Below are 57475 nucleotides of genomic sequence, written 5' to 3'. Positions count from 1 at the left end.
CGAGCCCGGTGATGAATTGTCGCTCGACCGTTGTTTTGGACGCCGCGCCGTGGTGGGTTGGAGCGCGGCGGATGGGTGGCGCGCGGGGCTTGCGACCGGCGCAGGCGTGGGCGTGCGGCTGGGTGGCTGCTTCGCGGGGATGCTGGGCGCGGGGCTTGCGTGGGCGTGGGTGTGCGGCTCGGCGGCCGTTCGGCTGGGAAGTTGGCCGCCGGGGCTTGCGCGGGCGCGGGCGTCGGCGCGGACGTGCGGCTGGGTGGTTGCTCGGCGGGGAGGTCGCGCGTGCGGCTCGGCGGCTGTTCGGCTGGGAAGTTGGCCGCCGGGGCTTGCGCGGGCGGGGGTGTGCGGCTGTGTGGCTGCTCCGCGGGGATGCTGGGCGCGGGGCTCGCGTGGGCGTTTGGCGTGGACGTGCGTCTGGGTGGCTGGTCGGCGGGGAGGTCGCGCGTGCGGCTCGGCGGCTGTCCGGCTGGGAAGTTGGCCGCCGGGGCTTGCGCGGGCGGGGGCGTGCGGCTGGGTGGCTGCTTGACTGCGAGGCTTGCCGTCGGCGCGGGCGCGGGATGCCGTGGCTGCTCAGGCTGGGCGATGACATGCTCGGCCTGGGTGGGCTGCTTTGGCGGGGCGGGTGGTCGGGTGGTTGCGCGCGCGGGCTGCTCTGGTGGCGTGGGCGGTTGGGTGGTTGCGTGGGTGGGCTCGGGAGTGGTCAGGGCTGCTGCCTCGGCGCGCTCGCGGCGTAGGCGCCACAGCTTTAGGCCATGGCGCTGGCGGAGGCCCCACTCGCGGTGTCGGGCGTGTTGCTCGCGAAAGCGCTCAGCCTCCTCAGAATAGCGGCGCGACTTGGTGCGATCGCGCATTCCGGCGAGTTCGGATCTGGAGAATAACCGTAGCTGTCCCACCCCGAAATTATCTCACCGAAAAGAGCGAGGCGGTAAGCCCGAACAACCATTGGATCATGCCAACCTGGGCCGGCAAATTGGCGTTGCGGAATGAAATCGATTCAATCCCACCGGGACATAATCCACCTAGCTGGAGGATGATTAGCCGCTGCCGGCCCAGCCCAACCCACCCAACATCAATGGGCGGTGTGAAGAGTGCGTGGGCAGGGGTGCCGGGCCGTGGGGAGCAGAGCCGGGCCACGACGTCACCGCGACGGGCGCCACGGTGGGTGCGTGGGCAGGGGTGCCGGGCCGTGAGGAGCAGACCCGGGCCACGACGTCACCGCGACGGGCAGGCGCAACGGTGAGTAGGCAGGGGCGCAGGGCCATGGCGAGCAGAGCGGGCACGACGCCAGCGCGACGAGCGGCACGATGGGCGAGCGGGCAGGGCACGACCGAGCGGGCAGCGCCGCGGACAAAGCCACCCCGATATTGCGTTGTGACCCCCACCGCCCCTGCGCCATCCTGATCACGGCCCCGGCGGCTTCAGAAGTACGCGCTCACGTACCGGATGCATTGGCGATCCAACCACGCTGATCCGGTGCCTTCTCGGCGACCGATCCTTCCCATCGGATCCGCTCCGGGGCCACCCCTACATCGGTGGGCCGCCCCATGCGCGCCCACGAAGCAACGAGGTGAATCAGTGTCCAAGACCGAGGTGATCGTTCAGAGCGGATTCCGTGGCCTGCGTTACTCCGACGGCCGCTTCGAGCAGGTGCTCGAGCCGGGTCGCTATGAGTTGCCCAAGCGGCGCGTGCGGCGGGTGCCGCGCGTCGTCATCGTGCCGATCGACGTGCGGGAGCGGGAGCTCACCATCAAGGGGCAGGAGATCCTCACGGCCGACAAGGTGGCCGTGCGGGTCAACATTGTCACGCACTTCCGGGTGGTCGACCCGCGGGCCGCCGTCGAGCGGGTGGCCGACTACGGCGACCGGATCTACAGCGACGTGCAACTGGCCGCGCGGCGGTCGCTGGCGTCGATGGCGCTCGAGGCCATCCTGACCAACCGTAACCAGCTCAGCGAGGACATCCTGCGGGACGTGGAGACCGTCTCGGCGGGCTACGGCGTGCAGATCATCCGGGCCGACGTGAAGGACCTGGTCTTCCCGGGCAACCTGCAGGAGATCATGAACCGGGTGCTGACCGCGCAGCGGGTCGCCGAGGCGCAGATGGTCGAGGCCCGCACCCGCACCGAGCGGGAGGCGCTGGAGGCGACCTCGAAGGCCGAGTCGACCCGCCGGGCCGCGGAGGCCGACGCCGAGGCGAAGCGGATCCGCGCCGACGCCGAGGTGGACGCGCTGCGCCGGCTGGCCGCGGCCGCTGAGGCGTACGCGCAGCACCCGGCCCTGCTGCGGCTGCGCGAGCTGGAGACGCTGGGCGCGCTCGGCGCCAACGCCGCCGCCCGCCTCTACATCGGCTTCGACAAGCACGCCGACGCAGTGACGGCGGAGTAAGGCTGAGCGCCCGGCCGGTCGAAACGCCGACCGGGCGCCCGCCCACCAGCACCTGATCAAACGTCGGCCCGTTCAGCCGCGGCAGCTCCATCTGCTCCACCCCGTCGAACACCCCGGCGGCCACCGCGGCCACGTCCGAAGGGTTCCACCGCGGCCCCATCAGCATCCGACGAGAGCCGCCCGCCGGCAGAGCGTCCCGGCCGGGGAAATCGTGCGCTGAAGATCTTCCGGAGCCAACCCAACTCCCCAGGCGGACGAAGGAGCTAAATCGAGCTAGTGGGCCGGAGGCTACTCACCCGTTTCGCCGTTGTGCAACGGGTCACGGCCGCGCAGCTCCGGGGAAGTTTCGTTGTTCCGCTCTTTCGTGTCGCCGCAAAGCGCGGGCAACTTTCCCACCTAGCTCGATTTAGTGCTAGCTCGGTTTAGTGACTCTGAGCGGGAACTTCGGAGGGCTGGATGACGTCTACCACCACCCCGTCGGCGGCCGGCCTGAGGCTGCTGCACGACTTCTCGCTGGAGATGACCGCCGGCGTACGGGAAAGGGTATTGATCTTCCGGTTCGGATCGGGTTGCCCGGCCCGGCCGGCATCCGCAAACTGCTGCGTTTCGCCGCGAGATTCGGCGTCGGGACCAGCGCGTCGATCGCCCGGAAGTACGGCCTGTCGCTGACCAACCTGATGGGCACGGCCGGCCCGGACAAGTTCCTGCGCGCGCTCGCCACCGACTATCACCCCGACCGGCACGGCGAGGTGAAGCTGCATTTCTACCCCTTCGGCGGGTTGCGGGCCACCTCGGAATGGCTCGCCGACTTCCGCCAGGGGCGGCTGACGTGACCGTACGGATCGAGCTGGCCGCCGACCCCGCCGTGCACGGCACCCTGCTCCAGCCGCCGCTCCCCGCCCACCTCGACCCGGCCGCGCTGATCGACCGGATCCCGGTCGGCAAGGACGTCGACGTCGGCATCCACCGCACCCCGGAGGGCGTGGCCGGCGACGTCCGCGCCGGGGAGCTGACGGGTCACCCCGGTGCCCGGCGGCGTCGGCCCGATGACCATCGCGATGCTGCGGGTCGACACCCTCGCCGCGGCACGATCAGCGCGCCAGGCAAGCGACGGAGAAAAGAGCGGTCAAAACCCCATACAGGTGTACGGCGTGAAGCCGTTCCCGCAGGAGTGACCGGTTCAGCAGAAGCGTGACGGCCGGGTAGAGGGACGCCACCACGGACGCGGGCGTGAGAGCCGACGCGGCCGCCGCGATGAACGCCGCGTCGGCGAGCGCGTCCGTGGCACCGACCGCCACGATCGGGGCGCGCAGCAGCGTCCGGTCGCAGCGGCCGAGCGCCACCGCCAGGGCCAGCGCGGCCAGCCCCTCGGTGATCCGGGCCGACGCGAGGGCCCAGAACTCGTCCGCCGCGCCGGCCTCGTGCAGCAGGACGAAGTAGACGCCGAGCCCCAGCGCGGCGCCGAGCCCGCACAGGTTCGCCGACCGCCGGCCGCGGCGAGCGGCGACCGATCCCGGGACCGGCCAGCCGGCCATCGTGCCGCCCAGCAGACCGGTCACCACGCCCAGCCCGGCGACGACGTCGAGCCGGTCGCCGTGCAGCAGCCCCCACCCGACCGGAACCAGGGCGGCGACCGCGGCGACCGGCGCCACCAGGGCGGGCGAGCCGTCCCGCATCGCCCGGTAAAGCAGGCCCATCGCCGGCATCCCGGCCACGCCGGCCGCGACGCCCAGCCACAGCCGTGCGTCTCCCGGCGGCGGCACCCCGCGGACCGCGGCCACCGGCAGGGTCAGCAGCATCGCGGCGACCTGCGAGCCGATCAGGATGGTCAGCACCGGAATGCGCCGGGCGAGCGCCCCCGCGAGGAAGTCGGACACTCCCCAGGCGGCGGCCGCCCCCGCCGCGACCGTCATCAGCCAAGCCATGCCCGTCAGGGGTGCGCACGGTCGGCGCCGGATACACAGGACGTCATGCGGCCGATGATGCCGGGCGTAAAGGCACAGGTCAGTCGCCCTGAGGTGGGTGCTCTGCGGGGGTAGCCCGATCGGTTCGACCGTCACGAACGAGTGGCGTGCCCGGTCTTGATGACATGTCGTCACCCAGCTTCGAAGCCGATATCCGCCGGCGACGTCCGCCGGCACGCGGAGCGGATCTACGGTCAGCTCAGCGCCGGCGTGATGCCGTGCGACGGCGCCTGGCCGGAGCCGGACACCAGGCTCCTCGACCAACCCGGTCCTCCCGAACTGACGACCGGCCCTCGGCCACCGCAGGGTGGAATGTCGCGTCCACCACGCACAGACCATCATGCGGTGGCCGTCCTCGTACCGCGGGATCCGAGGTCACCTCACCAACGGTGGCCGCCGTACCAGCTGCTTTGTCTGGGCGGTCCCGGCACACTTGGCCCGTGGAGCGTGATGAGTTCGGCGCCGCGGTGCGCCAGTTGCGGGAGAGTACGGCCCCTGCGGCTGTCGGGCTGCCGGTCGGTCGCCGGCGGGTGCGCGGGTTGCGGCGGGAGGAACTCGGCGAGCTCGCGGGGATGTCCGCGGATTACGTGCGCCGCCTGGAGCAGGGGCGCAGCCATCCGTCGGCCGGGGTGGTGAAGGCCATCGCCCGGGCGTTGCGGGTCGGGCGGGCGGATTACGAGCGGCTCAGCGCGCTGGCCGGGTACGCCGCCGCGGACGGGCAGGTGCCGACCGAGGTCGGTCCGGGTGCGATGCGGCTGCTGGAGCGGTTCACCGACACGCCGATGTTCGTCTCCGACGCGGCGATGAATCTGATCGCCGTGAACAGCGCGTTCCTGGCCCTGCGGCATTGGGACCTGACCGGGGACCCGTGGGAGTGGAACATCGCCTGGCGGAGCTTCTGCGATCCGTTCAGTCGTTTCCAGCAGTCCGCCGCCGATGCGACCGATCATCAGACGATCCTCGTGGCCCAGCTGAGGAGCGCGCTGTTGCGTTACCCCGCCGATGCCTCGCTGGCCGCGCTGGTCGACGAGTTGCGGACCCGAAGCCGCCTGTTCGACACCCTGTGGCGCACGCCCCGGCCGGTGGCGGCTTACGAGAGCAGCGCCGAGTTCATTCATCCGGAGGCCGGCTCGCTCACCCTCGTCGGCAGCCTGCTGGCCATCCCGGGCGATGACTTGGCGGCGTTGATGCTTACCGCGGCGCCGCAGTCGGCGGACGCGGCGCGGCTCGCGGAGATCGTCGGCGACGCCGGGGAGCCGGCCATCGTCAAGGTGGGCCTACCTGGCCCAGGCTGATCCCGCCGGTACCTGCGAAGTTTGGTGACGTCTCCAGCAACCGCCAGATGGACGGCGTTCACGGAAGCAGGTGCAGCAATGAAGGCAGTACGTTTTCACGAGTTCGGTGGTCCCGAGGTTCTGCGCTACGGGGACGTGGCGGTGCCTGTCCCGGCCGCCGGTCAGGTCCGGATCCGGGTCGCCGCGACGTCGTTCAACGGCGTCGACGGCAACATCCGCGCCGGCTACATGCAGGGCCCGATCCCGGTCGAGCTGCCGCACACGCCCGGTATCGACGTCGCCGGCGCGGTCGACGCACTCGGCGATGACGTGGCCGGCATCGCGGTCGGCGACCGGGTCATCGGTTTCCTGCCGATGACCGGGCCCGGGGCGGCGGCGGAGTATGTGATCGCGCCGGCCGAGATCCTGACCGGCGCACCCCGGAACATCCCGCTGGCCGACGCGGCGGCGTTGCCGCTGGTCGGTCTGACCGCCTGGCAGGCGCTGTTCGACCACGGCAAGCTGACCGCCGGCCAGCGGGTGCTGATCAACGGCGCCGGGGGAGCGGTGGGCGGATACGCCGTCCAGCTGGCCAAGGAAGTCCGTGCCGAGGTGGTCGCCACGGCCGGGCCGCGCAGCGCCGAGCGGGTCAAGGCGGCGGGCGCCGGCGAGGTGATCGACCACACCACCACGGAGGTGACCGCGGCGGTGACCGAGCCGGTCGATCTCGTCCTCAATCTCGCACCGGTCGCTCCGGAACAGCTGGCCGCGCTGCTCACGCTGATCCGGGACGGCGGCACCCTGGTCAACACCACCGTCTGGATGCCGGCCCCCTCCGACGAGGCGCGCGGTGTGCGCGGCATCGACCTGTTCGTCCGCAGCGACGCCGATCAACTCGCTGACCTGGCCGCTCGCGTCGGCACCGGTGAGCTGCGCGTCGAGGTCGCCCAGCGGGTCCCGCTGGCGGAGTTGGCGGCGGTGCACGCCCAGGCCGCCGCCGGGACGTTGCCCGGCAAGACCGTCATCGTCGCCCCGGCCGCCTGATCCCGATCGGTGAGGCCGACTGGGCGCGGATCCTGGAGGCGGGGCCGAACCTGATCGCGCTCGAACTGCGTCAGCTCAGCGGCGCGTTCGCCGCCGCCTCGGCCGACGGTGGAGCACTCGGCCGTTTCACCGCACCGCTGCACTACTACGGGGTCGGTCTGGCCGGTGCGGAGACCACCCCGGACCTCGAGGCCGTACGGTCGGCGCTCGAGCCGTCCTTGACCGGATTCACGTCGCCCAACTTCGTCGACGACTTCCGGCGGCCGCAGCGACGTACGACGACCGCGGTGCGGTAGACGACCTTCGCGACGCGATCGGCCCGGGTGGAACGCGGCACCGGTGGCCGGACAACCGCCCAGCTGTGCGCAACCAGCACGATGTCGCGCAGGTCGCGACGGTCGATCTCGTCGACCACGAAGTCAACGCGCTGAGTCGTGACTTCGGTCGCGAACATTCCTGTGCGCGAATGTCCTGCGCGGAACCGGACCCGGCCGCAACGTGCCGCGCTGCCGGTCTCGGCCGGTCGTTCTAGGAGACGGTGGTGGGCAGCGTCGTGGTGCCGCCGCCCGAGCCGGCCGTCAGGGCGACGGTCAGGGTGGCGGTGGCGGTGTCGTTGGTGCCGGTGATCGCTATCCGGCCGTACGAGGTGAAGTCGTAGCTCCCGGTGGCGGACGGCGTCGAGGTGATGGTGAGCGTGGCGCTCGCGCCCGCCGGCAGGGTGACGCCGCAGTAGGTGATCGAGCCCAGGAGCCGGGGGGTGCACCCGTTCGTACCGGTGGCGTGCGTCGGGTGCGCTTTCGCCGGGATGTCGATGCCCATCGACACGTTGAGGGGGCCGGCCGTCGTGTTGGTGGCGGTCGCGGTGACCTGCGCGCTGCTGCCGAGCGCGATGCCGGCCGGTGCGATGGCGATGCTGCTGAGCACCGGCGGAACGGCCGCCTGGGCCGGCTGCGCGCCGGCGATCAGCGCGGCCGCCGGGAACGCGGCCGCCGCCGCGAGCCCGACGAGACGAGTGTGGCGCTGAGTCTTCTGCATGGTGACAGCGTTACACCGGCCGGCTGAAGCCGCGCTGGTGTGGCGCTGAAGCGGCCCGCCGCCACGGGCCGCTGCGCCTCGCCGTCAGCCCTGGAACTTGCCGATCACCTTGGTGTAGTCCAGGTTGCTGGTGTCCCGGCTGAGCTCCCAGTAGGTGAATCGGGTCAGGCCGTGCTGCTGCACGTACGCAAGCATGGTTTTGAAGTTGGCGACGGTGACGTTGCCGTTCGAGTCGGTCTGGCCGTTCATCGACGAGATGCCCTGCTTGGCGTAGATGCTCGCGTCGGAGCCGCCGAGGGCCGACTTGAGCTGCTTGTGCAGGCCCTCGCTGGCGGAGACGGTGGCCTTGCCGTGGTCGAGGCTGGAGTCGTTGTCGGAGAAGTCGAACGGCATGATCGTCCAGTTGTCGACCGGCGAGCCGATGGCGGCCGCCTGGCCCGGGATGCCCGCCTCGTCGCCCTCGAGCCCGTTCTTGCCGGTGCCGAGGGTGAGGATGGTCGAGATGCCGGCGTTCTTCTGCTTGACGATCTTCAGCGCCTTGAGCACCTTCTTCGACTGGCTGACCTCGCCCGCTTCCAGGTCGATGTCGATCGCCTTGAGCTTGTAAAGATCAATGACCTTCTGGTACGCGGCGGCCAGCTTGGTCTCGTTGGAGCACGAGTTGCCGAGCTTGTTGCCGGAGTAGCCGCCGAACGACACCACCACGTCGCCGCCGGCGCCGCGGATCGCGTTGATCATCTTCTGCTTGCTCGAGTCGTTGAGGGTGCCCGAGTCCCAGGTCGGGGTGCAGGTGCCCTTGTTCAGGATGAAGGCGATGGTGAACGCCTTGACGCCGGTCGCCTGCATGACCTTGACCGGGTCCTTGGAGCCGCTGACGGGGGTGTAGATGTACGGGGCGCCGCCGCGGACCGCGAGGCCGGTGGTGGCCGCCTCGCTGACCGACATGCCGGCCCAGATCCCGCCGGCGGCGACGGCCGCGACGAGGCCACAGGTGAGCGTTCTGCGGTACTTCATGGGTTCCTCCGTCGACGACTCGCGGTGGCCGGGCAGCCACCGCGGGGGGATTCGATCGACGTCGATGGTATTCGTAAAGTTGTCTAACAGATAGACTCTTTAAAGATTATTTATGGCGGCACGCACGGGCGGTGCGCGGTAAGCGTTTACCCGCCAGGGTGCTTGCGGGCGCCCCGGTGGCGGCCGGGACGCCCGCAAGCGCTTACCGCACCTGGACCAACGCCAGCAGAGGCGGGCCCGCGTTCCCGGCCCGGTCGATCGCTCGGTACAGCACCGTGTGCAACCCGCGGCCGGTGACCGTGAGCGGGCCGGTGTAGGTGTGCCACGTGCGGTCGCGGTCCACCCGGTACTGGACGAGCCGCACGCCGGAGGTCGCGTCCGAGGCGGTCAGCCGCACCGTCGCCGACTTCTTCGCGCTGGTCACCTTCGCGCCGGCGGCCGGCTTCACCGTGTCGCGCCGTACGGTCAGGACGCTCACCGGCGACCGGTTGCCCCAGCTGTCGGTGGCGCGGACCGATACCGTCGTCACGCCCTCGTGCACCGCGATCGGCGCGGTGTAAGCGCGCCACGGGCCGCCGTCGACGCGGTACTCGCGGGACGCGACGCCGGACGGGTCCTCGGCCGTGACGATCACCGACACGGCGCCGGTGTACCAGCCGTCCGTGCCGGTGGGCCGGGCCGGGGTGGTGGCCGCGGTGACCGTCGGGCCGGTCACGTCCGGCACCAGCGGGACGGTGATGCGCTGGGCCGCCGACGTGTTGCCGGCGCGGTCGGTGCCGCGGAACTCGATCTGCTGAACCCCGTTGACCGTGAACGGCGCCTGGTAGGTCTGCCAGTCGCCGGTGCCCACCCGGTACGCGATGGCGGCCACGCCCGACTCCGGGTCCTGCGCGGTCAGCGTCACCGTCGACCTCGTGCCGGCCGTGGTCACGCTCGCCGCGGTCATCGGCGGCTCGGCGTCGACCTGGACCCGGACGTCCACCGGCGCGCTGAGGATGCGGTTGTCGCCGCGGGCCCGGTAGGACACGGTGTAGCTGCCGGCGGGCAGGGCGACCGGCCCGGTGTAGGTGACCCAGTTGCCCGGCGTCAGCGCGTACAGCAGCTCGCTGTTGCCGGACCCGCCGGTCAGCGTGAGCGTCGCGCCCGCGCCCAGCCACCCCGATGCGGGCAGCGACGAGGTCGGCAGCACGCCGGTGTAGGCGAGCGGGTCCACGCTCTCCAGCGTCGGCACGACCGGCTTGATCAGGCCGTCCGCGTCGAAGGACAGCCGGTCGATGGTGGTCTCCCGGTGCGTCCCGTCGCCGCCGGGAATCGCGAAGCGGTGGTAGGCGATGTACCAGTCGTCGGTGCCCGGCACCTGGATGATCGAGCTGTGCCCGGTGCCGAGGATGCCCAGCGACCGGTCCTTGGACAGGATCACGCCGCGGGCCGTGAACGGACCGTACGGGCTGGTCGCGGTGGCGTAGCCGACGCGGTAGTCCTCGCTGCGGGTGTCGTCGATGGAGTACGTCAGGTAGTAGACGCCCTTCCGCTTGTTCATGAACAGGCCCTCGCGGAAGTCGGTGAGCCCGGTGATGGTCTGCCGCGCGCCCAGCGAGGTCAGGTCGGCGTTGAGCGGCGCGACGTAGGCGGTGCTGTTGCCCCAGTAGAGGTAGTTCTGCCCGTCGTCGTCGGTGAACACCGCCGGGTCGATCTGCTGCGCGCCGCCGAAGTCCTTGCGGTCGACCAGCGGCTTGCCCGAGTCGGTGAACGGCCCGAGTGGTGAGTCGGAGGTCGCCACCCCGATGTTGCCCGCCGCGCAGAAGTAGAAGTAGTACTTCCCGTTGGCGTACGCCGCCGTCGGCGCCCAGGCGTTGGTGTGCGCCCACGAGACGTCGGCCAGGTCCAGGATCGTGCCGTGCTTGGTCCAGTTGGCCAGGTCGGTCGAGGACCAGACGGTGAAGGTCGTGCCGCTCCAGCCGTCGAAGCCGTCGGTGGTCGCGTAGATGTAATAGGTGTCGCCGAAGCGCACGATGTTCGGGTCGGCGTACAGGCCCGGCAGCACCGGCGAGCGCATCACGTGGGTGGTCACCGTGTAGCCGCGGGTTGTTCCGTCCGGGCTGGTCACGGTGATCCGGCGCGCGGCCGACCAGTCACCGGCATCCGCGCCGGCGACGGTGGAACCGGCGGCGACGGTGAAGGCCGGGGCGAGGTGCCGCAGGTCGGTGCCCGCCTTGACCGGCAGCACGATGGTGCCGGCGTCGCTGTCGATCAGCGCCGGCGCCTTGAGGCTGTCCAGCGTCACGTCCGTCACCCGGGTGGCGTTCGCGCCGAGCCGGGCCACCTCGTCGGCGCTCAGCGCCCGGTTGTAGAGGCGGAAGTCGCGCATCTTCCCCTTGAAGTAGTGGTCGGCGGTGTAGTCGGAGCGCCCGATGTAGTTCGCCGTCGTGACGCCCCCGCCGATCGAGCCCGGCGTCAGGGTGGTGGCCGCGTTGGCCCCGACCTGCCGGCCGTCGAGATAGAGCGTCGATTTCCCACCCCCGATGGTGTACGTGAGGGTGTGCCACGCCCCGCGGGAGAGCGCGCCACTGCCGGTGGCGTTCTGCTCGGTGCTCCAGTTGCCGGAGGCGATCGCCGCCCGGTAGGCGCTGTCCCCGGTGCTGAACACGTAGCCGTTGCCGGCACCCGAGGACGTATTGCCCATGCCCCACAGGAAGTACGGCGTCTGCTGCGCCGGATCGATCCAGGTTTCCGCCGAGACCGTCATGGCGTCCAGGCCGGCCATCGCGTTGTCGGGCAGCCGCACGTAGCCGTCGGTCCCGCCGAAGGTGAGGCTGCCGCCGGCGAAGGAGGCGCCGCCCACCAGCTGCGCGTTGTTGCCGTTGCCGGAGGCGTCGGCGGCGTCGGTGGCCAGCGGGTAGCGGGCGACCAGGCCGTCGGCGCCCGCCGGGAGCGGATTCGGCACCTTGGCGAGCCGGTTGAGCTCCGCCTGGGTGATCGGCAGGACCGTGCCGTGCCGCGGGCTGGCCGGCAGCGTGTAGGACGGGGGCACCTTCCACTGCGGGTGGTTCAGGTCGTCGGTGCCGAGCGGGATGTAGCCGCGGCCGCCGTACTCGTCGACGAACAGGTAGTACTTCGAGCCGGACGTGTCACCGTCGTTGGCTCGGAACGCGGTGGGACCCTCGACGGCCGAGGTGCCGGCGTTCTTGCCGATGCAGGATGCGACGATCTTCCAGTTCGGGTTGTTCTTGTCCCACGCCGGGTCCGAGGCGTCGTCGACCGCCACGAGCGAGTCGGCCCGCTCCTGGATGATGTCGCTGCACCCGGTGACGCCGCCCTCGTCCTTGGTGAACCGGTGGTAGACGCCGCCGTCCTTGATCACCGTGCTGTCGATCCGGGACGAGCCGAAGTCCTGCCACACCTTGGGCTGGCTGAACGTCACGAAGTCGCGGGTGGTGGCGTACAGCATCTTGTTGTAGGTGTCCCCGGTGTGACCGGGGTCGGAGGCGGCGTAGATCTTCGACGCCCAGAAGACGACGTACGAGCCGAGCTCGGCCGACCAGAACGCCTCGGGCGCCCAGGTGTTGCCGGCCGTCGGCGGGGAGACCAGCACGTGCCGCTGCTGTCCCCAGTTGACCAGGTCGGTGGACTCCCAGACCTCGAGGTAGCGGCTGCCCTGGCGCTGCGAGGCGTCCCACGAGGTGCCGCCGCCGATCGACAGGTCGGTGGCGATCAGGTAGAACTTGTCGCCCTCCGGCGAGCGGATCAGGAACGGGTCGCGCAGGCCCTTGGTGCCCAGGGTGGAGGCCAGCGCCGGGTTGCCGCCGTTGAGCTCCTTCCAGCGCAGCGCGTTGTTGCCCTCGCTGGCCGCGAAGTAGATCTTCTCGCCGGCCACCGTGTTGCCGGTGAAGTAGGCGAAGGCGTAACCGGTGAGCGGAGCCGGCGCGGGCAGCGGCGGCACGACCGCGGTCAGCGTACGGCTGGCGACCGCGGAGCCGACCCGGACCGTCGCGGTCAGCCCGACCTGGCGGACCGCGCCGCCGGGGGCCGGCCGGTGCACCTCGCCGGTGGTGCCGACGGTCGCCGGGTCGGCGGACGCCCAGGAGATCCGGCTCTGGTAGCGGCCGGTCTCCGGCAGGGTCAGGTTGCCGCGTACGTCATCGATGTTGACGACGGTGAGCGACGCGGCCGCCTCGGCGGCCTTCGCGGTGTCGGACAGGTCGGCGAGGACGGTCACCGCGAAGTCGCGGGTCTCGGTCACGTCGCCGCTGCTGACGGTCGCGGTGAGGGTGACGTGCGCGTCGGCGGCCGGCCGGGTCACCACGCCCTGGTTGCTGATCACCGCGGGGTCGGAGGACGACCAGGAGATCGCGCTGCCGTACGCCGGCCCGGTCGCCGGCAGGCTCAGGTCGCCGGTCACCGCGGAGGTGTCGCCGAGCGTCAGGGCGGCCTTGTCGGCGGCCACCCGCGTACCGTCCGTCAGGGCGATGAAGGCGGCCTCGGTGGCGCTCAGCGCCCGGTTGTAGATCCGGAAGTTGCGGACCTGACCCTTCAGGTACGCGTCCGCGGTGTAGACCGAGCGGCCCAGGTAGTTCGCGCTGGTCGAGCCGTTCCCGATGCTCCCCGGGGTCAGGGTGACGCCGGTCTGGGTGGCGACCGCCTTGCCGTTCAGGTACTCGGTGGCGACGCCGTCGCCGGTCAGGGTGTACGCGATGCTCTGCCACACCCCGCGCGGGAGAGCCGCCGAGGAGGCCGCGGTCTTCTCGGTCGACCAGTTGCCGCTCGCGATCGAGGTCCGGTAGCTGTCGCCGGTGGCGAACAGGTAGCCGTTGCCGACCCCCGAGGCGTTGGTGTTGCCCAGCGCCCAGATCATGTACGGGGTGTTCTGCGCCGGGTCGATCCGTACGTCGGCCGAGACGGTGATCTGCTGCAGCCCGGACATGATGTCGTTGGGCAGCTTGATGTGCCCGTTGGTGCCGCCGAACGACACGCCGCCACCGTCCATCCAGGTGGCATCGCCCTGCAGGCTGCCGTCCCGGCCGTTGCCGGAGGCGTCGGTCACGACGGTGCCGGTGCTCTGCGTCAGGTCGTAGCGAAGCAGGAGTCCATCGGCGACCTCCGCCGACGCGGACATCCGGCCGGCGCCCACCACGGCGACGGCGGAGATCAGGATGACGACGGCGCGCACGAGCGCACGTCGGACAGCGGCAACCATGGCGGCCTCGATCGCGGGGGTACGTGGGGCGCCGCTGCGAATTCCGGCGCGGGAATGCCGGAAGTGTTAACGATAACAATCATGGGTGTCAAGATTCTGTTACGCGGCCGCGACCTCGGCCCCGCTCAGCATCGCGTCGATGGTGGCGGCCGGGAGCGGGCGGGCGAAGTGGAAGCCCTGCACGTGCCGGTAGCCGAGCTCGTGCAGCCGCTCCGCCTGTTCGGCCGTCTCCACGCCCTCGGCGACCGTGCGCAGACCCATCGTGCGGGCGATGCCGGTCAGCGCGGTGACGATCGCCTCCTGCTGCGGGGTGCCGCCGAGGCCGTCGACGAACGACTTGTCCACCTTGATGACGTCGACCGGGCAGGTACGCAGCAGGCCGAGCGACGAGTGGCCGGTGCCGAAGTCGTCCAGCGCGATGCTGACTCCGAGGTCGGCCAGCGCCTGCACGGTGGCCAGGGCGCGCCCGCCGCCGAAGACCGCGGTCTCGGTGATCTCGATGGTGAGCTGGCGGGCCGGCACGCCGTGCCGGGCGAGCGCGTCGGCCACCACGTCCGGCAGGGCCGGGTCGAGCAGTTGCCGGGCGGAGACGTTGACGGCGATCGAGCGCAGCGCGTCCGGGCCGTGCGCGCGCCGCCACGCCGCGGCCTGCGCGCACGCCGTGACGATGATCCAGGCGCCCAGCTCGACGATCAGGCCGGTGTCCTCGGCGACCGGGATGAACTCGGCGGGGGAGACCACCCGGCCGTCCGGCGGGGTCCAGCGGATCAGCGACTCGACGCCGGTCATCCGGCCCTCCGGCAGCTCGACGACCGGCTGGTAGAGCAGCTGGAACTCGCCGGCGGCCAGCGCCCGGCGCAGCTCGGCCGCGATCGTGGCGTGCTGGCTGAGTCGGCGTTCGAGCGAGGCGTCGTAGCGGACCAGCCGGCCGCCGCTGCCGGTCATCGCCTCGCGCAGCGCGATCTCGGCCTGCCGGTAGAGGTCGCCGTCGCCGTCCGCGAGGCCGATCGACACGTCGACCAGCACCTCGTGGCCGGCCGCGTGCAGCGGTTCGGCGCCGGCTTCCAGCAGCCGGTCGAGGAAGCCCGGGCCGGCCAGCGCGCCGAACTCGTCGCCGCCCAGCCGGGCCACGACCGTCCCGTCGCCGGCGAGCCGGGTCAGGCGTTCGGCGTACGCGATGAGCAGTGCGTCCCCGGCCTCGGGACCCAGCGCGTCGTTGAGCGCCCGGAAGTCCTTGAGATCCAGGAGTACGACGCTCCGCCCGCCGCCGGCCGCGGCCGCGAAGTAGCGGCGGTTGTACAGCCCGGTCAGGTCGTCGTGCATGGCGTGGTGCGCGACCGTGGTCAGCAGGGCCGCGTTCTCGGCCAGCGCGATCGCCTGCCGGGCGACCACGAGCAGCAGCAGCACCGCGGTCCCGCCGACCTGCACCACGCTCAGGTGGCCGGTACGCACGAAGATCGTGGCCAGCAGCACGCTGGTCATGCCGGTGGCGACCAGCGGGATCGCGGTGCCCCGGCGGTACGCGGACGGGATCACCGAGCGGGTCCGCCGCCGGCCCGAGCCGGTCAGGTCGCGCCGCTGCGCGCGGGCGGCCAGGACGCCGAACATGCCGACGAAGGGCAGCACGGCGGCGCTGCCGTTGAGGTACGGCCACGGGCGCAGCACCGACATCAGGATCGTGGAGAGCGGCCCGGACAGCCCGATCGGCGCCAGCCACCAGAGGCCGGCCCGCGGCACCGGGCTGGCGTGCGCCGCCATGATCTTCACGACCACCACCACGCCGGCCACCGCGATCGCCATCATCGCGATGTTCAGCCACCAGGCCGAGGCGCCGACCCCGAACCGGTCGAGGAACCAGCCGACGTACTGCGAGGAGGCGATGCCGGCGGTGACGGCGACCACGGCCACGTCGAGGACGGCCGTGGTCAGCTGGCGCCAGGTGCCGCCGCCGCCGGGCAGCCGCAGCAGCGCCGAGATGGCGAGGAGCGTGCCGATCACGTACAGCAGCAAGGTCCTGGCGCTGATCGGCGGCATGCCGGTGTAAGCGGTGGCGCCGACGTCGACGGTCTGGCTCAGGGTCGCCACGAAGACCGCGCCCATGCCGAGGGCGACGCGCCGCCAGAACCGGCGCAGGGCCCCGCCGGTGAGCCCGGCCGCGCCCCGGAAGGCGGCGACGGCGAGGCCCGGGCCGGCCACCGCCGGGATCCAGACCAGCAGCTTCGGGAAGCCGTGCCGGACGCCGAGCGCGATCAGCAGCAGCTCGCCGATCGCCAGGAGCAGGGCGATCGGCGTGTGCCAGGCGCGCCAGCGAACCACCACGCCTCCCTCCCCGTTCCGGTCGTCTCCGGGTTGATCGGCAGGCCGGACGGGAAGTTGACATCGTCGGACCGGGAACCTGGGGGTCTGCTGTGACCTGGTCCTCCCGGGTGGCCGGAGGGTTGTGGTCGGCATAACGTCGAGGTGACGAATCTTAGGGGAACCTTTGGCGGATGTCGTGGGTGCCGGCCGGCGGCGCAGCCCGGTCTGGGCGCGCTGGCTCATCGCCGTGGGCGCGTCGCTGCTGGTCGTTAGCACCGGCGTGATCGTCGCCGGCAAGGTGCTGGTGGATTCGGCGACCGGCTCGATCCATCAGCAGAGCCTGCTCGGCGGCGCGCAGGGTGCCGCGCAGCGGGCGCACGCCCAGATCACCGGGGCGAAGAACATCCTGCTGGTCGGCCTGGACACCCGGCCCGGCTGGGCGAAGGAAGGCCAGCTGAGCCGCTCCGACTCGATCATCCTGCTGCACATCCCGGCCGACCGCTCCGGGGCGTACCTGATCTCCCTGCCGCGCGACAGCTACGTGCGGATCCCGGCGTACAACAACGGCGCGCAGAGCTATTCCGGCGGAAAGAACAAGATCAATTCCGCTTTTGCGTACGGGAGCAGGGGCCTGACCGGTGCGGCGGCCGAGTCGCACGGCTTCGAGCTGCTCGCGCTGACCGTGAAGAACCTGACCGGGATCACCCCGGATGCCGCCGCGGTCATCGACTTCTCCGGGTTCACCCAGGTCCTGCAGCTGCTCGGCAAGGTCTGCATGTACGTCGACGAGAACGTCACCTCGATTCACCTCGGGCACACCGCCGACGGCAAGACGGCGGTGCCCTACACGACCGACTCGGCCGGCGCCAACCCGCGCAAGGTCCCCGGCGTCACGCCGAACTTCTACGCCAAGGGCAACCACTGCTTCACCCCGGCCGAGGCGCTCGACTTCGCCCGGCAGCGCGACCTGCTGGCCAACCACGACTCCGACTACGGCCGGCAGCGCCACCAGCAGCAGCTGCTCAAGGCGATCCTGAAACAGGCGGTGCACGACGGGCTGAACTCGCCGACCAAGCTGCCCACCCTGCTCGCCGCGATCGGCAAGACGATGACGGTGGACACCGGCGGCATCGCGCTGGAGGACTGGGCGTGGGCGATGAAGGGGCTCAATCCCGACCAGATCGTCACACTCAAGACCAACGACGGCAAGTTCAACAGCCGCAGCGTCGCCGGCATCGGCGACGTGGAGATCCTCGACCAGACGAGCATGGCCATGCTGAAGGCGGCCAAGGACGACACCATGGCGGCCTTCGTGGCCGCACACCCCACCTGGGTCGCCTCCAGCTAGACATCTTCGGGGTGGCTTGCCAGGGCCCGGGGGCTGCGTGGTTGCTGCTTGTGCGGCCGCTCGGGCTGAGTGGGTGGCAGTTGCGTGAGCGGCGGCCGGCCACAACGGTGGTGACTTGCTGTTCGTGACGAACGGATGCGCTTCAAGGTTCATCGACGGCCGGCGCACGATGGTGACTTGCTGCTGAGCCGGATCAGCCGGCGCGGGTACCGTGGCCGCATGAGTCAAACCGAGACCGCCATCCTGGCCGGCGGTTGCTTCTGGGGCATGCAGCAACTCATCCGCCGCCGGCCCGGCGTGCTCAGCACGCGGGTCGGCTACTCCGGTGGCGACGTGCCGGACGCCACCTACTACAACCACGGCACCCACGCCGAGGCCATCGAGATCACCTTCGACCCGGCCGTCACCTCGTACCGGGAGCTCCTGGAGTTCTTCTTCCAGGTCCACGACCCGACCACCCTGAACCGGCAGGGCAACGACGTCGGGCTCAGCTACCGCTCGGCCATCTTCTACACCACCGACGAGCAGAAGCGGATCGCCGAGGACACCATCGCCGACGTGGAAGCCTCCGGCCTCTGGCCCGGCAAGGTGGTCACGGCGGTCGAGCCGGCCGGCCCGTTCTGGGAGGCCGAGCCCGAACACCAGGACTACCTCGAACGCATCCCGGACGGCTACACCTGCCACTTCCCGAGGCCAGGCTGGGTCCTCCCACGCCGCAACGCCACCCCGGCGTAACAGGGGTCGTCACCCACGTCGACGGAGGTGACCCTTGAGCCGGCGCCGGATGTCCTGCTGCTGCACGAAGGGCCGGTAGGGGAGCGGCCGGGCCAACTCGGCCGGGCGTCGATCCGGGGCCTGCTCGAACGGCGGGCGCCCGCCCTGACGCTCTGCGGGCACGTGCACTGGGACGAGCCGGTGGCGGCCCTCGGCGGCGGGCATGTGGTCAACGTGGACGCCCGGGTGGTGGTCTTCACGGCCTGAGCGTCGGTGCGCGTCGTTGTTAGACTGCCGCCTATGCCGGAGTTTTCCGACACCGAGGCGTTCCTCGACCCGGACGCTTCGCGGGAGTATCTGCGGTCCTGGAAGGCGAATGCCGAGGCGACGGCGGCGCGAGCTCAGGCCATGGCCGAGCAACTCGGGCGGTTGCGGGTCACGGCCAAGGATGACAACGGGCTGGCCGAGGTCACCATCGACTCGTCGGGCGTGCTGCTCGATCTGGAGCTCACCGAGCGGATCCACCGGTACGCGCCGGATGCCGTCGCGCGGGCGGTCATGAGTGCGCTGCGGGCGGCAAGGCAGACGGCCGCGCGCCGGGCGCAGGACATCGCGGTCGAGGCCATGGGGCCGGATTCGCTGTCCGCGCGGACCATCGCGGACCGGATGCGGGAGCAGCTCGAACGGCCGGAGGCCGGGGCGGAACCGGGGGAACGGGGGTAGGGACGTGTCGGACGCCTTTCAGGTGGACTCGTCGCAGCTGTATCGGCACGCGTCCAACGTCATGGGGGTGCGCGACCAGCTCACCGCGATCAAGAACGCCAGCACCGCGATCTCGGCGGACCATTCCGCGTACGGCATGCTCTGCGGTTGGATTTCGGCGATCCTCGAGAAGCGGCACGCGGGGCAGGACTCGCTCTACGGGTACGTCGAGGAGAACCTGCGACTGATGGCCGACGCGGTCGGCGCCGCCGGCAAGGAGTACGACGCCACCGACACCTCGGCGCAGGCGCGGATCAAGGCATCCGGCGGCGGGGTGGGCTGACCATGGTGGCGTACTCCAATCTGGTCGCCACGACGACCACCACCCGGACGGCGTGGACCGGATCGTCGCTGGCCGACGGCTTCCAGGGCCTCTACCAGTCGGTGCAGGGCGGCAGCTGGGTCGACGGGGTGCTGGCCGGTGGCTCGCTGGTCGGCGACGCCGCGGCCACCATCGTCGACCCGTTCGGCGCGCTGCTGTCCAACGGGCTGGGCTGGGCGATGGAGCACTTCCAGCCGCTGCGGGAGATGCTCGACAGGCTGACCGGCATCCCGGACAAGGTGGCCGCGCACGCCCAGACCTGGAACAACATGGCCGGCGCGCTGGCCTCGATGGCCGAGGACCTGAAGGCCGGCCTGGCGAACGACCTGCCCGACTGGGGCGGGACGGCGGCCGCGTCGTACCAGAAAATGATGAACAACAACGTGGACGGGCTCGGCGGGCTGAGTGTGCTCGCGGCCACCATGTCGTCGGCGACCCAGGCGGCCGGCAACCTGGTGCAGTTCACCCGGGACATCGTCCGCGACCTGATCTGTGACCTGGTCGGCCGGGTGATCGTCTGGGCCGCCGAGGCGCTCGCCGTGGTCACCATCCCGATCGTGACCGCCCAGATCATCTCGGCGGTCGCGAAATGGTGCGGCCGGATCTTTGGATACACCGGCGCTCTGATCAGTAGCCTGGAGAACCTGACCACCCTGCTTGAAGGCTGAGGAAAAGTGACCATCCGGCTCGGCTACCAGATTCCCAACTTCACCTACCCCGGCGTCGCCGACGAAGATCTCTTCGCGACCGTCGCTGCCCAGGCCCGCGAGGCCGAAGCGTCCGGGTTCGACACCGTGCTGGTGATGGACCACTTCTACCAGCTGCCCGGCATCGGCACGCCGGAGATGCCGATGCTCGAGGCGTACACGACGCTGGCCGGCCTCGCCTCGCTGACCGAGACGATCCAGCTCTCGGCGCTGGTGACCGGCAACACGTACCGGAACCCGGCGCTCACCGCGAAGACCGTGACCACGCTGGACGTGGTCTCCAAGGGCCGGGCGATCCTCGGGATCGGGGCCGGCTGGTTCGAGCGGGAGCACCACGACTACGGCTTCGAGTTCGGCTCGTTCGCCGAGCGCTTCGAGCGGCTCGAGGAGGGGCTGGAGATCATCGCGCCGATGCTGCGCGGCGAGCCGGCGACGCTCGAGGGCAAGTGGTACACGGCGCGCGGGGCGATGAACAATCCGCGCGTACGCCCGAAGATCCCGATCATGCTGGGTGGCGGCGGGGAGAAGAAGACGTTCCGCCTGGCGGCCAAGTTCGCCGACCACATGAACATCATCTGCGACGTCGACGACATCCCGCAGAAGGTCGCGGCGCTGCGGCAGCGGTGCGAGGAGGCCGGCCGCGACCCGGCGACGCTGCCGACCAGCTTCCTCAGCATGGGGCTGGTGGGCGAGGACGAGGCGGAGGTCAAGGAGATCGCCGCACGGATCCCCGAGGACCGGCGCGGCCGGGTCTTCCTGGGCACGGCGGACCAGGTGGCCGAGCAGTTGCACGAGAAGGTGATCGGCGCCGGGATCGGCGGGATCACCATCAACCTGGTCGTCAACGGGCATCGGCCCGGCATGGTGAGCCGGGTCGGCGCCGCCCTCAAGCCGGTCGTGGGGGCGTAACCCGGCGCCGCCGTGACGCGTGGGCCTCGCCGGGCAGCGACCCGGCGAGGCCCGATGACCTACGATGTGCCGCTGTGACGAAGATCGACACCGAGGCAGGGGTGGGCACCGGGCGGCACGCGAGCTGGTTGGAGCTGTTCTTCGACCTCGTGGTCGTGGCCGCGATCCTGCAGCTGGCGCACCGGCTGCACGGCGAACCGACACTGCGGGACATCGGCATCTTCGTCGCGTTGTATCTCGCGGTCTGGTTCGCGTGGATCTCGTTCACCCTGTACGCCAACGTCGCCGGCGAGAAGACCCGCCGCCGGGCGATGATCCTGGCCATGTTCGGCATCGCGGTGATGGCCGCCGCGGTGCCGGAGGCCACCGGGGAACGGGCGGTGGTGTTCGCGGTCGCGTACGTCGTTGTCCGGCTGCTCGGGCTGCACACCTGGGCCGCCACGCGGCGAACCATGCTGGCCTGGCCGTCGGTGCAGTTCGCGTCCGGCATCGTGCCGTGGGCTGTCTCGATCTTCACCCCACCGCCGGTGCGGTACGCGCTGTGGGGCGCCGGCCTCACCGTCGACCTCGTCCTGTCGATCCTGGTCGGTGGCTGGCGCACGCGAGCGTCCGCGCCATCGCCCGCTTACCCGCTGCCGGCCGCCCGGCTGGACCTGACGCATCTCGCCGAGCGGCTCGGCCTGTTCCTGATCATCGTGTTGGGCGAGGGTGTGCTGCAGTTGGTGACCGCCGCCGGCCAAGCGCGGTGGACCGCTGACGTGATCACCGTGGCGGTGGCCGGTTTCGTTCTGCTCATCGGGCTGTGGTGGCCGACGTTCAGCTACGGGATCACACCGACCGAACACGGCCGGTTGCCGGTCTGGGCCAGCATGCCGCTGCATTTTCTCGGCGTCGTCAGCATCACCGCCGTCGCCGCGGGGCTGGGCGCGCTGATGGACCATGCGGACGGCCACCCCGGGCCGGGCGTGCGGTGGCTGCTCGGCGGCGGTCTGGCCGCGTACTTCCTCGGCGCCGTCGCCGGCACGATCCTGCTGCGCCAGCGGGTGTTCTGGCTCCTCTACTGGGGCGTGCCCGGCGTGGCGGCGCCCGTGCTGCTCGCGATCTACGGCACCCGGTGGAGCAATCCGGCCCTCGCCTGGCTGCTGGTCGCCGTGGTCGCCTGGCAGGCGTTGTACGTCTGGTTCGACGAACGCCGCATCAAGCGGCGCGGGAAGCGGCTTCAGGTCGGTTGATCGACGGTGAGCAGGCCGTTGGTGAGCGCGGCGGCGGTGAGGTGGCGGTAGCCGACCGAGTCGAACGCGATCACGAGCTCGTGATCGTCCTGACTCAAGATCGTGCCGGGTCCCCACAGCTTGTGGACGACCCGCCCTTTTTGCACTGAAATTTCGTGACTTGCGCGGGCGGCGGCGTTGTCATCGTTGTCGCAGGAACCGCAGGGCGGGTCGTAGTGCTCGCCGAAATAGCCGAGCAGCTCGGCCCGCCGGCAGTGGACGGACTCGGCGTACCCGCGGGCCGCCTCGATCCTCGACCGCAGGATCGACTGCCGGCGGTTGCCCGCGGCGGTGACCTGCCGGAACGCGTCCCCCATCGGGGCCGCGAGGATCGCGTCGTTGCCGTCCGGGCGCACCAGCCCCAGCTCCAGCAGCTCGTCGACCACCCGGGCCACGGCGGCGCGCCCGACGTGTGCCGTCTCGGCCAGCGAAGCCACCGTGATCCGGCCGCGGGCCGCCTCGATCGCGTCGATCACCGAGTGCACGGCCGCGTCGCCCATCCTGGACCGGGCGGCCAGCAGCCGCGGGATGCGGACCGTCCGCGGGTCGTACACCAGCACCGCGCTCGCCGGCTCGCCGTCCCGCCCGGCCCGGCCGATCTCCTGGTAGTACTCGTCCAGGCTGCCCGGCACGCCGGCGTGCACCACGGTCCGTACGTCCGGCTTGTCGATGCCCATCCCGAACGCGCTGGTCGCCACCACCACGTCGAGCCGGCCGGCGAAGAAGGCGTCCTGGACCTCGCCGCGCTTGGCGGCCGGCAGCCCGGCGTGATAGGCCTCCGCCCGGTAGGCGTCCAGGCGGAGCCGCTTCGCGAGGCTTTCGCAGCGCGCGTGGCTGAGCGCGTAGACCAGCGCCGGGCCGTCGTGGGCGAGGACCACTTCGACCGTACGATCGTCCAGCGCTTGATCTTCCGGCTTGTCGCGGCGGGCCCGGCGCACCGCGAGCGAGATGGTCGGCCGGTCGAAATCGGACACGATCACCCGCGGGTCGCGCATCCGCAGCTGCCGGGTGATGTCCGCCTGCACGGGCGGCGCGGCGGTCGCGGTGAGCGCCAGGATCGGCGGCCGCCCGGCCGCCTCCACCACGTCGGCGAGCCGCAGGTATTCCGGCCGGAAGTCGTGCCCCCACTCGCTGACCAGGTGCGCCTCGTCCACCGCGACCAGCGTGACCGGCCGCGGGCTGCCGGCGATCGCGGCCATCGTCTCGGCATTGGCCAGCTGCTCCGGCCCGAGCATGACGAAGTCGGCCCGCCCGCCCCGCAGCTCGCCGAGGGCGGCCACCCGATCGGCATGGTGCTGCGACGAGTTGAGCATCACCGCGCGCACCTTGCCGCGCTCGGTCATCGAGCGCAGTTGGTCCCGCTGCAGCGCGATCAGCGGCGAGACGACCACGGTCAGCCCGCCGAGCGCGAGCCCGCCGACCTGGTAGATCGCGCTCTTCCCACTCCCGGTCGGCAGCACGGCGAGGGTGTCGCCGTGGCCGGTGAGCGCGTCGAGGGCGCGGCGCTGCGCGGGCCGGAGCGTGATGCCGAGAACGTCGGCCGCGATCCGATCGAGCTGATCCATCCCCGCGGATGCTACCCGCGCTGTCGCCGGGCGGCGGGACGTGCTCTCCCGCGCCGGCGGTCAGGGCTCGGGCGGCGGCTCGGCGGCCGTCAACTGGACCGTGAAGGCGGTGCCCATGTGGCGCAGGCTGGCGACCTCGATCCGGCCCCCGTGGTCGGTCACGATGCGGTGCGCGATGGTCAGGCCCAATCCGGAGCCGCCGGTCGCGCGCTGCCGGGCCGGGTCCGCGCGCCAGAAGCGGTCGAACACGCGCGGCACGTCGCCGGAGGCTATCCCGACCCCGTTGTCGCGTACGGTCAGCATTGCCTCGGCGCCGCGGAGATGGGCGCTGACCAGCACCTGGCCGTCGCGGTCGGTGTAGCGGATCGCGTTGGTCAGCAGGTTGCCGAGCACCTGGCGCAGCCGGTCCTGATCGCCCTCCACCCACACCGGCGACGGGGCCTCGACGGTGAGCGTCACCCCGGCCTCGGCCGCCACCGCCCGGTGCGCGGTGGCGCTGGTCGTGGCCAGGTCGCTGAGGTCGATCAGGGTACGGGCGTACGAAAGGTCCCCGGCCTCCGCGTCGGCCAGCACCTGCAGGTCGTCCAGGATGCGGCGTTGCAGCAGCGCCTCCTCGTGCAGCGAGGCGAACACCTCCCGGCTCGGCTCCACCACCCCGTCGGACAGGCCCTCCAGGTAGCCGAGCAGGTTCGACAGCGGCGTACGGATCTCGTGGGCGACGTCGGCGACCAGCCGGCGCTGGCGGTCCTCGCTGCGCTCCACCGCGACGGCCATCGCGTTGAACGAGCGGGTCAGCCGGGCCAGTTCGCTGCCGCCGCCGGTCGGCACCCGCACGTCGGAGCGGCCCTCGGCGACCAGCCGGGCGGCGTCGGTGAGCCGGCGGACCGGGCGGCTGATCCGCTGGGCGATGACCGCCGTGCCGGCCAGCGCGACGACCAGCAGGCCCGCGGCGCCGGCGACGGCCGGGCGGCCCAGGTCGCTGATCTCCACCTTGGTGCGGCCGCCCAGGTAGAGCTGGAGCGGGACGGCCGCGCTGGTGCTGACCGTGTCGGCGAAGGCGCTCCAGATGCAGGGCGTGCCCTTCACCGCCGAGCACCGCACGTAGTACTGCCAGTAGCCCGCGAACCAGTCCCGGTCGCCGAGCACCTTGCCGGTGGCCTTCTTCAGGCAGGTGGGGGACCGGGTGAGCTGCGCCGCGGTCACGTACGGCGCGTGGTCCTGGCCGAGCGCGGCCGGGTCGCCGAGCGTGTCGTGCAGGCAGCGCACCAGGACCAGCCCGGCCCGGTACTGGGCGGCCTGGCGCAGGGCACGCACTGCCGGGTTCTCCCCGGGCGGCGGCCCGAACAGGTCGGCCGGGATCACCTTGGCCACCGGGAACGGCTCGGCGACCGGCTCGATCTCCGGCTCCGGGACCGGCTGGATGCGGTACGCGGTGCCCTGCACCGGCCCGGACGTGCGGTTCGCCTCGGTGTCCGAGTCGGCCAGCACCAGGCCGTTCTCGGTCTGCAGCTGGATGTGCAGGTGGGTCTGCTCGGACAGCTCGCTGACCAGCCGGTTCACCCCGGGCCAGGCGCCGCGCCGGAAGCCGTAGTCCTGGATCTCGGCGACGATCTCGGCCCGATGCCGGTTCTGCTCCGCCAGCGCGGTGGCCACCTGGCGCGAGGTCAGGTTGAGCGTGAGCCACGCCGTCGCGCCGATCGCGGTCGCCGCCACCAGCATGACCAGCACGAAGATCTGCACCCGGAAGCTCATTGCTCGGCCATCCGGTAGCCGCGGCCGTAGACCGTCTGCACGTAGCGGGGCTCGGCCGGGTCCGGTTCGGTCTTCCGGCGCAGGTTCACGACGTGGGCATCGATCGTACGCTCGGAAATGTCCTGTTCGAAGCCGAAGGCCCGATCGATGATCTGGGCCCGGGTGAAGACCCGGCCCGGCTCACGGGCCAGCAGCTCGAGGATGGCGAACTCCTTGGCGGTCAGGGTGACCGCGGCGCCGCGCACCCGCACCTCGAACCGGTCGGGGTCGACCTCGAGGTCGCCGACCCGCACGACGGACGGCGCGTCCCCGCCGGCCCCGGCCCGGCGTAGCAGGGCGCGGACCCGCGCGGTCAGCTCGCGCGGGCTGATCGGCTTGGCCATGTAGTCGTCGGCGCCCAGGTCGAGCCCGAGCAGCATGTCGTTCTCCGAGGAGCGGGCGGTGACCAGCAGGATCGCCACCGGCGACTCGGCGCGCAGGATGCGGCACACGTCCAGCCCGTCGACCAGCGGCATCATCACGTCCAACAGGATGAGGTCGGGCTTGCGGGCGCGGGCCACGTCGAGCGCCGCCCGGCCGTCACCCACCGTCATGACCTGGTGGCCCTCGCGCTCCAGATAGAGCCGGATGAGCTGGGCGTGCTTCGGGTCGTCGTCGGCCACGAGGATACGAGCGGTCACGCGGCGATTCTGGCCGAGCCGCGCCACCCGGCCAACGAATGTGCGATTCCGATGAAGATCACGCGAGATCGCGATGCCCGCCCGGATCTCGGCGACTTCCGCACAAGTTCTTCACAGGCCGCTACCTACCTTTCCGGCCATGTGTGGACTGAATGTGTTCGTGAGCAGCCGGCCCGCCGCGGGATCGCCCGACCCGCAGACCAGTGCCGCGTTCGCCGCCGCGCTGGAGACGATGCACCATCGGGGGCCGGACGACACCCGGGTGGAGTTCGGGGACGGGGTCGCGTTCGGCTTCAAGCGGCTGGCGATCGTCGACCGGGAGCACGCGGCGCAGCCGCTGCGCTACCACGACCGGTGGACGGTGGTGTTCAACGGGGAGATCTACAACTACCGCCAGCTGCGGCTCGAGCTGATCCGCGAGCACGGCGCGACGTTCGCCACCGAGGGCGACGGCGAGGTGCTCGCGGCGGCGTTCCACCACTGGGGCGTCGCCGCGCTGCCCCGGCTGCGCGGGATGTTCGCCTTCGTCGCGTACGACGGCTGGACCGGCACCGTGCACGCGGCGCGCGACCCGTTCGGGGTCAAGCCGCTGTACCTGCTGGAGACCGTGGACGGGCTGTTCCTGGCCAGCGAGCGCAAGGCGCTGGCGCCGTTCGCCGGGCCGGACCGCGGCGCGCTGGACACCGACGCGCTCGCACACTACCTGAGCTTCCAGTTCGTGCCCGACCCGATGACCCTGCACCGCCAGGTGCGCCGGTTGCCGCCCGGGCACCGGCTGACCTGGACGCCCGGCGGCGGGTTGCGCCAGGAGCGCTACTTCCGGCCGTCGCTGCGCCCGCTGCACCTCAAACCCGAGGAGGCGTACGCCGGGATCCGCGACGCCCTGCGGGACAGCGTACGGTCGCACCTGAACGCCGAGGTCCCGGTCGGCGCGTTCCTCTCCAGCGGCGTCGACTCGTCCGCGATCGTGGCGCTGGCCGCCGAGGTCAAGCCCGACCTGCAGGTCTTCACGGCCGGCTTCGCGCACGACGGATACTCCGAGATCGAGATCGCCCAGGACACCGCGGACCGATTGGGCGTACGCCTGACCCCGACCGTGGTCACCGAGGACGACGTGCTCCGCGAGCTGCCGCGGATCGTCCAGCTGCTCGACGACCCGATCGCCGATCCGTCGCTGATCCCGCTCTACTTCCTGGCCCAGACCGCCTCCCGGCACGTCACCGTGGCGCTCTCCGGCGAGGGCTCGGACGAGCTGTTCGGCGGCTACGCGATCTACCGCGAGCCGGCCTCGCTGGCCGGCATCGGGCGGCTCCCGGCCGGGGTCAAGCGCGGCCTGCGCGGCATCGCCCACACCATGCCGGCGGGGATGCGCGGCCGCAGCTTCCTGGAGCGGGGCACCACCGCGATCGAGGAGCGCTACTACGGCAACGCCCGGATCTTCTCGCCGGAGGAGAAGGCGGACCTGATGCGCTTCACCGCCGAGCCGCACACCGCGGTGACCGCCCACCTGTACGCGGAGACCGCCGACGTCGACGACGTGGCCTCGATGCAGTACGTCGACCTGCACACCTGGCTGCCCGGCGACATCCTGGTCAAGTCCGACCGGCTGTCCATGGCGCACTCGCTGGAACTCCGGGTGCCCTTCCTCGACCAGGCCGTCTACGCCGCCGCGGCCGGGCTGCCGACCGAGCTCAAGCTGCCCGCCCGCGGCCGGGCCACCAAGCACGCGCTGCGCGAGGCGATGCGCGGGATCGTCCCCGAGTCGGTCCGCGAGCGCCGCAAGCTGGGCTTCCCGACGCCGACCCGGATCTGGCTCAAGGGCGCGATCGGCGACTGGGTGGCCGGGCTGATGGCCGGCTCCGGCGCGCGGTCCCTGCTCGATCTCGAGTACGCCCAGCGCCTGCTCGCCGAGCACCGAGCCGGCGCGGCCGACCACTCCCGCAAGGTGTGGACCGTGGCGATGTTCTGCCTCTGGTACGCGATCTTCGTGGACGGCACGATCCGTCCCTTTTCTCCCTCCCGTTCGCGAGCGATCATCGAGGCATGACGACGCGGATAGCGATGTGGTCGGGCCCGCGCAACATCTCGACCGCGCTGATGCGCAGCTTCGAGGCAAGGCCGGACACGGTCGTGGCCGACGAGCCGCTGTACGCGCACTACCTGGCCGTCACCGGGATCGACCACCCGGGCCGCGAGCACATCATGGCGAGCCAGCCGACCCGCTGGCAGGAGGTCGCCGAGCAGCTCACCGGGCCGCTGGCCGGCGACCCGGCCGTGCACTACCAGAAGCACATGACCCACCACCTGCTGCCGGAGATCGGGCGGGACTGGCTGGGCGCGCTGACCCACGCGTACCTGATCCGCGATCCCGCCCAGGTCGTGGCCTCCTATGCCCGGGTGCGCGGCGAGCCGACGCTCGCGGACCTCGGCTACCAGCAACAGGCGGAAATCTTTCGGGCGCATGGGGGACCGGTCGTCGACGCGGCCGACGTGCTCCGCGATCCGGCCGGCACGCTGGGCCGGCTCTGCGAAGCGCTCGGCATCGCCTTCGACCCGGCGATGTTGTCGTGGGAGCCGGGCCCGCGCGAGACCGACGGCGTGTGGGCGCCCTTCTGGTACGCCGCGGTCCGGGCGTCGACCGGCTTCGCGGCCTACGACCCGCGCCCGGCCGACGTCCCCGACCGGCTCCGATGGCTGGTGGAGGCGGCCCAGCCGTACTACGACGAGTTAGCCGCCGAGCGCCTCTAGTTTCACGCCGTTGGCGGCCGCGTGCTCCTGGTAGAGCCGGGCGACCCGGGCGGTGACCGGGCCGACCGCGCCCCCGCCGATGGTCCGCCCGTCGATCACGGTGACCCCGGCGATCTCGCCCATCGTGCCGGTGCAGAAGATTTCGTCGGCGTTGTACATCTCGGACAGCGACACGTCCCGCACGACCGCCGGGATCCCGGCCCCGGCCGCCAGTTCGAGGACGGTCTGCCGGGTGATGCCCTCCGGACAGGCCGCGGTGCCCGGCGTGACCAGCCCGCCGCCCACCACGGCGAACAGGTGGGTGGCGTTGGTCTCGGCGACGAAGCCGCGCTGGTCGAGCATGAGCGCGTCGTCGGCGCCGGCCGCGGTCGCCTCGATCTTCGCGAGGATCGAGTTCAGCAGATTGGCGTGATGGATCTTCGGGTCGAGCACGTCCGGCCCCGGCCGGCGCACGCTCGCGGTGGCCAGGCGCAGGCCGCCGGTGTCGTAGACCGGGGGCTTGTGCTCGGCGAGGACGATCAGGGTCGAGCCGGCGGTGTTGAGCCGCGGGTCCATGCCGCTGGTCACCTTCACGCCGCGGGTCAGGGTCAGCCGCACGTGCACACCGTCGTACATCCGATTGGACCGTAAGGTCGCGGTGACCGCGGAGATGATCTCGTCGTCCCCCGGGATGTGCGCGAAGTTCAGCGCGGTCGCCGAGCGCCGCAGCCGCGCGAGGTGCTCCCGCAGCCCGAAGATCGCGCCGCGGTAGAGCCGCAGGCCCTCCCAGACGGCGTCCCCACCCTGCACCACCGAGTCGAACGGCGACAGTCCCGGCTGGTCGCGGTGCAGTAGTTGGCCATTGACCCAGTACCGAAGGTCGGCGTTCCGCGTGTCGTACTTCTGCAGCATCGCTCCGATCATGCCATCCCCCTCGCGGCCCGGCCCTCGGTGCGCTACTATCTCTGGGAGAGATAGCTCTGCCAGAGAGGTTGCCGCGCATGACCGACGAGTTGACCCCCACCGCCCGGACGATTCTGGGTTTCCTGGCGTCGCATCCGCGCTCCGGCTATGAGATCCGCGAGGCGGCCAAGCGGGCCGTCTCGTTCTTCTGGGGGGTCAGCGACGGCCAGCTCTACCCGCAACTCAAGCTGCTGGCCGCCCGCAACCTCATCGAGGCCGTCGAGCAGTCCGGCACCGGGCCCCGGGCCCGGCAGGTCTGGCGGCTGACGCCGGCGGGCCACGCCGCGTTCCTGGCCTGGCTGCGCGAGCCGTCGGCGCCGCTGCAGACCCGCGACGAAAACCTGGTGAAGATCCTGTTCGCGGCGCAGCTCGACCGCGCCGAGGCCCTGCGCCTCATCGAGGAGCGGCGCGCCTCGTTCCAGTGGTTCCACCGCCATCTCGAGGCGGTCGTGCCGGGCGCCGGCTGGACCGCCGAGGAGCGCGCGGCCGCCCTGCCCACCCCCGACTTCATCCGCGACTACGGGCTCGGCTTCGCCCGGTCGGCGATCGACTGGTGCGACCAGGTCGAGGCCGAGCTGCAAAGGAGTGCACCGTGACCCTCGCCCGCGTCCTGCTCACCCTGTCCGGTTTCCTCTCCGTCGCGAACGGGCTGATCCAGCTCGGCCCCGACGCCCGCCCGGCGGTCCGGGCGACCGGCGCCGCGCTCGTCGTGGCCGGCCTGCTCACCTGGGCCCTGGTCGGGTGGCTGCGCCGCGCCCGGCCGGCGGCGGTGCCGGTCACCGCGGCGGTCACCGGGGCGGTCGCCGCCGCGCGGCTGGCCCAGTTCGCCGTGCTGCACGCGCCGACGATCCTGCTGGCGATCGTGCTGCCGGCGGTCGCGCTGTGGCGGATCGCGCGGAGCCCGTCGGCGCCGCGGCCGAGCAAGGCCGTGCCGATCACGGCGGCGGTGCTGGCCGCGCTGACCGGGGCGGCGCTGGCGCTGGCGCTCGTGCCGCCGGATCTGCCGGCCTCGGCGAGCGCGCCGGCGTTGAGCTCCGACCAGAGCCCGGCGACGCCGCCCGAGCCCGATCCGACCGGCTTCGTCACGGCGACCGACGGCACCCGGCTGGCCTATTTCGCCGTGGTACCGCCGGCGCCGGTCGCGACGCTCGTCTTCTACCACGGGTCCGGCGCCAACGCCGGGGCCGGCTACCTCGACTTCGGCCGGCAGGTCGCCGAGCGGTACCACGTCGCGACGTACCTCTTCGACATGCGCGGCCACGGCAAGTCCGGCGGCCGCCGGGGTGACGCCCCGAGCCGGCGGCAGTTGTTCGCCGACACCCGGACCGCCGTCGACTTCGTGAAGCACGCCCACCCGCGGCTGCCCGAGTACGTCGGCGGCCACTCGGCCGGCGCCGGTCTGGTGCTCAACAGCGAGAGCCGCATCGACCCCGAGGTCGCCGGCTACGTCTACCTCGCGCCCGACTTCGGCCTGCACTCCGGCACCGAGCGGGAGTCGGGCGGTGCGGACTTCGCGACCATCAGCCATCGGGCGCTGATCGCCGACGTCGTCACCAACGGCCTGCTCGACGCGCACACGTACGCGGTGAGCTTCGCCTACTCGCCGGCGGAGATCCAGCGGGCCAACCTGGTGAGCCGCTACACGACGACGATGGCGATCGCGCAGAACGCCGCCGACAGCGCGGCGATCCTGACCGGCACCCACAAGCCGGTCGGCGTCTGGGTCGGCGCCGACGACGAGGTCTTCGACGCCGCCAAGGTGGTCGCGTTCGCCCGGCACGCCCCGATGGCCACCACCCAGATCCTGGCCGGCACCGACCACCTCGGCGTCATCGACCACAGTGTCACCGCCGTCGGCACCTGGCTCGACCAGCAGGCCAAGTCAGGCGGCTGAGGGGACCGTCGGGGCGCCTCGTGTAGAAACAGGGGCATGGACGTGGTGGTGTGGGTCACCGAGGGCACCTGGCAGGCCGCCGTGGACACGGCTCGGGAGCTGCCCGGCGCCGAGATCACGCTGCTGCACGTGATCGACGTGAACACCGTGCAGGCGGTCGCCGGGGCCCGGGCCGGGCTGCTCGGGCGCGGGCACAGCTACGACGTCGCGGGCGCCGCCGAGCAGGTGCTCACCGACGGGCAGGCCGAGCTGCTCCGGGCGGCCCAGGCGCGGCTCGGCCGGCCCGCGCGCCTGGTCGCCCGGCAGGGGCGTACCGAGCGGGAGGTCATCGCCGCCTGCGCCGACGCCGGGCTGCTGGTGCTGGCGCGGGACGGCGACCACACCCGGCTCGGGCCGCACAGCATCGGGCGCCACGCCCGGTTCGTCATCGACCACGCCCCCTGCCGCGTCCTGCTGGTCTGGCCGGACGAGCCACCGGCCCTCTCGACGGTGCCGCCCCCGCCCCCGCCGCCGCCGGGTCACTGAGCGCCGAAGCGGGCCGCCGCCGCCCCCGCCGCCGGGTCACTGAGCGCCGAAGCGGACCGCCGCCCCCGCCGCCGGGTCACTGAGCGCCGAAGCGGGCCGCCGCCGCCCCCGCCGCCGGGTCACTGAGCGCCGAAGCGGGCCGCCGCCGCCCCCGCCGCCGGGTCACTGAGCGCTCAAGCGGGCGGCCCCCGCCCCCGCCGCCGGGTCACTGAGCGCCGAAGCGGGCCGCCCCCGAGATGCCGTCGGTCCGCAGTGACTCCAGGCCCACGCGAAGCTCGAAGTGCATCGCCTCCTCCTCGGTGCGGCCGTTCTGTTCGTACACCGAGGCGCGGTCGTTGCGCATGCAGGTCTGCGGGAAGGCGGCGATCAGCCGGGCCAGCTCCTCGGCGGCCGCCCGGGCCTTGCCGGCCTTGACGACCCGGTTGGCCAGGCCGAACGTCAGCGCCTCGGCGGCCGGGACCGGGCGGCCGGTGAGGATCAGATCCAGCGCGCGGCTCATCCCGATCAGCCGGGGGAGCCGGACCGTGCCGCCGTCGACCAGCGGGACGCCCCAGCGGCGGCAGAACACCCCGAGGATCGCGTCTTCGGCGACCACCCGCAGGTCGCACCAGATGGCCAGTTCCAGGCCGCCGGCGACCGCGTAGCCCTCGACGGCGGCGATCACTGGCTTGGTCAGCCGCAGCCGGGTCGGGCCCATCGGGCCGTCGCCGGTGGGGGAGACGGTGTTGCCGCGTCCGGTGCCGACCGCCTTGAGATCGGCGCCGGCGCAGAAGTGGACGCCCGCGCCGCACAGCACGGCGGCGTCCGACTCAGGGTCGGCGTCGAAGGCCCGGAACGCATCCGCCAGCTCGTCCGCCATCTGGCCGTCGACGGCGTTGCGGCTCTCCGGCCGATTCATGATCACCGTGGTCACACGGTCGGCGGTTTCGACAATGATCGATTCGTACACGGGCTCTCCTGGATTAAGATGCGTCGATGTCTGGGTCACGAACGCGAAGGCTTGCCATGGCCGTCGTCGCGGGGGTCGGTGCCACGCTGACCGTCTTCGCCGCGCCGGCCGCCGCCGCAACTCCGTACCTCAGGGGTGGGGAGACCGTCCCGATCTACTCCTACCAGAACGCCGTCCGGGAGAGCGTCTGGGTGCAGACGCCGCTCGACAACGACGGGGACGGCGTGCCCGACAAGGTCGCCGTCGACATCGTCCGCCCGCGCGCCGGCGTGAAGGTGCCGGTGATCCTCGAGGGCTCGCCGTACTACGCCTGCTGCGGGCGCGGGAACGAGAGCGAGCTCAAGACGTACGACGCGAACGGCGTGATCGCCAAGGAGCCGCTGTTCTACGACAACTACTTCGTGCCCCGCGGGTACGCCTTCGTCGCCGCCGACCTGGCCGGGACCAACCGCTCCACCGGCTGCGAGGACGTCGGCGGGCCGGAGGAGGTGCTGGGCGCCAAGGCCGTGATCGACTGGCTGAACGGGCGGGCCAAGGCCACCTACGCGGACGGCACGCCGGCCGTCGCGACCGGCTGGACCAACGGCCGCACCGGCATGATCGGCAAGTCCTGGGACGGCTCGGTCGCCAACGGGGTGGCCGCGACCGGCGTCCGCGGCCTGGAGACGATCGTGCCGATCTCGGCGATCTCCAGCTGGTACGACTATCAGCGCTTCAACGGAGTGTTGCGCGCCACCGACTACCCGGAGTACTTGCACGAGCTGGTCAGCGGGCGCCCGCCGGAGGCCTGCGCGGCCGTGCTCAACGGCCTCGATCAGGGCAGCGACGACGCCACCGGCAACTTCAACGCGTTCTGGGCCGCCCGGAACTTCCGGCCGGACGCCAGCAAGGTGCACGCCAGCGTCTTCATCGTGCACGGCATCAACGACACCAACGTGACCACCGACCAGTTCGCACAATGGTGGGGCCGGCTCGGCGTACCCAAGAAGATCTGGTTGTCGCAGATGAGCCACGTCGACCCGTTCGACATCCGGCGCGGCGCGTGGGTCGACACGCTGCACCGGTGGTTCGACCGCTGGCTGCAGGGCCTGCCCAACGGGATCGACCGGGAGCCGTCGGCGACCCTCGAGACCGCGCCGGGCACCTGGGTGAACGAGCCGTCCTGGCCGGCTTCCGCCGCCCGCCAAACCAGGATCGCGCTGGGTGACGGCGACGGAACGACCGGCACGCTGGGTGGTGGCTCAAACCCCGGTTCCCGTACGTGGACGGACGCCCCCGACCTCACCGAGGCGGTCGCGACGGCCACGCCGAACACCGCGGTCCCCGGCCGGGTGGCCTTCCTCTCCGCGCCGCTGACCGGCGGCATCCGGATCAGCGGCACGCCGTCGGTCACCATGCGGGTGCAGGTGGACAAGCCGACCACCGAGCTGACCGCCCGGCTCGTCGACTACGGCACCGCCGCCCGGGTCAACTACCTCGGGGCCGGTGAGGGCATCACCACGCTCGGCACCGAGTCGTGCTGGGGCGAGTCGACCACCGCCGACGACGCCTGCTACCACGACACCGCCGAGGACGTGGTGACCGCCGACCACGCCGTGCTGACCCGCGGCTGGCAGGACGCGGCGCACCACGTGTCGCTGCGGTTCGTGACCCCGCTGCGGCCGGGCAGGTGGTACTCGATCACCGTGCCGATGCAGCCCACCGACCAGCGGCTCGCCGCCGGTCACGTGCTCGGCCTCATCCTGCAGGCCAGCGACAACGAATACTCCAGCCCGCAGTCGACCGGCGCCACGATCCGGCTCGACCTGCGCGGCAGCGCGCTCACGCTGCCGCTGGTGGGCCGCCTGCCCATGCCGGGCGCGACCGCCCCGGTGCTCACCGCGGCGCCGGCGCCGGCCGGCCTCGCCCCGCAGCGGTTCCATCCGCTGCGGCCCTGACCGATTCCGCCCCGGGGCATCGGCCGGATGCCCCGGGGAAACGGTATTCATCATTCCTTGTCAATTCGATGGGAATCGAAGTTGATCACGGCCGCTACGCTGCCACCATGTTGCCAGTTAGCTCCCATGTGACATTCAGTTTCCTTCGGTATTTCCGGCGTTCATGAAAACAATTCCGGGCGACGTACGAGCCCGGTTCGCCGACGCCGTATGGATTCCGCCGATGCTGGTCGCCGCCGCTCTGGTGGGCTGGCAGGCCACCCGGCCGCAGTTGTGGCGCGACGAGTTCGCGACCTGGTCGGCCATCACCCGGTCGCCGGCCGCCCTCGACCGGCTGACCGACCACATCGACGGCGTGCTCGAACCGTATTACCAACTCATGCACGTGTGGATCGGCGTGTTCGGCGACTCGGTGCTCGCCCTCCGCGGGCCGTCGATGCTGGCCGCGGTGGCGACCGCCGGGCTCGTCGTCGTCCTCGGCGCGATCGTCGGCTCGCGGCGGGCGGGTCTGCTGGCCGGTCTCGTCTACGCGGTCCTGCCCTCCACCATCCGGTACGGCCAGGAGGCCCGCCCGTACGCCCTCGCCGAGTTCGCCGCGGTCGCCGCGACCGTGCTGCTGTTCCTCGCGCTGCGCCGGCGTCGCTGGTTCTCCTGGGCCGGGTACGCGGTGGCCCTGGCCGTGCTCGGCGCCCTGAACCTGGTCATGCTGCTCGTCCTGGCCGGCCACCTGGTCGCCGTCCTGGACGACCTGCGCACCACCCGCCGATGGCAGTCGCTGGTCCCGCCCGGCGTCGCCGTGCTGGCCGCCGTCGCCGTGCTGATCCCGTTCACCCAGCGCGGCTACGGCCAGACCGAGGTCCAGCTGGGCAGCTCCCACCGCACCAGCCTGTACTTGATCGCCGAGCTGCCGGTCGGCCTCTGCTACGGCGTCGTCGCGGCCGCGGCCCTGATCGTGCTCGCCGTCGCGGGCGCCTTCCTGAACGGCCGCCCCGGCCGGGTCTTCGGCCTGCTGACCATCGCGCCGATCGTCGCCCTCGCCGCGATCGCCCTGTTCGTGCCGGTCTTCAACCACCGCTACGCGATCTTCGTGGCGCCGCTGGCCTGCGTCCTGGCCGGCCTGGCCCTGGCTCGGCCGCGCCTGCCGCTGGCGCTGGCCGTGGTGGCCGTCTTCCTGCTGATCACGCTGCCCGCGCAGGCCGCGGTCCGCCGCTCGCACGAGGGCCTCTCCGACCCGCTGGTCGACTACCGCGGCGCCGCCCGGGTCATCGCCACCGCCCGCCAGCCCGGCGACGCGATCGTCTACCAGCGCAGCGGCTGGCAGTTCGCCGACATCGCGATGGACTACTACCTGCGCCCCAACGCCCCCCGCGACATCCTGGCCACCACCACCGACGACGCGGCGGGCAGCTTCTGGACCCCCGAGGTAGCCCAGCCCGACGCCGCCCTGACCCACGTCTCCCGAGTCTGGGCAGTCGTACCCGACGGGCCGGCCACCGGGCCGGGCCCGCGCTACGACCGCGTGCGAGCGGCCCTGACCAGCACGTTCCGGCAGGCCGGCCGGTGGCGGCTCAGCGGCATCACGGTCCTCCTCTACCAGCACCAGCCCGGCCTCCACTAGCCGGACCGCCGACGACGGCCGTCACCTACGGTGAGCGCACGGCCCGGGGGCTGCGTGGTCGCTGCTCGTGCGGCCGGCCGGCCGGCCGGGCTGGGTGGGTGGCCGGGCTGGGTCGCCATGGCCCGGGGCTGCGTGGTTGCGGCGGCCGCGGCCGGTCACGGTGGACGATTTGCGGAGAATGCCAGGCGGTCAGGCAGCGCAAGGATGATCTTCGCGGCAACGACGATGGGTTGCTGTTCGCCACGAACAGCAACCCATCATCGTTGGCCGGCCGCCGGTGAACCTTGATGCGCATCTGTTCGCCACGAACAGCAAGTCATCACCGTTACGGCCGGCCATCGCTCGCGGATGCGTCACCCACACCCCTGCCCCCGGCCCGGCCCCCACCCAGCCCGGCCGGCCGCACGAACAGCAACCACGCAGCCCCGGGCCATGGAAAGCCGGCCTGGCCACTCACCCAGCCCGGCCGGGCGCACGAGCAGCGACCACGCAGCCCCCGGGCCATGGCATGCCACCCCGGCCACCCGCGGAGCCCGACCGCACCAGCAGACCAGCGCGCCTGCCGGCCGCCAAATCCACCCAAACCGCGAGCCCGAAAAGATGGCTAGCCGGCCGGGGTGGTGGGGGAGGGCTGGCCGAGCCAGGTGGAGAGCCAGTCGAAGGCCGGGGCCTCCATCGCTCGCCACGTCGCGGTGTTGTGGCCGCCGCCGCTGACGTAGGCGGTGGACATTGTCAGGGGGGCGTGCACCAGCTTGGCCATCGTCTGGACGCCGTGCATCGCGTACTTGTCGCCCTTGCCGCAGGCCAGGTAGAGGGCGACGGCCGGCTGTGGCAGGTGGGTGAGGCGCCACAGCTCGTTGTAGGTGGTGTGCTCGGAGCCGTCGCCGACGTTGATGCCCGGGTTGGGGTAGCCGGAGAGGCTGGCGCCGGCCGCGTACTGGGCCGGGTGGCGCAGCAGCAGGTCGGTGGCGCAGTAGCCGCCGGCCGAGAAGCCGATCAGGCCCCAGCTGCCCGGGTCGCTGCGGACGTGCAGGTTGGCGGCGGCGAAGGCGGGCACGTCCTGGGTCAGGTACGTCTCGGCCTGCGGGCCGCCGGCCATGTTGGTGCACTCGGTGTCCAGCGCCGGGTCGGGCGTCTGGTAGGGGAACAGGACGACGGTCGGCGTCATCCGGCCGGCCTTGATCTCGTGGTCCAGGACGGCGGGTGCGCCGAGCTTGGTCATCCAGAAGAGCGGGCCGCCGGGGATGCCGTGGAACGCCTCGATCACCGGGTAGCGGGTGGTCGGGTGGGTGTCGTAGCCGGGCGGCAGGTAGGCGTACATCGGCATGGTGATCTTGCTGGCCGGACCGGCGACGGTGACGGTGATCATGCGGCCGTTCCCGTCCTGCGCGCCGCCGCCCTGCGCGCCGCCGCCCTGCGCGCCGGCGCCGTGTGCGCCGCCGGGCCCGCCGCCGTGCGCGACCCCCGGCCCTCGGCCGTCGTCGTGGTGGGAGGCCGCGGCGGCCTCGTCGTTCGAGCCGAACAGGCGCGACCAGGTGGTGACCGCCTCGACCTGGCTGTTGACCCAGAACGCGCCGGCGGCGCCCGCGGTCAGCAGGCAGGCGAGGACGCCGGTCACCCGGATCGGCACCCGCCACCGCCCGCGGACCCGGGACCAGCCGACGGCCAGGACGATCGGGGCGAGGACCGCCAGGGCGATCGCGAGGAGCACTATCGCTTGGCTGTCGGGTTGCATCCGCATCTCCGGGGGGTCAGTCGGGGCGAGGCCAGCGGCGGGGGTGTGCGCCCGATGGCCCAGGTCAGCGCCGAGTAGAGGGGGTCGTTGCCGACTACCACGGCGGCCGCGGTCACACCGGCCGGCAGCGTGGCCGGCCGGTCGATCGCGACCGAGGGGAAGCGCAGGGCCGCCTTGCCGGCGGTGCCCTCCGCCAGGGCGGTGTCGGCGCTCGCGGCGACCAGTGCCCAGCGGTGGGTGGTGACGCGCAGGTCCCGGTCCAGCTGGCCGGGCAGCGCGGTGGCCAGCTCCGCGGCGGTGGTGGCGGCCGTGGTGGTGGCGAAGACGACCACCGCCGAGACGCCGGTCGCGGTCGCCCGCCGGGTGGCCGACTCCTCCTCGGCCGGGCTCCAACTGCCGAGGACCACCACGACCGAGTACGCCAAGGCCGGGTGCTGCAGGTAGCCGGGCGGCGTGATCACGGTCGGCGCGGCCGCCAGCCCCCAGCCCCGCCAGTCGGCGGACTCCCAGGGGAAGGTCTGCGCGTCGCCGGCGTGGGCACCGGCCCGGGCGGTGAGCGTTTCGTCCAGGGCCCCCGGCGTACTCCGATAGGTCTTGTCGTTGGTGCTCTTGAAGTCGACCTTCGTGGTCAGCAACGCGTCCCAGCTGGGGTAGAACTGCTCGGACCGGTTCACCGCCAGCCCGAACGACAACAGCAGCAGCACCTCGGCGAGCAGCACGCCGGACGCCCGCAGGACGTAGCGCAGCCGGCCGAACCGGTTCCACACCAGCACGGTCGCGACGGCGGCCGCGAGCGAGCCGAACGCCGCTAGCAAGATCAATGGAAGCCCCGTGATGCTCACAGCGGCGAGGCTAGACAGGCAAAGCTAAGTGTTTCCTGTGCGTGCCCCGGCCCGGCACGAAAACGTGAGGTTCGCTCACCCCTTGGCGGCTCCCGCGGTCAGGCCGCCGACGATCCAGCGTTGCAGGAACGTGTACGCGATCAGGATCGGCACGACCGCGATCAGGATGCCCGCGGCCAGCCCGGTGCTGTTGTTGGAGAACTGCCCCTGGAAGTTGAGCAGGCCGACCGGGATGGTCTTGTGCGCGTCCGAGTTGAGCAGGATCAGCGCGAACAGGAACTCGTTCCAGGTCGCCACGGCGTCCAGGATCAGCACGGTGACCAGGGCGGGAGCGGCCAGCGGCAGGATGATGGTCAGGAAGATCCGCCAGGCGCCGGCGCCGTCGATCCGGGCCGCCTCGACGATCTCGTCCGGGATCTGCCGGATGAACGACTGCAGGACCAGCACCTCGAACGGGATGCCGAAGGCCAGGTACGGGCCGATCAGCCCGATCAGGCTGTCGGTGATGCCGGCGCTGCGGGCCATCACGAAGACCGGCACGATCGTGATGTAGATCGGGATGGTCAGGCCGAGGAACACCGTGTACATGATCGCCGCGCCGCACCGGATGCGGAGCTTGGCCAGGGCGTACGCCAGCATCGCGGAGAGGAAAACGCCCAGCGGAACCTTCAGGACCAGCACGATCGTGCTGTTGCGGTACGTCGTGGCGAAGTTGCCGATGTCCCAGGCCTGGGTGAAGTTGTGCATCGTGAGGCTGTGCGGCCAGGAGAGCGGCCCGTGCGAGACGAAGTCGGCGAGCGGCCGCAGCGCGGTGATCACCAGCAGCATCAGCGGCGAGATCCATACCAGCGCGGCGAGCGTCATCAGGACGGTGGCGCCGATGCCGCCGCGCGGTCTGCGGTTGACCTCGACCGCCGTCTCCGGGACGGTCGTGGCCGGAGCAGCGGGTGCGATGGTCACGTGGTCTGCTCCTTGGTCTGCGAGCGGACGTACGGGACGCTGACCACGATCGCGACCAGGGTGATCACGACGGCGATCGCGGTGCCGTAGCCGGCCTGGTTGTACTGGAAGACGTTGAAGTACATCCAGGTGCCCATGACCTGGGTGGCGGTGCCCGGCCCGCCGTAGGTCATCGCGTAGATCAGGTCGAACACCTTGAACGAGTCGATCACCGAGAGCGCGATGACGACGTAGTGCGCGGCCTTGAGACTGGGCATCGTGATGTGCCAGAACCGCTGCCACCGGGTCGCGCCGTCGACGGTCGCCGCCTCGTACAGGTCCTGCGGAATGCCCTGCAGGGCCGCCAGATAGAGCAGCATGGGAAAGCCGACCCGCAGCCAGATCGCCGCCACCATGGTCGCGGCCAGCGCGGTCGAGTCCTGGCCGAGCCACGGCTGGGCGAGGCTGTCCAGCCCGACCGCCCGCAGGAACGCGTTGATCGCGCCGTACTGCGGGTTGTACAGCCAGCCCCAGATCGAGGCGACACTCACCAGCGGCAGCACCGCGGGGGTGTAGAAGACCAGCCGCAGGAGCGGCTTGCCGCGGACCTTCCCGTTGAGCGCCACCGCCAGCGCCAAGCCCAGGACGACCGGCACCACGACGGTGACCACGGCCCAGATCAGGTTGTTGACCGCGGCCTGGACGACCACCGGATCGCTCGGCATCGACGTGTAATTCTGCAAACCGACCACGTGGTACGTGGGGCTCAGCCCGTCCCAGTCGGTGAAGCTGAACCACAGCGAGGACACCGCGGGGTAGACCAGGAAGACGACGTAGACGAGCAGGGCGGGCGCGGCGAACACCCAGGCCACCGCGCCCCCTCTGCGGCTCATCTCTTCCAGGCCTTGATCACGTCCTGCATCTTCCTGGCCGCGTCCGCCGGGGTGGTCCTGCCCTGCAGCACGTCACTCTGGATCGCGAAGTACTGGTCCGCCTCCTTCTTCGGGAACGCCTGGTCCTGGATCGTGTAGAACGGCTTGGTGGCGGGGCCCTTCGCCCACTGGTAGGACAGCGGCAGCGTGGCCTGGTCGGGCTCGGCGCCGGCCACCACCGAGGCGGTGATCTTCAGCGCCTTGTGCGTCGATGGCTGGTTCAGGAAATCGAGCAGCGCCGCCGCCAGGTCCGGGTTCCCGGCCTTCGCGTTGATCATGTAGCCCTCGACGAAGCCGGAGTGCCGCAGCGGGTTCTGCCCGGTCGGCAGCTCGAAGACGCCGAAGTCGGCCGACTTCTTGCCGCCGGCCTGGATGCCCTGCGCCTCGGTCCACGGGCCGGTGATCGTGTACGCCGACTTGCCTTGCACGTACCAGAGCTCGACCTCGGCCGGATCCAGCCCGACCGACCCCTCCGGCAGCCACTTCTGGTCCTGCCACTTCTTGAAGTTGGTGAACGCGGTGACCACCTCGGGGCGGTCCCAGGTCTCGCCGCCGGTGAGCAGCTTGTCGTGCAGGTCCGGCCCGGCGCTCGTCTCGAGGAGGTACTCGAACAGGCGCATCACGTCCCAGCCGTACTTGCCGCCCAGGCCGGCCGGGGTGATGCCGGCCTTCACCAGCTTGGTGTTGACCTCCTCCAGTTCCGCGTACGAGGTGGGCGGCGCGGCGACGCCGGCCTTGGCGAACGCGGCCTTCGAGTACCAGCAGCCGATGCCGAGCGCGATGAACGGCATGCCGCCCTTCACCCCGTCGAAGGTCATGCCCTGGACCGCGGCCGGGTTGATCTTCGAGTCCCAGCCGTACTTCTGGTAGTACTTGCTCAGGTCCATGGCCTGTTTGGCGGTCACGAAGGGCGCGCCGATCTGGCCGCCCCAGATCCGCCAGACGTCCGGGCCCTTGCCGCCGAGCAGTTCGGTGCGCAGCTTGTCGGGGTAGACGGCGGCGCCGGAGCCGGGCAGCGAGTCCACCGTGGTGGTCGTGCCGTTCTGCGCGTCGAACTTCTTGATCTGCTCCTTGAGCAGGCCGACCGTGGAGTTGTCCTCGTACGTGAACAGGCGTAGCTCCTTGGAGCCGGTGCTTGTCGTCTGATTCGTCCCGCCGCTGGTGCCGGTGCAGGCGGACAGCCCGGCGGCGATCGCGGCGCCTCCGGTGAGGCCGAGAAACTTGCGGCGATTTATCATGCTTTATCTCTCCCAAACCGGCGGATCTTGGCGAACATGTCCTCGAGCAGGAACCGGACGTCGACCGTCTCGACGACCCGGATGGGGTTGCCGGTGCCCGGCAGGTAGTGGCCCTCCCGCCCGAAGCGGGGAGCCGGCACGGTGCGGAACTGGCCGCCGCGCGGGAAGAGCATCAGCGAGATCGCCGGGGAGTCGCCCAGCGACCGGGACTCGATCGGTTCCGGGTGGTATGCGGCGTTCCACTCGACCAGCTGCCGGATCAGGTAGTCGGCCAGTTCGGAGGTGCCGCCGATCTTCTCCTCGAGCTCGGCGTAGCCCACCGAGACCTGGGAGTACACGTTCGACGGCACCTGCCAGACGGTGATCCCCGAGCCGAAGACCACGTTGGCGGCCGCGATGTCGTTGCCGAGGTTGAACTCCGGGCCGGGATAGGCGACGTCGATGCCGCCGTACCCGACCCCGCCGATCCAGATCACGGTGACGTCCCGGTGGACGATCGCCGGGTCGAGCAGGATCGCCGAGGCCAGGTCGGTGAGCGGCCCGAGGAAGGCGACATACAGCGGTCCGTCTTCGCGGCTCTCCTCGATGATCAGCCGGGCGCCGGCGCTGTCCCGCGGGGTCGACTCGTCCGGGATCGGCTCGGCGGCGCCGTTCGCGACCGGGACCTTGCCGGTCCGGTCCATCAGCCGCAGGAGCAGGTCGATCTCCTCGCGGGACTCCGCCATGCTCCGGTCGCCGCGATGCCGGCCGAAGTGGGCCGGGATCAGGCCGCGGACGTCCAGGGTGGGGGAGAGCAGGGCATGCACGATGGCGAACTGGTCGTCGGCTTCGTTCTTGGCATCGGTGTTGACGATGACGCGGCGCAAGGATGCTCCCGGTGGTGAATATACATTCATAGGCGACTGGCCATGCGCATACTGTTAACGCTCGATGTCGCGGTTGTCAACGGGGGCGGTCCCGACTGGCGGCATCCGGAACGAACGGCGTTTTCATGCACCCGTGAATCGATATTCATCCGGTAGGTTCATCGCGATGGAGCTCCACGAACTGACCCCAGAAGATCAAGACCTCATGGCGTACGCCGGAGCCATAGTCGACGCCAACACCGACGGGGACGGCGGCGTCTACACCATGGGCGCCGCGGTGCGCGACGCGCAGGGCCGGATGCACGGCGGCATCAACCTGTACCACTTCCTCGGCGGCCCCTGCGCCGAGCTGGTGGCCCTCGGACACGCGCGGGCGTCCGGCGCCCGCGAACTCACCACGATCGTCGCGGTCGGCAACCTCGGACGAGGACCGGTCGGCCCGTGCGGCCGCGACCGCCAGGTCCTGTTCGACTACCACCCGGGGATTCGCGTCATCCTGCCGACGTCCGTGGGGGTGCGCAGCGTACGCATCGAGGATCTGATGCCGCTGGCGGCGCGCTGGACCCCCGACGAGGGGACGCAGGAGTTCGACCCGGCGCTGTTCGACTGACGGCCGCCGCCCGGCCGTGAGTCAGTCGGGTGGTGGGCCGCTCGGGAGGCTCGCGACCAGCTCCTGCATGGACTTGGGGATGTCGGCCGTTCGGCCGCGGACGTCGGCGGGGAAGATGCGCTCGATGTCGCCGGTGTAATCGGCGTCGCTGGGTATCTGGACGGCGTCCTCCCCGGTGACGGCGGCGGGGACCACCTCGGCGGTGTCGCTGGTCTTGCTGTGGCAGTAGACCCAGGCGTAGACCGTGGCCACCTGATCGATGGTCTTGGCGTCGGCGGGCCGGAGGCCGAACGACTGGGCCACACAGTTCAGGTCCGGGTCGGTCGCGGCCACCGCGTGCGCGGCCCGCCGGTCGGCCGCGGCGGCGAGCGGCCCGGTGGGCATCGGCTGCTGCGCCGGGCCGCCGCAGCCGGCCAGAGCCAGGGCGGCCGCCACGACCGCGAAGGGTAGCCGCGACTTCATCGGCGCACCTTACCGCCCGGCGTGGGGAAGGATGGGGGCGTGGCGACGCTGCGATCGGTCAATGTCGGACTGCCCAAGGATGTCGTGTGGCGGGGGCGGTCGGTCTACACGGGCATCTGGAAGTCGCCGGTGGGCGGGGCGGCCATGGTGCGGCGGCTCAACATCGACGGGGACGGGCAGGGGGATCTCGGCGGGCACGGTGGCGAGCAGCGGGCCGTGTTCGTCTACCAGCTGGATTCCTACCGGTACTGGCGGGACTTCCTCGGGCGGGACGATTTCTCGTACGGGCAGTTCGGGGAGAACTTCACGGTCGACGGGCTGGCCGACGACGAGGTGCGGATCGGGGACCGGTATCGGATCGGGGCGGCGCTGTTCGAGGTGACGCAGCCCCGGGTGACCTGTTATCGGGTCGGGATCCGGATGGACGAGCCGCGGATGCCGGCCCTGCTCGTCCAGCATCGGCGACCGGGGTTCTACTTCCGGGTCCTCGAGGAGGGCGAGGTCCGGGCCGGTGACGAGATCGTCAAGGTGGCCGGCGGGCCGGAGGCGATGACCGTGGCCGAGGTCGACGCGCTGCTCTACCTGCCGGGGCATCCGCGGGACCGGATCGAGCGGGCGCTGCGCATCCCGGCGCTCAGCCCGGGCTGGCAGGGGTCGTTCCGGGCGATGCTGGCGCAGCCGGCGACGGCCGGCGGGAACGCCGGGCTGGTCGAGGCCGAGCCGGCGCCGGCCTGGGCCGGGTTCCGGCCGTTGCGGGTGACCGCCGTGGACGCGGAGAGCAGCACTATTGCCTCGGTTCGGCTGGCCGACCCGGCCGGCGGGGCGGTGCCGCCGGCGTTGCCCGGGCAGTTCTTGACCGTACGGCTGAAGCCCGGTCTTGTTCGAAGTTATTCGTTGTCCGGTGAGCCGGGCGCCACCGAGTACCGGATCAGCGTCAAGCGGGAGCCGCACGGGCAGGCCAGCGGGTATCTGCACACGCACGTGCGGCCTGGGGACCTGCTCGACGTCGCCGCGCCGAGGGGGACATTCGTGCTGCGGCCGGGGCCGGGGCCGGTGCTGCTGATCAGCGGCGGGGTCGGTGCCACCCCGGTGCTGGCCATGCTGCACGCGCTGGCGGCGGAGAAACCCGGGCGCGAGGTGTGGTGGGTGCAGGCGGCGCGGGATGCGGCGGAACGGCCGTTCGCGTCCGAGGTCAGGGGATTGCTGGCCGCATTGCCGAACGCTCACTCGTATGTCGCCCTCAGCCGGCCGGCGCCCGGGGACCGCGACTACGACGGGGCCGGCCGGCTGACGGCGACGGTGCTGGGCGGGCTGGGCTTGCCGGGCGGCGTCGAGGCGTACCTCTGCGGTCCTTCGTCCTTTCTCGGCGACGTCAGTTCGGCCCTGGTGGCGGTCGGGGTGCCGGCCGGGCGGATCCGCAGCGAGATCTTCGGGTCGCGGCCGGGGCTGACCCCGGGAATCAGCGCGCGGCCCGGACGGGCGCCGCACCCGCCGGCGGGCGAACCGGGGAGCGGGCCGGCGGTGTCGTTCGTGCGCAGCGACCTGACCGTGCCATGGGCGGAGCCGGCCGGGAGCCTGCTCGACCTCGCCGAGGCGTGCGACGTGCCGGTGCGCTGGTCCTGCCGGGTCGGGGTGTGCCACAACTGCGAAACGGGGCTGCTCTCCGGTGAGGTGGAGTACACGACCGAGCCGGTCGACCCGCCGGCCGAGGGCAACGTGCTGATCTGCTCCAGCCGCCCCCGCTCCGCCGTCGTCCTGGACCTGTAACGCGGCACGAAAGCATGACGTAGGGGCTGCCGTGAATCCCTAGAGTCCTCCCCATGGGGGATTCCAGATTCGGGCGGCGGCGGTTTCTCGGTCTCGCGGCGACGGCCGGCGCGGTCGCGGCCGGGGCGACGCTGCTCGGGGAGCCGGTCGCCGCGGCGGCCAGCGGGGTCGACTACGAGGGGCTGAAGCGGGCGCTCCGGGGGCCGCTGCTGCGGCCCGGCGACGCCGCCTACCCGGCGGCGGCCAAGCCCTACAACGCCGCGCTCGGCGTGCGGCGGCCGGCCGCGATCGCCCAGGTGGCCACGGTCGACGACGTGCGGACCTGTGTGCAGCGGGTGCGTGGGCACGGCGTGCCGCTGGCTGCTCGCGGTGGTGGGCACAGCTACGCCGGCTATTCGACGCCGAACAGTGGGGTCGTCGTCGACCTCGGGGCGCTAAAGTCCATCACGGTCAGGAGCGACGGGACGGCGGTCGTCGGCGCCGGGTGCCGGCTCATCGACGTCTACGCGGCGCTCGCCGCGCACGGGCGGGCGTTGCCGGCCGGGTCCTGCCCGACCGTCGGGGTCGCCGGCAGCACGCTCGGCGGCGGGATCGGCGTGACGGCCCGGGCGTACGGGCTGACCTGCGACCACCTGAAGAGCGCCACGGTCGTCACCGCCGACGGCGCGCTGCACACCGTCGACGGCAATCACGACGCCGACCTGTTCTGGGCGCTGCGCGGCGGTGGGGGCGGCAACGGCGGCATCGTCACCAGTTTCACCTTCGGCACCGTGCCGGCGCCCGCCGTCACCGTTTTCACGCTGCGCTTCCCGGCCGCCCGTACGGCCAAGGTCCTGCAAAGCTGGTCGTCCTGGATGGACGCGGCGCCGCACCAGCTCAGCTCGCTGTGCGCGGTGACCGCCGCGGCCACGCCGACCAACCGGGTGACCGGCACCTGGACCGGCAGCCCGGCCGCGCTGGCCGGCCACCTGTCGTCGCTGATCGCCGCGGTCGGTGCGGCGCCGGCCTTCCGGACCACCCACACGTACGGCTTCCTGGATGCGATGAAGTACTTCGCCGGCTGCCTCAACCAGACCACCGCCGCCTGCAAGGCCGGTGGGCCGGAGCCGTTCCGGGCCGCGTCGCGGATGCTCGAGCGGACGGTGACGTCGTCGGTCGCCGGCCAGGTCGTGTCGCTGATGAGCCGGCAGCGGGGGATGGTGCTGCTCTTCGACTCGCTGCGCGGGCAGGTGGCCGGGATCGGGACGGCGGACACCGCGTTCGCCCATCGCACCGCGCACGCCTCGGTGCAGGTCTACAGCGGCAACGCGGCGAACGGGCCGGCGGTGCTCGCGGTTCAACAGGCGCTGCGGTCGGCCGTGGGGACCGGCGCGTACGTCAACTATCTGAACCCCGGCCAGTCCGACTGGGCGAGCGCCTACTACGGCGCGAACCTCTCCCGCCTGCGCCGGGTGATCAAGAAGTACGACCCGGACCGGGTGTTCGACTTCGCCCAGTCGGTACTCCGCGCGTGAGATCGCGCTGAGCGATTCCGTCCGGCTGCATTTGCCGTACGAGCGGAGGACGAGCCCCCGGCGTGACGAGGCCGCCGGGGTACGACATCGGCCGGTCCGGCCCGGCGCTGCATCCGGGGACTGGCGTCCGGCGTGCGAAATGATGGTGGGGAAGTTCGGTGGAGGTGACCGTGCGGCTATGGAAGGTCAAGCGCCCGGGCGGGGTCTACTGGTTCGACCTGCAAGAGGTTGCCGGGGACGAGGACGGCGCCTGGCTGCGGGGACCGATCGGATCACCGTGGGCGTCGCCGCACGACTCGGGGCGCTGCTGGTGCCGGTTCTGGTGTGGCTGGCGATGGGGCGGCCGTGGGCGGCGTGGTGGGTGAACGATCCGGCCGATCGGCGGCTGGAGATCGACGTGTGCCTGCCGCCGGAGCGGGTGGAGGACGGCTGGCGCTACGTGGATCTGGAGCTGGACCCGGTGTGGCACCAGCGGGACGGGCGGGTCGAGATCGAGGATGAGGACGAGTACGAGGAGGCCCGTCGGCGCGGCTGGATGAGCGCGGACGACGCCGGCCTGGCCCGGGCCACCGCCGATCGATGCGCGGAGGTGCTCCATCGCGGTACCGAGCACTGGCCGGCGCACGGGTGGGAGATGCTTCGTATGTGACGATCATGTGCCGGTGCACGCCGGCTGACTCGGAAGGCATGACATGTCACTGAACCGGCTGGCTGGCAAGATCGCGCTCATCACCGGGGTGGGCGGTGGCATGGGTCATGTCGCGGCCGCCCGCTTCGCGGCCGAGGGGGCCCGGGTGATCGGCTGTGATCTGGACGTCGCGGCCGCGGCGGAGACCGAGCGGGCGGTACGGGACGCCGGCGGCGACATCCACGTGACGGGCGGGGTCGACCTCGGCGACGCGGCCCAGGCGAAGGAGTGGGTCGACGCGGCGGTCGCGGTGCACGGCGGGATCGACGTGCTCTACAACAACGCCTCGGCGCAGCGGTTCGCGCCGCTCGACGTGCTCAGCGTCGAGGAGTGGGACTTCACGATGCGCAACGAGCTGAGCCTCGTCTACTACACCGTGCGGGCCGCCTGGCCGCACTTCAAGGCGCACGGCGGCGGGTCGATCATCAACGTCGGCTCGATCGCGGCGATCCGGGGCGTCGAGTTCATGGCGCAGAACGCGCACAGCACGGCGAAGGGCGGCGTCGTCGCGCTCACCCTGCAGTTGGTGGTGGAGGGCGGCCCGTACGGCATCCGGGCAAACGTGATCAGCCCGGGCCTGATCGAGACGCCGAACACGGCGCCGATGCTGGCCGACCCGCCCGCGCGGATGAAAAGCGTGGTGCTCGACCGCATCCCGCTCGGCCGGCACGGCCGGCCCGACGACGTGGTCAACGCCGCGATCTTCCTGGCCTCCGACGAGTCCTCCTGGATCACCGGCGCGCACCTGGTGGTCGACGGCGGCGGATCGGTGCTGGGATGAGTGGCGCCGGGATGAGCGGGCGGCTCGACGGCAAGGTCGTGGTGGTCACCGGGGCGGCCCGGGGCCAGGGCGCGGCCGCGGTGGCGGCGCTGCGGGCGGCGGGCGCCACGGTGGTGGCCACCGACGTGCTGGACGGGCCGCTGATCAGAAAACTCGACGTCACGGACGACGCCGCCTGGGCCGAGCTGGCGGGATCACTCGAAAGAGTCGACGCGCTCGTGAACAACGCCGGGATCGCGGCGCGCGAGCGGCTGCCCAACCTGACCAAAGCCGCCTGGCAGCGGGCCTTCGACATCAACGTGACCGGTCCGATGCTGGGCATCCAGGCGCTGGTTCCGCTGATGCCGCCGGGGTCGAGCATCGTCAACGTCTGCTCGGTGGCGGCGATGGCCGGGCACGCGGCCGCGGCGTACACGGCAAGTAAATGGGCCTTGCGGGGTCTGACCCGATCGGCGTCGCTGGAGCTGGGGGAGCGGGGGATCCGGGTCAACGCGGTGATGCCGGGCCTGATCGACACGCCGATGATGGCCAGCGCCCCGGGCGCGTTCACCGACGCGGCGCTCGCCGAGATCCCGCTCGGGCGGGTCGGGCGGCCCGAGGACATCGCGCCGACCATCGTCTTCCTCGTCTCCGACGACTCGGCCTACTACAACGGCGCGGAGATCGTCATCGACGGGGGACTGACCGCGCACGTCTCGCACAAGCGGATCGCCGACGCCACCCGGGGCGGTTAACGTCAGCAGAGGGCGATGGTCATCGGGGTCATTTCGTGGACCCATCGACGCCGTCGCCGTCTCCTCGCCCGCGGCGAGACAGTGGAGCGGAAGTCATGCTGCGCCTCCGGCGCTGCGGGTGCTGGCGGCCAAGGGCATGGTCGACGCGCGGCCCAGGCGCGGCACGTTCGTCCGGCCCCAGGTGGCCTGGAGCCTGCTCGACCCGGACGTGCTGCGCTGGCAGTTCGCCCGCTCGCAACGGCCCGGCCTCTTCGACGACCTGCACGAGCTGCGGGCGATCGTCGAGCCCGGCGCGGCCGGCCTGGCCGCCGCCCGGGCCACCGGCGACGACCTCGACGCGCTGGACGCGGCGCTGGCCGGGATGGCCGCGGCCGGCGACGACGCGTCCGCCGCGGTCGCCGCCGACCTCGCCTTCCACCGGGCGCTGCTGGCCGCCACCCACAACGAGCTGGTCCAGCGCATGGAGGTGGTGATCGAGACCGGCCTGGCCGAACGCGACCGCATGGTGCACGGCAACGCCGGCACCGGCGACCCGGTGCCCAGCCACAAGGCGGTGGTGGAGGCGATCCGGCGCCGCAACCCGGCGCAGGCCGCCCGGGCCATGGGCAAACTGCTCGACCAGGCCGCGAGCCTGGCGGCAGGGATGCCGCATCTGCCCGGGGTGGGCACGGCGACCGAGGTGCAGCGGGCGTGGCTGGCCGGTTGCCGGTGGATGAAGGCGTTCCCGGCGGCGGCGCTCGGCCCGGGCTGGATCTCGGCGGTGCTCGGGCCGTTCCCCGGCGCGCGGTTCGTCGCCACCGGCGGGATCACGGTGGCCGGGGCGCCCGCGTTCCTCGCCGCCGGCGCGCGGGTGATCGCGCTGGGCGCGGCCCTTGCCGACCCCGCCCAGCGCGATCAGATCAGAACGCTCGTTTCATGATGCTCGTGAACTGGTACGGCGTCTGGGCCACGCCCGAGCAACTGTCCGAGCCCGGCGTGCCGGGGCAGCCGCCGTTGTCCCGGCCGAGCGCCCAGTACGAGAGCTCGCCGATGCCCTGGACGGTCGCCCAGTGCGTGATGTCCCGGGCATCGGCGAGCGTGAACACCTCGAGCGGGCCGGTCTCGCCGCCCGAGCCGTAGTCGTCGATGCCGAGCATCTCGGTGATCCCGACCATCGCCCACAACTGCCGGTTGCCGCGGTGCGGGTAGAGCGTCCGCAGCGTGCCGACCAGCCCGTTCGCGGCGGTCTTGGTGTCGGCGGCCATGTCGTGCGCCTGGTTGTCGTAGTAGTCGAAGGTCATGATGTTGACGATGCCGACCCGGGCGCCGTACTTGATCGCGCTGGCCAGCACGTTGATCGCGTTGTCCTCGAGCCCGGTGGGGGCGGTCGGCAGGGTGTAGACGATCTGCAGCGGCCGGTGCTGCCGGCCGGCCCACTGCTGGACGAGGTGGATCGCCTGGCTGCGCCGGTCGATCGCGGCCGCGTTGTCCAGCGAGATGTCCTCGATGTCCATGTCGAGCCGGGTCACGCCGTACGTCGTGACGACCTTCTCGTACGCAGCGGCGATCCGGCCGACGTCGGTGCAGCTGTCGGCGATCTCGGTGGCGGTGCTGTCCGCCGCGTAGCCGCCGAACGACGGCACGACGTCGCCGCCGGTCGCGCGGATCCGGGCGATCTCCTTCCCGTACACGGACCGGTCGACCGGCGTCCTGGGGTCGCCGTTCCACAGGATGTCGCAGGAGCCGGTGGTCTGTGTCTGCAGGAACGCCATGGTGAGGTGGCGGGCGCCGGACGCCTGGCTGACGTCGGCCGGGTTGGCGTCGGTATAGGTCTGGAAGTACGGCGCGAACACGTGATCGGGCAGCGTCCGGCATCCGGCGTTCGCGATCCCGGGGGTGGCGACGATCGCGGCGACCGCGACGGTGGCGGCAAGGAGCCGCATGTGACCCTCCGTCCGTCGAAACGGATAGTAAAGTTGTTTGCCGATTGACCGTAAGATCGACTGCCCCGCATGTCAACCTGCTGACCAGGCACAGTTGCCCCGGGCCCGGCGGCGGTAGCGTGATTCGATGGCGGGCGAATTCCTGCCCTCACGGCACGGCTTCGCGTTCGACAACGGCTGGCCCGACCAGCCGGCCCTCACCCTGCCCACCCCGTTCGGCGGCATCGGCATCGGCAACGCGGGCGCCGGCCTCTGCGGCGGCATGGTCTTCGCCGCCCTCGACTACTTCCTGGCCGGCCGGGACGCCCTGCCCGACCGCCCGGCGGCCGGCGAGCCGCTCTACCGGTTCATCGTCCGCCGCCTGATCGACTCCTGGCACTTCCCGGCGGGGGTGGCCCAGTACTACCGCTGGATGGGCCTGCCCGACGGCGACCAGGTGATCCGCCTGTTCGACGGCCAGGTGCTCACCCTGCGGGGGCTGGGCTGGCGAACCGTCCGCGTCGAGTGGCCGCGGATCAGGAATGACCTGGACCGGGGCCGGCCGGTCCCGCTGGGCGTGGTGACGGTGGCCTCCCGCAACCCGAGGGCCCTGGCCCTGAACCATCAGGCGCTGGCGATCGGCTACGAGCTCGACGGTCCGCGGGTGAAGGTGCGGGTGTACGACCCCAACTCCGGCCGCCGCGACGACGTGGCCATCACGATGGACACGAGCGCGCCGACCGGCCCGGTCCCGTTCGGCCACAACCTGGGCCTGCAGCGGCCGATCCGCGGGTTCTTCCGGGTCGCCTACACACCCCGCACCCCGAGGTAGCGAACCCGGCCGGGAATCCTGACCCGACGGCTCGCCGGATCGACGTGCCACAGCGCCCATTTCATGTTCGCCAGTTCCGGCTCGACCTGCCTGACCACCGCGGAAGCCGGCGTGGTCCGGCGGCTGCACGACGGCGCCGTGACCGGCCGGCGCGATCGGCTCGAGCCGGCGCAGACCTGGCTGACCCGGCGCGCGAGCTCCTGAAGAGCGACGTCGGGATCGATCTCCGGGGTCATGGCCGTCCCCGTCGCGGTGTTGCCGGGTCGGGGCGGCCGGCGGGCATGCCGAGCACCGCCGTCTTGGCCAGGAGCTCGGCGTGTTCCAGGGCGGCGTCCGAGCCCCAGGTGATCCCGCCGCCCGCGCCGTAGACCGCGATGCCGGTCTGCCGGTCGAGCACCGCCGTGCGGATCGCCACGTTGAAGCGGGCCCGGAACGGCGCGCCCGGCGGCGCCACCAGCCCGACCGCGCCGCAGTAGACGCCGCGCGGCCCGGGCTCCAGCGCGCGGATGATCTCCATGCTGCGTTGCTTCGGCGCGCCGGTGACCGAGCCGCACGGGAACAGCGCCGCGAAGATCTCGGCGAGGCCGCTCGCCGCGTGCCGCCGGGCGGTGACCTCGGAGACCAACTGCCAGACCGTCGGGTACGCCTCGATCGTGAACAGCTCGGTCACCGCCACCGAGCCCAGCTCCGCCACCCGGGACAGGTCGTTGCGCAGCAGGTCGACGATCATCACGTTCTCGGCCTGCTCCTTGGCGCTGGCCCGCAGCCGGCGGGCCGCGAGCGCGTCGGCCGCCGGGTCGTCGCCGCGCCGGGCCGTGCCCTTCATCGGCCGGGTGCGCAGCCGGTCGCCGACCCAGTCGAAGAACAGCTCCGGGCTGGCGCTCGCGATCACGAACCGGCCCGTGTCCAGGTACGCGTTGTACGCGGCACGCTGAGCGGTCGCCATCCGGGCGTACAGCTCGAAGGGATCTTCGACGACCGCCCGTAGCCGATCCGTCAGGTTGCACTGGTACGTCTCACCGTCCGCGATGTGCCGGCGCACCGCCGCGACCGCCCGCGCGTGCTCCGCCGCCGTCCAGTCCGGCGTCCAGCCGATCGGTGGGCGCGGCCCCGGCGGTGCGGCGATCGGTTCGTCCGCGACCGGCTCGTCGCACAGGCCGAACCAGATCAGCGGCGGGCCGCCGGCGTCGTAGGACACATACCCGTACGCCCAAGCCCCCGCCTCCGTGGCGCGCTCGACCGCCCGCAGGACGCCCGCTACCTCGCCCGGATCCGAGGTGGTCAACACCCGGCGCGGTGGCGGGCAGACCAGGGCGCGCCCCGCCACGAGATCGTCGAAACGCGCGTTCATCCGGACTTCGCCACCGGCCAGGCCCCCACATACTCCGGGTCCGCACCGTCGAGGGCGACGGTCAGCCCCCGCAGCCGGCCCACGAGATCGTCCCGGCCGCCCTCCGGCATGAGCCCGGTAAGCAGCCGGTCGATCGCCGCCATCCGGGCCCGGCCGTCGGCGACGCCGGCCAGCCCGGTCTCGGTGAGCTCGTGCAGCACGACCCGCCGGTGCACCGGGTGGGGGAGCCGGCGCACCCAGCCGAGCCGTTCCAGCTGGGCGAGCGCGGTGGTCACGCTCTGCGGCGTGAGCCGGAAGCGGCGGGCCAGGTCGGAGGCCGACATCAGGCCCAGCTCGTCGAGGTGCACGCAGAGCCCGAGCTGGGTCATCGTCACCCCCAGCCCGTCCAGCGCCTCCTGCGAGCGGCGGTGCACGGCCTGCTGGGCCCGGAACAGCACGTACGGAAGGCCGTCCTGCCAGGGCATCGTCATACGGTCACCTTAAAACATTTCAGTGAGTATAAAAGTTTTCAGACACCTGATAACTTTCCGGCATGGTCAGCCTCGAAGAAGAGATCAACACCGCCGGCGGAGCGCTGCGGCTGCTGCGCCAGGGTCGCTCCGGCGCGTACCCGTTTGCGCGGCTGGATCTCCCTCGGCTCGATCGACCCCGGGGCGGCCGTCGGCGACCAGGTCGAGATCGTCTGGGGCGAGCCGGACGGCGCTTGCCGAACCCGGCCGTCGAGCGGCACGCCCAGACCCGGGTCAAGGGCACCGTGATGTCCCGGCCCTTCCCCCAGGGCCACTGACCGGGGTCTACCGTGGACGGATGGCGGACCTGGTCATCGGCGCGGACCTGGGCGGCACCTCGACTCGCGTCACGGTGGCGACGACCGCCGGCGTCCGCCTGGTCACCGTCGAGGGCGGCGGCGGCAACCCCACCACCCATGGCGTGGCGCGGGCCGCCGCCGAGCTGGCCCGCACCGCGCGCCGGGCGCTGACCGATCTCGACCCGGGGGAGGTGCGCGCGATCGTCATCGGCTTGGCCGGCCGCGCGACCCTCGACGACCCGCAGGCCCGGCAGACCTTCACCGACGCCCTCGCCACCGCACACATCACGATAAATCCGGACTTCGTGGGTGATGCCGAGGTCGCGTTCTGCTCGGCCACCCCCGAACCGGACGGCACAGTCCTGCTGGCCGGCACCGGCGCGATGGCCGTCCGCATCCGAGACCGCCGCGTCGACACCACCTCCGACGGCCTCGGCTGGTTGCTGGGCGACGAGGGCTCGGCGTACTGGCTGGGCCGCGAGGCCGTCCGCGCGAGCATCGCCGCGATCTGCGGCACCGGCCCGCCGACCACGCTGACCGGGGCGATCTCCGCGGCGCTGCTCGACGGCCCCCCACCCGACCACCCCCACCATCATCGATCGGCGCTGATCCGGGCGGCCAACGTCCAACCGCCGATCGCGCTGGCCGCGCTGGCCCCCCTGGTCACCCAGGCGGAAACCCAGGGTGACGTCGTGGCCGCGGCCGTCTGCGACCTTGCGGCCGAGCGTCTGGCCAAAATGCTTGCCGACGTACGCGAGGCAACCGACCCGGCCCCCCTAGTGATGGTCGGCTCGGTGGCGGGTGACCCCCGCACCCCGGTCGGCCGGCGCCTCCGCACGTTGATCGCCGCCCACTTCACGGGCGACGTCCTGACCCCGGCCGACGGCACCGTGGGCGCCGCCTGGCTGGCCGTCCGCAGCCTCCACCCCGGCGCCCCCCTGACCGACATCCACACCCGCCTGCGCCGCTGACAGCCGCCGCTTGCCGCGCCCGCAGGCGGTAGGGCGACACGCCGTCCAGCGTTTCTTGATCGGGGTCGTCGAGCACGGGCCCGCGCACAAGAAGGTCTGTGCCGTACGCGCCTGGTACTGGTCACAGGTCAGCCTCGTATACGACTCCGTGGAAGCTCTTCGCCAGGATCGACCCACGCAGGACAGCCGGGCGGCCGACGACGACGTGGCGGACCTGCGCAGCGACTACCGCAACGCCTGCATGACCGCCTTCGTCGCGTGCGACCATGCACCTACCCGCGAATGGCTGGCCCGTGGATTCCTGCTTGTTCGTTCGCCCGGCCAGCCATCACCTCATGATCACATTGCTCTCCACACGGTGGTAGCGAAATTCGTGCCCGCTCGAGCTGGCGTCCTTCTTCTGCCGCCGGCAACGCGCGGAGCCTTCCACCGCCGTCACGTTACGTGGTCTGCGGTCAGGCATCCATTCTCATCGTCAGGTCTGACAGGCCGTCGAGAGACGGATCCGACGTTGTCGCCGCGCCGATGCGGGCGACGATCAACTGGCGTGGGTGCCGGAGATCCGGTGGGCCGCAAATGCGAGGTGAGCCAGTCGATCGTCTCGCGCAGGTAGGTGGCGCGGTTCGCGCGGTGCAGCAGCTCGTGGCCCTCGCCGGGGAAGAGCAGGTAGCGGTGGGGGTGGCCGCGCTCGGTGAGGGCCGCGACCAGCTGCTCGGCCTCGATCACCGGGACGTTGGTGTCGTTCTCGCCGTGGACGATCATCAGGGGCGCGCGGAGGCGGTCGAGGTGGTTCATCGGGGAGAGGTCGGCGAGCAGCTCAGCGTCGCTCACCGGGTCGCCGTACTTGGGGACGGCGGCCGCCGCGATCCACGGCTCGGTGTGCCGGTAGAACGTCTCGAAGCTCGACATTCCGCAAACGTCGACGCCGACCGCGAAGAGATCCGGGAACCTGGTGAGCGCGGCAAGCGTGAGGTAACCGCCGTACGACCGTCCCATGCACCCGACAAGCGCCTCCTCGGCAACGCCGGAGTCGAGGAGATGGCGGACGCAGGAGCGTACGTCCTCGATCGCCCCGTAGCGAAGCGGCCCGTTGTCGGCGTTGACGAAGCCACGCCCGAGGCCGGCCGAGCCGCGCACGTTGGGAGCGAAGACGGCGATCCCCTGCGCGGCCAGGGCCTGAAGCAACGGCTCGTGCCCGGGCCGCTGCTGCGCCTCCGGCCCGCCGTGCAGCCAGATCACGGTCGGGTGCGGCCCGGCGCCGCGCGGCCGATAGAGCCACCCGGTCAGCGTCAGCTCATCGTGCGCCGTGAAGGTCTCGAGACTCGGCCGCACGACGCCGGCCGCCGCGGGTGTCGCCGACACCGCCTGGGTCCCGAACGACGCCGAGTGCACCCACACCCCGGGGGGCTGCCCCGGACCCTCGGCGGTGAAGGCCAGCACCGAGCCGTCGAAGCTCCAGCTGAGCCCGGTCACGACGCTGCCCGGAAGCTCCAGCCGGCCTTCGCCCCCGAGGATCTCGACTTCGGACTCGCCGCCGCGAACGTTCCAGAGCACTGCGACCTTCGTCCCGTCCGGGGTAAGCGTGAATCCCTCGACCTCGGCCTCGCCGGCGGCGACCACGCTTGGCGGCGAAGACCGGATCAGCGCCGGAAAGTC

General features: G+C 71.8%; 51 protein-coding genes (1 of these 51 running past the window's edge). 29 read left to right on the top strand and 22 right to left on the bottom strand.

The genetic code is table 11. The annotated features are described in order from the left end of the window. Window positions 1–1572: 1572 nt before the first annotated feature. Both IH26_RS0110570 and IH26_RS0110565 read left to right on the top strand, forming a co-directional pair. A complete protein-coding gene (locus tag IH26_RS0110570; protein WP_030435962.1) occupies window positions 1573–2382 on the top strand; it encodes a slipin family protein in 810 nt (269 codons plus the stop codon). Between the two features lie 425 nt (window positions 2383–2807). Further along, a complete protein-coding gene (locus IH26_RS0110565) occupies window positions 2808–3215 on the top strand; it encodes a hypothetical protein (protein WP_245665095.1) in 408 nt (135 codons plus the stop codon). Between the two features lie 258 nt (window positions 3216–3473). On the opposite strand, the gene IH26_RS0110560 is transcribed toward IH26_RS0110565, so the two are convergent. After that, on the bottom strand, window positions 3474–4295 hold the full coding sequence (locus IH26_RS0110560) for an EamA family transporter (protein ID WP_245665093.1): 822 nt from the start codon (window positions 4293–4295) through the stop codon (window positions 3474–3476). Between the two features lie 491 nt (window positions 4296–4786). On the opposite strand from IH26_RS0110560, the gene IH26_RS0110555 reads away from it, so the two are divergent. Both IH26_RS0110555 and IH26_RS0110550 read left to right on the top strand, forming a co-directional pair. Beyond that, window positions 4787–5641 (top strand): helix-turn-helix domain-containing protein, encoded by an 855-nt coding sequence (locus tag IH26_RS0110555; protein ID WP_030435959.1) that lies wholly within the window; start codon window positions 4787–4789, stop codon window positions 5639–5641. Between the two features lie 78 nt (window positions 5642–5719). After that, on the top strand, window positions 5720–6664 hold the full coding sequence (locus IH26_RS0110550; protein ID WP_030435958.1) for an NADP-dependent oxidoreductase: 945 nt from the start codon (window positions 5720–5722) through the stop codon (window positions 6662–6664). 145 nt (window positions 6665–6809) lie between these two features. Here IH26_RS0110550 and IH26_RS0110545 read toward each other — a convergent pair whose 3' ends face one another. From IH26_RS0110545 to IH26_RS0110525, 5 genes are all read right to left on the bottom strand, one after another. Continuing rightward, window positions 6810–7118 (bottom strand): hypothetical protein, encoded by a 309-nt coding sequence (locus IH26_RS0110545; protein ID WP_030435957.1) that lies wholly within the window; start codon window positions 7116–7118, stop codon window positions 6810–6812. A 74-nt stretch (window positions 7119–7192) separates the two neighbouring features. Continuing rightward, entirely contained in the window at window positions 7193–7699 is a 507-nt protein-coding gene (locus IH26_RS0110540; protein WP_030435956.1) for a hypothetical protein, read from the bottom strand. Window positions 7700–7783: 84 nt separating this feature from the next. Continuing rightward, complete coding sequence (locus tag IH26_RS0110535) at window positions 7784–8713, bottom strand: glycoside hydrolase family 18 protein (protein ID WP_051807919.1); 930 nt, start codon at window positions 8711–8713, stop codon at window positions 7784–7786. Window positions 8714–8915: 202 nt separating this feature from the next. Next, the gene (locus IH26_RS0110530; RefSeq protein ID WP_051807918.1) at window positions 8916–13880 is read right to left on the bottom strand and encodes a family 43 glycosylhydrolase; all 4965 of its coding nucleotides are present in this window, start codon (window positions 13878–13880) and stop codon (window positions 8916–8918) included. A gap of 126 nt (window positions 13881–14006) precedes the next feature. Next, entirely contained in the window at window positions 14007–16226 is a 2220-nt protein-coding gene (locus IH26_RS0110525) for a putative bifunctional diguanylate cyclase/phosphodiesterase (protein ID WP_030435953.1), read from the bottom strand. Window positions 16227–16389: 163 nt separating this feature from the next. Here IH26_RS0110525 and IH26_RS0110520 point away from each other — a divergent pair, with 163 nt between their 5' ends. The 8 genes from IH26_RS0110520 (at window position 16390) to IH26_RS0110485 (ending at window position 22199) form a co-directional block, all read left to right on the top strand. Continuing rightward, window positions 16390–17553: an LCP family protein gene (locus tag IH26_RS0110520; protein ID WP_245665091.1), complete on the top strand. Its 1164-nt coding sequence runs from the start codon at window positions 16390–16392 to the stop codon at window positions 17551–17553. 219 nt (window positions 17554–17772) lie between these two features. Continuing rightward, window positions 17773–18288, top strand: coding sequence for a peptide-methionine (S)-S-oxide reductase MsrA (gene msrA / locus IH26_RS0110515; RefSeq protein ID WP_030435951.1), 516 nt, complete (start codon window positions 17773–17775; stop codon window positions 18286–18288). A 27-nt stretch (window positions 18289–18315) separates the two neighbouring features. Beyond that, window positions 18316–18534, top strand: coding sequence for a hypothetical protein (locus tag IH26_RS0110510; protein WP_030435950.1), 219 nt, complete (start codon window positions 18316–18318; stop codon window positions 18532–18534). A gap of 33 nt (window positions 18535–18567) precedes the next feature. Then, window positions 18568–18990 carry a YbaB/EbfC family nucleoid-associated protein gene (locus IH26_RS0110505; RefSeq protein WP_030435949.1) on the top strand — a complete coding sequence of 141 codons (423 nt, stop codon included), beginning with the start codon at window positions 18568–18570 and terminating at the stop codon, window positions 18988–18990. Between the two features lie 4 nt (window positions 18991–18994). After that, entirely contained in the window at window positions 18995–19312 is a 318-nt protein-coding gene (locus IH26_RS0110500) for a type VII secretion target (protein WP_030435948.1), read from the top strand. Between the two features lie 2 nt (window positions 19313–19314). Further along, window positions 19315–20019, top strand: coding sequence for a WXG100 family type VII secretion target (locus tag IH26_RS0110495; protein ID WP_030435947.1), 705 nt, complete (start codon window positions 19315–19317; stop codon window positions 20017–20019). Between the two features lie 6 nt (window positions 20020–20025). After that, window positions 20026–20967, top strand: coding sequence for an LLM class F420-dependent oxidoreductase (locus tag IH26_RS0110490; protein WP_030435946.1), 942 nt, complete (start codon window positions 20026–20028; stop codon window positions 20965–20967). 74 nt (window positions 20968–21041) lie between these two features. Then, window positions 21042–22199, top strand: a complete 1158-nt coding sequence (locus IH26_RS0110485) for a low temperature requirement protein A (protein ID WP_051807916.1) — start codon at window positions 21042–21044, stop codon at window positions 22197–22199. Here IH26_RS0110485 and IH26_RS0110480 read toward each other — a convergent pair. The 3 genes from IH26_RS0110480 to IH26_RS0110470 are packed head-to-tail and all read right to left on the bottom strand — an operon-like array spanning window position 22187 to window position 26235. Further along, complete coding sequence (locus tag IH26_RS0110480) at window positions 22187–23803, bottom strand: RecQ family ATP-dependent DNA helicase (RefSeq protein WP_030435944.1); 1617 nt, start codon at window positions 23801–23803, stop codon at window positions 22187–22189. The two genes, IH26_RS0110485 and IH26_RS0110480, sit on opposite strands and share 13 nt — an antisense overlap. Window positions 23804–23863: 60 nt before the next feature. Then, window positions 23864–25555, bottom strand: coding sequence for a sensor histidine kinase (locus IH26_RS0110475; protein WP_030435943.1), 1692 nt, complete (start codon window positions 25553–25555; stop codon window positions 23864–23866). Beyond that, on the bottom strand, window positions 25552–26235 hold the full coding sequence (locus IH26_RS0110470) for a response regulator transcription factor (protein WP_030435942.1): 684 nt from the start codon (window positions 26233–26235) through the stop codon (window positions 25552–25554). Before IH26_RS0110470 ends, IH26_RS0110475 begins: the two co-directional genes overlap by 4 nt. Window positions 26236–26374: 139 nt before the next feature. Between IH26_RS0110470 and asnB the strand changes: the two genes are divergently transcribed. Further along, window positions 26375–28282: an asparagine synthase (glutamine-hydrolyzing) gene (gene asnB, locus IH26_RS0110465; RefSeq protein ID WP_051807913.1), complete on the top strand. Its 1908-nt coding sequence runs from the start codon at window positions 26375–26377 to the stop codon at window positions 28280–28282. Beyond that, window positions 28279–28983 (top strand): sulfotransferase-like domain-containing protein, encoded by a 705-nt coding sequence (locus IH26_RS0110460; protein WP_030435940.1) that lies wholly within the window; start codon window positions 28279–28281, stop codon window positions 28981–28983. Before asnB ends, IH26_RS0110460 begins: the two co-directional genes overlap by 4 nt. Here IH26_RS0110460 and IH26_RS0110455 read toward each other — a convergent pair. Beyond that, window positions 28963–29886: an aminotransferase class IV gene (locus IH26_RS0110455; RefSeq protein ID WP_245665089.1), complete on the bottom strand. Its 924-nt coding sequence runs from the start codon at window positions 29884–29886 to the stop codon at window positions 28963–28965. The genes IH26_RS0110460 and IH26_RS0110455 overlap by 21 nt on opposite strands. A 77-nt stretch (window positions 29887–29963) precedes the next feature. Here IH26_RS0110455 and IH26_RS55760 point away from each other — a divergent pair, with 77 nt between their 5' ends. The 3 genes from IH26_RS55760 to IH26_RS0110440 are packed head-to-tail and all read left to right on the top strand — an operon-like array spanning window position 29964 to window position 32344. After that, complete coding sequence (locus IH26_RS55760) at window positions 29964–30521, top strand: PadR family transcriptional regulator (RefSeq protein WP_051807911.1); 558 nt, start codon at window positions 29964–29966, stop codon at window positions 30519–30521. Beyond that, complete coding sequence (locus tag IH26_RS55755; protein ID WP_051807909.1) at window positions 30518–31819, top strand: alpha/beta fold hydrolase; 1302 nt, start codon at window positions 30518–30520, stop codon at window positions 31817–31819. The genes IH26_RS55760 and IH26_RS55755 overlap by 4 nt, the downstream gene beginning before the upstream one ends. Before the next feature lie 36 nt (window positions 31820–31855). Further along, on the top strand, window positions 31856–32344 hold the full coding sequence (locus IH26_RS0110440; RefSeq protein ID WP_030435936.1) for a universal stress protein: 489 nt from the start codon (window positions 31856–31858) through the stop codon (window positions 32342–32344). A gap of 205 nt (window positions 32345–32549) precedes the next feature. On the opposite strand, the gene IH26_RS0110435 is transcribed toward IH26_RS0110440, so the two are convergent. Beyond that, complete coding sequence (locus tag IH26_RS0110435; protein ID WP_281179721.1) at window positions 32550–33293, bottom strand: crotonase/enoyl-CoA hydratase family protein; 744 nt, start codon at window positions 33291–33293, stop codon at window positions 32550–32552. A gap of 56 nt (window positions 33294–33349) precedes the next feature. On the opposite strand from IH26_RS0110435, the gene IH26_RS0110430 reads away from it, so the two are divergent. Then, window positions 33350–35230, top strand: a complete 1881-nt coding sequence (locus IH26_RS0110430; protein ID WP_030435934.1) for a Xaa-Pro dipeptidyl-peptidase — start codon at window positions 33350–33352, stop codon at window positions 35228–35230. Window positions 35231–35393: 163 nt separating this feature from the next. After that, on the top strand, window positions 35394–36848 hold the full coding sequence (locus IH26_RS0110425; RefSeq protein WP_084598770.1) for a glycosyltransferase family 39 protein: 1455 nt from the start codon (window positions 35394–35396) through the stop codon (window positions 36846–36848). Window positions 36849–37452: 604 nt separating this feature from the next. Here the strand turns inward: IH26_RS0110425 and IH26_RS0110420 are convergent. The 6 genes from IH26_RS0110420 to IH26_RS0110395 form a co-directional block, all read right to left on the bottom strand. Then, complete coding sequence (locus IH26_RS0110420) at window positions 37453–38583, bottom strand: alpha/beta hydrolase (RefSeq protein WP_030435932.1); 1131 nt, start codon at window positions 38581–38583, stop codon at window positions 37453–37455. Further along, window positions 38559–39425, bottom strand: a complete 867-nt coding sequence (locus IH26_RS0110415) for a hypothetical protein (RefSeq protein WP_157437148.1) — start codon at window positions 39423–39425, stop codon at window positions 38559–38561. The genes IH26_RS0110420 and IH26_RS0110415 overlap by 25 nt, the downstream gene beginning before the upstream one ends. Before the next feature lie 75 nt (window positions 39426–39500). Beyond that, window positions 39501–40385, bottom strand: a complete 885-nt coding sequence (locus IH26_RS0110410) for a carbohydrate ABC transporter permease (RefSeq protein ID WP_030435930.1) — start codon at window positions 40383–40385, stop codon at window positions 39501–39503. Continuing rightward, complete coding sequence (locus tag IH26_RS0110405; RefSeq protein WP_030435929.1) at window positions 40382–41257, bottom strand: carbohydrate ABC transporter permease; 876 nt, start codon at window positions 41255–41257, stop codon at window positions 40382–40384. The genes IH26_RS0110410 and IH26_RS0110405 overlap by 4 nt, the downstream gene beginning before the upstream one ends. Continuing rightward, on the bottom strand, window positions 41254–42534 hold the full coding sequence (locus IH26_RS55750) for an ABC transporter substrate-binding protein (RefSeq protein ID WP_030435928.1): 1281 nt from the start codon (window positions 42532–42534) through the stop codon (window positions 41254–41256). Before IH26_RS55750 ends, IH26_RS0110405 begins: the two co-directional genes overlap by 4 nt. Then, the gene (locus IH26_RS0110395) at window positions 42531–43400 is read right to left on the bottom strand and encodes a nucleoside hydrolase (RefSeq protein ID WP_211268622.1); all 870 of its coding nucleotides are present in this window, start codon (window positions 43398–43400) and stop codon (window positions 42531–42533) included. The genes IH26_RS55750 and IH26_RS0110395 overlap by 4 nt, the downstream gene beginning before the upstream one ends. A gap of 166 nt (window positions 43401–43566) precedes the next feature. Between IH26_RS0110395 and IH26_RS53410 the strand changes: the two genes are divergently transcribed. Next, the gene (locus tag IH26_RS53410; protein ID WP_211268621.1) at window positions 43567–44010 is read left to right on the top strand and encodes a cytidine deaminase family protein; all 444 of its coding nucleotides are present in this window, start codon (window positions 43567–43569) and stop codon (window positions 44008–44010) included. Window positions 44011–44031: 21 nt separating this feature from the next. On the opposite strand, the gene IH26_RS0110385 is transcribed toward IH26_RS53410, so the two are convergent. Beyond that, the gene (locus tag IH26_RS0110385) at window positions 44032–44472 is read right to left on the bottom strand and encodes a hypothetical protein (protein ID WP_030435925.1); all 441 of its coding nucleotides are present in this window, start codon (window positions 44470–44472) and stop codon (window positions 44032–44034) included. A gap of 39 nt (window positions 44473–44511) precedes the next feature. Here IH26_RS0110385 and IH26_RS0110380 point away from each other — a divergent pair, with 39 nt between their 5' ends. From IH26_RS0110380 to IH26_RS62775, 6 genes are all read left to right on the top strand, one after another. Continuing rightward, the gene (locus IH26_RS0110380; protein ID WP_030435924.1) at window positions 44512–46239 is read left to right on the top strand and encodes an MOSC and FAD-binding oxidoreductase domain-containing protein; all 1728 of its coding nucleotides are present in this window, start codon (window positions 44512–44514) and stop codon (window positions 46237–46239) included. A 53-nt stretch (window positions 46240–46292) separates the two neighbouring features. Next, the gene (locus tag IH26_RS0110375) at window positions 46293–47753 is read left to right on the top strand and encodes an FAD-binding oxidoreductase (protein ID WP_030435923.1); all 1461 of its coding nucleotides are present in this window, start codon (window positions 46293–46295) and stop codon (window positions 47751–47753) included. 277 nt (window positions 47754–48030) lie between these two features. Next, window positions 48031–48402: a ribonuclease FAU-1 family protein gene (locus IH26_RS55745; protein ID WP_030435922.1), complete on the top strand. Its 372-nt coding sequence runs from the start codon at window positions 48031–48033 to the stop codon at window positions 48400–48402. 43 nt (window positions 48403–48445) lie between these two features. Further along, complete coding sequence (locus IH26_RS0110365) at window positions 48446–49222, top strand: SDR family NAD(P)-dependent oxidoreductase (protein ID WP_030435921.1); 777 nt, start codon at window positions 48446–48448, stop codon at window positions 49220–49222. Beyond that, window positions 49219–49956, top strand: coding sequence for an SDR family oxidoreductase (locus IH26_RS0110360; RefSeq protein WP_034214525.1), 738 nt, complete (start codon window positions 49219–49221; stop codon window positions 49954–49956). Before IH26_RS0110365 ends, IH26_RS0110360 begins: the two co-directional genes overlap by 4 nt. A gap of 118 nt (window positions 49957–50074) precedes the next feature. Next, window positions 50075–50875, top strand: coding sequence for an FCD domain-containing protein (locus tag IH26_RS62775; RefSeq protein ID WP_245665087.1), 801 nt, complete (start codon window positions 50075–50077; stop codon window positions 50873–50875). On the opposite strand, the gene IH26_RS0110350 is transcribed toward IH26_RS62775, so the two are convergent. Then, window positions 50856–51878, bottom strand: a complete 1023-nt coding sequence (locus IH26_RS0110350; RefSeq protein WP_034214522.1) for a chitinase — start codon at window positions 51876–51878, stop codon at window positions 50856–50858. The two genes, IH26_RS62775 and IH26_RS0110350, sit on opposite strands and share 20 nt — an antisense overlap. A gap of 127 nt (window positions 51879–52005) precedes the next feature. Here IH26_RS0110350 and IH26_RS0110345 point away from each other — a divergent pair, with 127 nt between their 5' ends. Continuing rightward, window positions 52006–52689, top strand: a complete 684-nt coding sequence (locus IH26_RS0110345; protein ID WP_030435917.1) for a hypothetical protein — start codon at window positions 52006–52008, stop codon at window positions 52687–52689. Window positions 52690–52752: 63 nt separating this feature from the next. Further along, window positions 52753–52893: a hypothetical protein gene (locus IH26_RS59675; protein WP_157437147.1), complete on the top strand. Its 141-nt coding sequence runs from the start codon at window positions 52753–52755 to the stop codon at window positions 52891–52893. Window positions 52894–52921: 28 nt separating this feature from the next. On the opposite strand, the gene pabB is transcribed toward IH26_RS59675, so the two are convergent. Then, the gene (gene pabB, locus IH26_RS0110335; protein WP_051807903.1) at window positions 52922–54040 is read right to left on the bottom strand and encodes an aminodeoxychorismate synthase component I; all 1119 of its coding nucleotides are present in this window, start codon (window positions 54038–54040) and stop codon (window positions 52922–52924) included. Further along, entirely contained in the window at window positions 54037–54510 is a 474-nt protein-coding gene (locus tag IH26_RS0110330; RefSeq protein WP_030435915.1) for a MarR family winged helix-turn-helix transcriptional regulator, read from the bottom strand. Before IH26_RS0110330 ends, pabB begins: the two co-directional genes overlap by 4 nt. A gap of 337 nt (window positions 54511–54847) precedes the next feature. Here IH26_RS0110330 and IH26_RS0110325 point away from each other — a divergent pair, with 337 nt between their 5' ends. Continuing rightward, complete coding sequence (locus IH26_RS0110325) at window positions 54848–55819, top strand: N-acetylglucosamine kinase (protein WP_051807901.1); 972 nt, start codon at window positions 54848–54850, stop codon at window positions 55817–55819. A gap of 435 nt (window positions 55820–56254) precedes the next feature. On the opposite strand, the gene IH26_RS0110320 is transcribed toward IH26_RS0110325, so the two are convergent. After that, on the bottom strand, window positions 56255–57475 hold the 3' portion of the coding sequence (locus tag IH26_RS0110320; protein WP_084598768.1) for a S9 family peptidase. It continues 636 nt past the right edge of the window; only the last 1221 of its 1857 coding nucleotides appear in the window; the start codon falls outside the window, past its right edge; its stop codon occupies window positions 56255–56257.

The sequence above is a fragment of the Actinoplanes subtropicus genome (genome assembly GCF_000721705.1).
GTDB classification, from domain to species: Bacteria; Actinomycetota; Actinomycetes; order Mycobacteriales; family Micromonosporaceae; genus Actinoplanes; species Actinoplanes subtropicus.
This window is presented reverse-complemented; position numbering and strand designations above follow the sequence as displayed.

Coding starts and splice junctions, on each gene's coding strand:
- IH26_RS0110560 (WP_245665093.1), bottom strand. CDS start 4,295: ATGACGGTCGCGGCGGGGGCGGCCGCCGCCTGGGGAGTGTCCGACTTC.
- IH26_RS0110550 (WP_030435958.1), top strand. CDS start 5,720: ATGAAGGCAGTACGTTTTCACGAGTTCGGTGGTCCCGAGGTTCTGCGC.
- IH26_RS0110545 (WP_030435957.1), bottom strand. CDS start 7,118: ATGTTCGCGACCGAAGTCACGACTCAGCGCGTTGACTTCGTGGTCGAC.
- IH26_RS0110540 (WP_030435956.1), bottom strand. CDS start 7,699: ATGCAGAAGACTCAGCGCCACACTCGTCTCGTCGGGCTCGCGGCGGCG.
- IH26_RS0110535 (WP_051807919.1), bottom strand. CDS start 8,713: ATGAAGTACCGCAGAACGCTCACCTGTGGCCTCGTCGCGGCCGTCGCC.
- msrA (WP_030435951.1), top strand. CDS start 17,773: ATGAGTCAAACCGAGACCGCCATCCTGGCCGGCGGTTGCTTCTGGGGC.
- IH26_RS0110505 (WP_030435949.1), top strand. CDS start 18,568: ATGCCGGAGTTTTCCGACACCGAGGCGTTCCTCGACCCGGACGCTTCG.
- IH26_RS0110495 (WP_030435947.1), top strand. CDS start 19,315: ATGGTGGCGTACTCCAATCTGGTCGCCACGACGACCACCACCCGGACG.
- IH26_RS0110480 (WP_030435944.1), bottom strand. CDS start 23,803: ATGGATCAGCTCGATCGGATCGCGGCCGACGTTCTCGGCATCACGCTC.
- IH26_RS0110475 (WP_030435943.1), bottom strand. CDS start 25,555: ATGAGCTTCCGGGTGCAGATCTTCGTGCTGGTCATGCTGGTGGCGGCG.
- asnB (WP_051807913.1), top strand. CDS start 26,375: ATGTGTGGACTGAATGTGTTCGTGAGCAGCCGGCCCGCCGCGGGATCG.
- IH26_RS0110460 (WP_030435940.1), top strand. CDS start 28,279: ATGACGACGCGGATAGCGATGTGGTCGGGCCCGCGCAACATCTCGACC.
- IH26_RS0110455 (WP_245665089.1), bottom strand. CDS start 29,886: ATGATCGGAGCGATGCTGCAGAAGTACGACACGCGGAACGCCGACCTT.
- IH26_RS55760 (WP_051807911.1), top strand. CDS start 29,964: ATGACCGACGAGTTGACCCCCACCGCCCGGACGATTCTGGGTTTCCTG.
- IH26_RS0110440 (WP_030435936.1), top strand. CDS start 31,856: ATGGACGTGGTGGTGTGGGTCACCGAGGGCACCTGGCAGGCCGCCGTG.
- IH26_RS0110430 (WP_030435934.1), top strand. CDS start 33,350: ATGGCCGTCGTCGCGGGGGTCGGTGCCACGCTGACCGTCTTCGCCGCG.
- IH26_RS0110425 (WP_084598770.1), top strand. CDS start 35,394: ATGAAAACAATTCCGGGCGACGTACGAGCCCGGTTCGCCGACGCCGTA.
- IH26_RS0110420 (WP_030435932.1), bottom strand. CDS start 38,583: ATGCAACCCGACAGCCAAGCGATAGTGCTCCTCGCGATCGCCCTGGCG.
- IH26_RS0110405 (WP_030435929.1), bottom strand. CDS start 41,257: ATGAGCCGCAGAGGGGGCGCGGTGGCCTGGGTGTTCGCCGCGCCCGCC.
- IH26_RS55750 (WP_030435928.1), bottom strand. CDS start 42,534: ATGATAAATCGCCGCAAGTTTCTCGGCCTCACCGGAGGCGCCGCGATC.
- IH26_RS53410 (WP_211268621.1), top strand. CDS start 43,567: ATGGAGCTCCACGAACTGACCCCAGAAGATCAAGACCTCATGGCGTAC.
- IH26_RS0110385 (WP_030435925.1), bottom strand. CDS start 44,472: ATGAAGTCGCGGCTACCCTTCGCGGTCGTGGCGGCCGCCCTGGCTCTG.
- IH26_RS0110375 (WP_030435923.1), top strand. CDS start 46,293: ATGGGGGATTCCAGATTCGGGCGGCGGCGGTTTCTCGGTCTCGCGGCG.
- IH26_RS0110365 (WP_030435921.1), top strand. CDS start 48,446: ATGTCACTGAACCGGCTGGCTGGCAAGATCGCGCTCATCACCGGGGTG.
- IH26_RS0110360 (WP_034214525.1), top strand. CDS start 49,219: ATGAGTGGCGCCGGGATGAGCGGGCGGCTCGACGGCAAGGTCGTGGTG.
- IH26_RS0110350 (WP_034214522.1), bottom strand. CDS start 51,878: ATGCGGCTCCTTGCCGCCACCGTCGCGGTCGCCGCGATCGTCGCCACC.
- IH26_RS0110345 (WP_030435917.1), top strand. CDS start 52,006: ATGGCGGGCGAATTCCTGCCCTCACGGCACGGCTTCGCGTTCGACAAC.
- IH26_RS59675 (WP_157437147.1), top strand. CDS start 52,753: ATGTTCGCCAGTTCCGGCTCGACCTGCCTGACCACCGCGGAAGCCGGC.
- pabB (WP_051807903.1), bottom strand. CDS start 54,040: ATGAACGCGCGTTTCGACGATCTCGTGGCGGGGCGCGCCCTGGTCTGC.
- IH26_RS0110330 (WP_030435915.1), bottom strand. CDS start 54,510: ATGACGATGCCCTGGCAGGACGGCCTTCCGTACGTGCTGTTCCGGGCC.
- IH26_RS0110325 (WP_051807901.1), top strand. CDS start 54,848: ATGGCGGACCTGGTCATCGGCGCGGACCTGGGCGGCACCTCGACTCGC.